This is a genomic window from candidate division KSB1 bacterium (assembly GCA_034506335.1).
In the GTDB taxonomy this organism is placed as follows: Bacteria; Zhuqueibacterota; Zhuqueibacteria; order JANLFK01; family Oleimicrobiaceae; genus Oleimicrobium.
The window spans coordinates 1-57,671 of the sequence record JAPDPR010000014.1; the positions used below are offsets into that span (position 1 = coordinate 1).

The following is a 57,671-nucleotide window of genomic DNA, read 5'->3' on the forward strand; positions in this document are numbered from 1 at the left end:
AACGGGAAGGACTCCGAATGGTCGAAGACCTGACGGGGGGCGTTCATAAGGACGCCACCTGGCGGCGTGAAGATCGCGGTGTACGAATCCTGGCCAGTGACTGCCGTGTGTGCTCGATGTTCCTCGCCGGTGGCCAGAAATACACCCGCGGGTTTCTTATTGTTGATGGAGGTTTGTTGACGGGCACGTGTTGACGCACGACGCAGGGACCTTTTCAACGAACGGCTTTGGGCGTGGAAGCTCAGCCCCCGTCACACAAACAGCGGCGAGACGGTGAGAAGGAGGGCGTTGTTCCACCTGCGCCGCAGTTTGTAACCGTTCCTCTGAAGGTGGGCGCGGGGACAAAGCCTAGCCATGTCCTCGCTGATTGTTTAGACGCGCTTTGCCACCGAAAGCGCTCTATCGCCGCTAAAGATCCAAGGAATAATTTTTCCACGTACCGTCTGGGGCAGGGAAATCTCGAGGGTGGGGAGGGCCAGGGCCTTTTGCGTCCTTCCTGGCCCGGCACAGGTCAAAACTCGATGCCGCGTCGCGCCGCCACGCCGCGTTCGTAGTAGTGCCTGATGCAGTGCATTTCGGTAACTAAATCCGCCACATCGATGATGGCCTGGGGGGCATTCCGCCCGGTCAGTATGAGTTCCACGTGAGGAGGTTTAGTGGCGACGAGCTCCAGGACCTTAGCCACAGGGATCAGGCCGTAATCGAGGGCGACGTTTACCTCATCGAGGACCACAATGTCGAACTCACCGCTGCGCACCGAAGTATGGGCCAGCTGCAGCGCCTCGTTCGCCAGGCGGATGTCTTCCGGGTCGGGGTGAGCCTTGTCCACAAATGTGGGCCTGCCCATTTGGGTGATGGTTACCAGCCCACCAAGATGTCGAACGGCGGTGATCTCCCCGTACTCGATATCGCCCTTCATGAACTGAATCACGTGGCTTCGCAACCCGTGACCTGCTGCCCGCAGTACCAGGCCCAAGGCCGCAGTTGTTTTCCCTTTGCCGTGGCCGGTGTAAACCTGCACGTAGCCGCGCGTGAGTCTTCGGTGTGCCACTGTGCTATTTGAGCTTTTTGATTTCCGCGGTCATTATGGGCACAACTTCGAAAAGGTCGCCCACCACGCCATAGTCGGCGACCTTGAAAATGTTGGCCTCTGGGTCCTTGTTGATCGCCACGATGCACTTGGAGCTTGACATCCCCGCAAGGTGTTGGGTGGCTCCCGAGATGCCGCACGCGATGTAGAGATTGGGCGAGATGGTCTTGCCGGTTTGCCCCACCTGGTGCTGGTGATCCACCCATCCCGCGTCCACGGCCGAACGGGAAGCTCCTACTGCGCCACCCAGCAGTTTGGCCAGTTCCTCCAATATGGCAAAGTTTTCGGGACCTTTCATGCCCCGGCCGCCGGAGACCACGATCTCCGCCTCCGATACATCGGGCATTTCACCTGTGGAGTAAGTGGTCTCCTGCACTGTGACCTTGTGCGCCACGGGACTTGGCTCACAGCTCACCTCTACGACTTCCGCGGTCCTTCCGTCCTGCGGCTGTGGTACGGAGAAAACATTGGGGCGGAGCGTGACGACAGGCGCCGGTGGAGCAGTGAGCCTGACGGTTGCGCGCAGTTTGCCGGCATACACAGGCCTGGTTACGGTCACTCCTGTGGCATCCATTTCCACCGCGATGGAATCGGTAGCCAAGGGGGCGCGCAGTTTTGCCGCAAGCCTTGCGGAAAGATCTCTGCCTAGCGCTGTGGCCGCCATGAGAATGAGTGAGGGAGCACTGTGCTGCGTTACTGCCTGGAGCGCTTCGGCGTAACGGCACGCCTCAAAGTGCGCGAACTCTGGTCCCTGGACCCGGTAGACGCGCCTGACTCCTGCCTGGCCCAAGCGCGTCAGCACCTGCGGGTCAACGTTGCCAATGAGCGCCGCTGCTACGGAATCGCCTGTCCTGGAAGCAACCTGGCAGGCCGCTCCTACTGCCTCTAGCGAAGCACGGCGCAGTGTACCGTCTTTGACCTCTGCCCAGACCAGAATCTCCTGTCCCATGTGCAGTCCTCCGCGTGGATCCATTCACAAATCATATGACTTTCGCTTCTTCTCGCAGGAGCCGCACCAGCTCCACAGCCGTGGATTCAGGTTCTCCCTGCAAGATCTTCCCCTTGCCGCGCGCTGGAGGGGCTTCCAGGTTTTGGACGCGGGAAAGAGGTTTGAGCTCCTCCTCTGCCACGCCCAGCATAGCCGGGGTGAGGACCTTGATTTCCTTCTTCTTCGCCAACATCAGGCCGCGGAGGGCCGGATAGCGGGGTTCGTTAAGGCCTTTCTGCGCGGTGATGACTGCTGGGAACTGGACCTCCACCTTTTGCGTGCCGCCGTCGATTTCCTTGCGGCAGATGGCCTTGCCGTCGGCCACCTCCAACTTGGTGACGACCGCCACATGTGGCAGGCCGAGAAACTCAGCGATGAATGTTCCTACTGCGCCGAGATCGTCGTCGATAGCCTGCTTGCCACAGAGGATGAGGTCAAAAGGAGTTTGGGCGATGGCCTTGCTCAGAAGCTGCGCGCAGCTGAGGGCATCAAGCTCACGATGCTGCGTGTCGTCGATGCGCATGGCGTCGTCGGCGCCCATGGCCACACATGTCCGCAGCGCCTCATCTGCCCGGGGCGGGCCCACGGTCACGACCAGTATGTGGCCACCCTTGGCTTCCTTGATGCGGATGGCCTCCTCTACGGCAAACTCGTCGTAGGGATTGACAATGAACTTGATCCCCGATTCATTGATGCGCCACGGTGCGCTTGCATCGGGCCTCACCGCGGCCTCCGTGTCCGGCACCTGCTTGACCACGACTACGATGTTCATCTGCATCACCTCATACTTGGTTCACCAGCACCGCGAGCTTGTAAAGATACAACAAATCCCCAAATTGTCAATAGAAATCTCTGGAGGCTTACCTTTCCTGCGAATGCGAACAAGCGGAAAACGGTCGGGCGCCGTTCAGACGGTGATTCCCATCCTGCCACAGGTCATCCCACTTGCGCGCCTGCAGAGTTCACGCGCCCGAGGTGCTATGCTGCCGGGAGAGTCTGTCGATGCTTCTCCTTGGATGAGTAGCTCATTCGTCCTCACCGCAAGAGCTCCACTTCCAGTCGGCCCACAATCCGGCAACAAAGGGCTTTACATTTTGGCGCGGATTTGTTATATTTTGCCCAATAATTCGCGACCACAAAGGCGGAAAGAAGATCGAAACTCAGGAAGCGTTCATTCATGCACGTACGCGAGTTGTTTTCGGTATTGCCAGAAGCGCAAAGCCTCGCATCCCTTCCCGACATAGAGGTCCCAGCCCTCGTCTACGACCCTTTGCGTGTGGTGCCCGGAGCGGTGTTTGTGGCTATCAACATTTACACCCAGCTCGACAAGGTAGAGATTCCCGACGGGCATGAGAGGATAGACCAGGCAGTGGCCAAGGGTGCCGCGGTGGTCGTTCTGGAAAAAGATCGTCCCGTGCCCCCGCCAGCGACCAAGGTCCTGGTTCGCGATTCCCGTGCCGCCTTGGCTCTTTTGGCCAACAAGTTCTACGGCTACCCCTCGCGCCAGCTGAAGCTCATCGGCGTGACCGGTACCAATGGCAAGACCACTACGACCCACGTGGTGGAGAGCATCCTCCAGCAAAGGGTGAGGGTCGGACTAATCGGGACGCTCTACTACAAGGTCAATGGGGTCATCCACCATTCGAAAGACACCACGCCAGAGCCACCAGACCTGCACGCCATCTTCCGGCAGATGGTGACAGAGAGGGTGGACTACTGCGTGTTCGAGGTCTCTTCGCACGGCATTGACTTTCACAGGGTTGATGGCTGTCAGTTTGATGTAGCCGTCTTTACCAATTTGACCCAGGACCACCTGGACTACCACGGGACGCTTGAGAACTATCGCAGGACCAAGATGCGGTTGTTCGAGTGGTTGGCTCCGGACAAACATGCGGTGGTCAACCGCGACGACCCTTCGGCTGACTACTTCATCGGCGCCACAAAGGCAAAAGTGCTCACCTACGGCGTTGCCAGCCCGGCGGATTTCGTGGCGGAGGATATCCGTCTGTCAGTGCGCGGCACCGAATACACGTTGCGCACCCGGGCGGGTGTGGTCCCCGTGCGCATGCGCTTGCTGGGGATGTTCAATGTCTACAATGCGCTTGCTGCGGCCGCGGCCGCCTATAGTCAAGGATTCGACTTGGATGCCATCCGCCAGGGCTTGGAAGCTCCAATTCGCGTGGCCGGAAGATTCGAACTCATCGAGCGCGGCCAGAACTTTACCGTCGTGGTCGACTATGCGCACACCCCAGATGGGATGAAGAACGTCCTGGCCTTGGCGCGGTCCCTAAACCCTCGGCGCGTGCTCACCCTCTTTGGCTGTGGCGGTGACCGGGACAAAGAGAAGCGCCCAATCATGGGCAAGATTGCGGGGGAGCTGAGCGACTTGGTCATAGTGACTGCTGATAATCCGAGGAACGAGGACCCCGCGCGGATTGCGGCCGAGATAGTGGCAGGCATCGGGCAGAGGCCTCACCAGGTCATTCTGGACCGCCGCGAGGCCATCGCCTTCGCCCTGCGCCAGGCCGGTGCCGGCGACATTGTGCTCCTGTTGGGCAAAGGGCACGAATCCACGCAGACGTTGAGGGACCGTACGATCCCCTTCAACGACGCACAGGTAGCGGCAGAGCTGTTGGATGAGATGGCTGTCTGAGCATACGCATGGTGGTCGGCAGTCGACAAACTGTTCCCCAACCGTTGGTGACCAAGTGCCTCACGCAGGTGCTTATGGCGCTGTGTGCGCTTTGGGTGAGTTGGGCGGTGGTCATGGGAGAGGAGAACATGGAACGGGAAGGGAGAGCTATTCTCTGGGCCAAGATCCAGCGCATCGACACGATCGAGTTTGCCCTCAGTGGCGAAGCTCAGCCGCTGCAACGCCAGGACGTGGAACTCGCGCCGGCTGCAAAGATCAAGCGCCTCACCAATCAGGGCTCTTTCTATGTTCTTCAGACAGCGCCCCTAGATCTGACAAGAACGTACACGCTGCACGTGCGGGGCGTAGGGAAACGAGAGCTGCAGCCCGATGGGGTCCTGGACCAATTCTTCTCTGACAAGCCGCTTGGGTGCACGGTGGAGACCGACCGTGCGGTGTTTCGCCTCTTCGCACCCCGCGCGCGAGAGGTTACGCTGCTTCTGTTTGAGCGCTACGATGCAGAGCAAGGCAGGGAATACCCCATGCGCCGCGACAGGCAAGGTGTGTGGGAAACCGTGGTGAGGCAAAACTGCGTGGGGTTGTACTATGCCTATCGCGTCGTCGGACCGCAGAGTCCCACGGAAATGTTCGACCCTACCCGCCACGTGGTTGACCCGTACGCCAAGGCGGTGGTGACGCTGAATCACTTCCGTCACCCCGGCAAAGCCCTGATCCTTGGCCAGGAGGATTTTGACTGGGAAGGGGACACGTGGGTAAGAATCGCCCCTCGTGACTTGATCATCTACGAACTGCACGTGCGCGATATGACAGCGCACCCCAGCTCTGGGGTGCCTGAGAATCTGCGGGGCACTTACCTGGGCCTCATCCATTCGGGCGCCACGGGGGGCATCGACTACATCAAGAGCCTTGGGGTGAACGCGGTGGAGTTGCTACCAGTTCACGAATTTGCCAACATGGAACCGCCATACAAGGACGCCTCGGTGCTCCCCGTCAACACGTGGAACCCCTACGCCCGCAACCATTGGGGTTACATGACGTCGTGCTTTTTTGCTCCGGAGTCCTACTATGCCACCGAATCCACAATGGAACCAGGGAAGTACTGCGGCGTAGACGGGCGACAGGTGCGGGAGCTGAAGGAGCTTGTCAAGGCATTTCATAAGGCAGGTATTGCGGTGCTTCTGGACGTAGTCTATAACCACGTGGCCCAATACGAGTGGAACTCTTTTAAGCTCATCGACAAGAAGTACTATTTCCGGCTTGACAACGACCAGAACTTTACCTCCCAAAGCTGGTGCGGCAACGATTTCAAGACCGAGCGCCCCATGGCGCGCCGGCTCATCCTGGAGAGTGTCAAGTACTGGATGACCGAGTATCACATCGATGGGTTCCGTTTTGACTTGGCGGCGCTCATTGATTGGGAGACTTGCGAGCGAATCGTAAAGGAGGCGCGCCGCATCAACCCGCACGCGATCTTTATCGCTGAGGCATGGGGCGGAGGAAAGTACGAACTTGCCGGTTTTTCCGACCGTGGCTGGGCCTCATGGAACGACCAGATACGCAACGGCGTAAAGGGGCAAAACCCCTACGATGGCCTCGGCTTCATCTTTGGCAAGTGGCAGGGCGGGAACAACCTGCGCAGCATGCAAAACTATGTGCTTGGCACTCTGCGCTCTGAAGGGGGACTCTTTCTTGATCCCGCTCACTCGGTCAACTATTTGGAGTCCCATGACGACCACACCTTTGGCGATTTTGTCCGGATTGGCAACGGAGATATCCGCGATGAGGACGTGGTTCTGGACGTGGATGCCCACGTGAGGTTGACCGAGAGGCAGATGCGGTTGAACAAGTTGGGGGCACTGTTCCTCTTCACAGCACAAGGGCCGGTGATGATCGCCGAGGGCCAGGAGTTTGCGCGCAGCAAGGTCATCGCTCAGTGCAACGTGCCGGATGTACGCTGTGGTACCATTGACCACAACAGCTACAACAAGGACGATGAGACGAACTACCTTAACTACCGGCATGCCGAGATTAACCGGGAGCTGGTGGACTACTACCGCGGCCTCATCGCGCTGCGCAAGAGCCACCTTTCTTTTCGGCGGGCGAACAAGGAGCACATTCATTTCTTCCCGGGACCTTTAGTCTTCTCCTTCGGCTTCACGATCGATGGGTGCCGGCTGGGGGACAGCCACGATTTCGCCGTCCTGCTCAATGCTGATCCTCAGCAAGAAGCGACCATGGGGCTTCCTGATGGGCAGTGGGAGGTGGTAGTGGATGACCGGCGCGCGGGTGTAGAACCACTCGCTGGACCTGTGCATGGGCAGGTGCGTGTCCCTCCCACCTCGGGCATGGTCCTCAGGCGAGTGGTGGCGCAATGACGGGCGTGCAGGGGTTTCTTGGCGGGGCACACTGATCCAACCACTAAGGCGGAGTAGGTAGGAGCAAAAGGGAGGCGCGCGCGGAGATGGCCATGAATGCAGCACGTGACCCCATAGGCTCGGAGAGAATCTACGATGTGATCGCTGCCGGGCACATCTGCCTGGACATCATCCCGGCATTTCCCGATACCAAGACACAGGACATCGGCCTGTTGCTTCGGCCCGGCAAGCTGGTGAATGTGGGTCCAGCCGCGATCAGCACCGGTGGGCCGGTCTCGAACACAGGCCTGGCGATGAAGAAGCTGGGCTTGAGAGTAGCCTTTATGGCTAAGGTGGGCGACGACGATTTCGGCTACCTGATCCGAGAGAGGCTCCGACGCGTAGACGGGGAAATGGGGATCTCGGTTGCGCGCGGCGAGGCTTCCTCTTACACGGTGGCCTTAGCCCCCCCAGGCATCGACCGGATCTTCTTGCATAACCCCGGCACCAACGACACTTTCGGTGCCGAGGATGTGGACTTTGAGGTTGTGGAAAAGGCAAAGGTCTTTCACCTCGGGTATCCACCTCTCATGCGGCGGTTGTTCAACGATGGCGGCAGCGAATTGGTGGAGATTTTCCGCCGCGCCCAGGAGGCGGGCGCCATCACCTCGCTCGACATGTCCCTGCCGGATCCGGCCAGCGAATCCGGGCGAGCCCCGTGGCGGGAGATCTTGGAGCGCCTGCTCCCCTATGTCGACCTCTTTCTCCCCAGCGTGAGCGAGGCTTACTACATGTGGGCGCCAGAGAGATTCCTGGCTGACAAGGATCGTGCCGCGGGTGGTGACATTGTGGAGGCACTGGGCGCGCGCACCTACTCGGAGCTGGGTGAGGCGTTCTTGGCTATGGGCGCCCGCGTGGTGATGCTCAAGGCGGCGGCTAATGGAACCTATCTGCGCACCGGGCGTGTGGGTAAACTCGGCGACGCGACAATAGGCGTGCCTCGCGACCCGGAGCAGTGGAGCGAGCGCGAGATCTGGTGTCCCTCGTTCCACGTGCCGCGGATTGCCAGCGCTACCGGTTCGGGGGACTCTGCAATTGCCGGATTTCTGGCCGCCTTCATCCGTGGGTTCGATCCGGTCACTGTGCTCAAGTACGCTAACTGTTTGGGGTATCAGAACCTTCACGCGCTCGACGCGCTGAGCGGCATTCGTACTTGGGAGGAGACGACCGCACTTCTGCAGAGCCGGCAGCTGCGCATGAATCCACTGAACATCGATGAGCCCGGGTGGCACTGGGAACAGGCGCAAGGGGTGTGGTTAGGACCAGCAGATCAGAGCAGAGGGTAAGGCAGGTGAGGTGTTGGTTAAGGAACCCAGAGGATTTGCTCCAAGTGCGGCATGAAGGGCTCGATCCTCGGGGCGGCCCGGATTTGCTGACCCTTACCAGGGGGAGGGGCGTCAGCCTCACGAAGCGCATTGACGGCCATCACTTCAAAGAGCCCTGATGAAAAGGCCGCCCACGAATTAGAAGGAAGGAGCTTACGTCTGGCAGAAGGAGCGTAGGCCCATGCGACCCGTCCTTACAGCGCGCCAGATGGCCGCGTGTGATCGGCAGGCAATCGAGCAGTATGGCATACCCGGCGTGGTGCTGATGGAGAACGCAGGCCGTGGGGTAGTGCGTGTTGCTGAACAGCTCCTGGGAACGACATGCGGCAAGAGGGTGGCCATCTTTTGCGGCAAAGGCAACAACGGCGGCGACGGCTTTGTCGCGGCCAGGCACCTGGTCAACGGCGGCGCAGAGGTGCGCGTGCTCCTCGTGGGCAGACGGGCAGAGGTCAAGGGGGATGCTGCGACCAATCTCCGCGTCCTGACCAACATGGGGCTCGTTGTCGAAGAGGTTAGCAAGGCGGAGCACGTGCCTGACCTTGGTGGCATGGACCTCATTGTGGACGCCCTGCTCGGGACCGGGCTTCAAGGTCCTGTCCAGGGTTTCATGGAGCACGTTATCGACACAGTCAATGCCACGCGTGCTCCCATCGTGGCAGTTGATGTTCCATCTGGCATAAATGCAGATGACGGAAGCGTGCAAGGCGCTGCAATCCGTGCCACGGCCACCGCCACCATGGCTGCTTTGAAGCGCGGGCTGCTGTTTTCTCCGGCCCGGGAGCACGCGGGTCGGGTAAGTGTCATTGATATTGGCATGCCAGCCCAGCTCCTTGCTGGCGGCAACGTCGATACATGGCAAGTTACAGGCTGCGATGTGGCGACAATGCTGCCCAAGCGTGCTCCCAATGCCTACAAAAACCTGTGTGGCGTGGCTCTTGTGGTTGCCGGATCAACCGGCATGACGGGGGCAGCAGTTCTAAGTGCGGAAACCGTGCTCCGAGCGGGAGCAGGCCTGGCCTATCTTGCCATCCCTTCAAGCTTGAACGCCATTGTCGAAGAGAAAGCGACCGAGGTAATAAGCAAGCCAGTCCCTGAAACGCAGCCTGGGTATTTGGGACGCGCGGCTGCGGAGCAGGTGAAGAAGCTTTTTGCGGGGGTCAACGCGGTGGCCATTGGTCCCGGCCTGGGCACGGAGCCAGAAACGGTGGAGGCGGTGTGGGAAATGGTGATCACCTGCCCGCATCCGTTGGTGGTAGACGCCGACGGACTGAATGCGCTGGCGAAAAAAACGGAAATACTAGAGCGGAGAACCGGTCGCGTGGTGCTGACCCCACATCCGGGCGAGCTGGCGCGACTCACAGGCCAGACCAGGGAAAGTATCATCCGCGACCCGGTAAGCACTGCGCGTACATGGGCGCAGCGCTGGGGCGAGGTCTTGGTGCTGAAGGGCGCGCCCACAGTGATAGCGGTTCCCTCGGGGACTGTGTACATCAATTCAACTGGGAACGCGGGGATGGCGACGGCAGGCTCCGGGGACGTCCTCACGGGACTCATCACTGGCCTCTTGGCCCAAGGGCTAGCCCCTGAGCAGGCGGCAGTGGCAGGGGTGTACCTGCATGGCTTGGCTGGTGACCTGGCGAGGGATGAGCTCGGGGAGCGGGGGATGATCGCTGGCGACATCATGCGTCATGTGCCGGCAGCCCTCCGAGACACAGAGGGCTTACTTCAGTGAGAAAGCCCACCCCGCAGCAGTTGGCGGCACTCGGATGGGCACTGCTCATTTTCGTGCTCTCGTCCATCCCCAAGCTGCCGACTATTCCGGCAGGCTTCCGGGCCATTGACAAGGTGGCCCATTTTGTCGAGTATTTCATCTTCGGGATTCTGCTGGCCGGGGCCTTCGCCCATTCGTCTGAGCACCGAATGGCGCGGCGGACCATGTTCAGCGCAGGCTTCCTTGGACTAACCTATGCCATTCTCGACGAAATACACCAAAAGTTTGTCCCCGGGAGGTTCGCGGCCGCAGAAGATGTGGTCGCCGATGCACTGGGACTGGGTGTCTCGCTTGTGGTCTACCATTGGTGGCACCAAAGATACTCCAGGCCGACAGCGATTCCCAAACCATCGTCAGACGAAGCTCTCCGTTCTCCACAATTGGGACCTTCGACCGGTGGTGAGCACGCTGCGAACATGCGCTGAGTCTTGTCGCAGAGCGAAACGGAGCCTTGGTGCCATGCTCAAGGCGTGCCATCAGCCCAACTTCTTCCTGACGCTTTCTTGCGCACTCGCAACTTTGGCCGCGTGGCCTGTCGTCGCCGTTTGCCAGGCCCCGGTGCACGAACCGCGTTTCGTCATAGGGTTGAGGGGTGGAGAGTTCCGCGTGTCGCTGGACCGGTTCGAGGAAGTGTATGGCAGCCGGTGGGGTCTGTGCTACGGGAGCGATGCGTCGCTGCGTGTGTGGGGCAACGTCTACGCCTTCGCTGGAGGGCGGTTTTTCCAAACCGACGGGGGGAGGCAAGTGAGTCCACACTCGGTGGACCAGCCCACCGAGGCCCGGTGGCGCGAACAATGGCTTCTGGTGGGGATTCGGCGATGGAGCTTTGGCGAGCGCAGATGGAGTTCTGCAGTCGGCCTCGGCTACGCATTCTTCTGGGTGCAAGAGAATCCGGAGCGCGCCGCGCTTAGGGTGCCCGCAGGGGGAGGAGGCGAGCAGTCTGGACGCGGGTTTTTCTTGAGCGTGAGCCTGGACTATTCGCTGCGACAGTGGCTCGGGGTGAGCGCCGAGGTGGAGGTGACTTCCGCTGGTGTTGGGGGCCGAACTGGATTTGAAGGCTCCAGCATCGGGGGGTTCTTTTTCTCTTTGGGGATGAACCTGCGGCCTTTATGAGCTGCGGCGAGCCGAGTGAGCACAGGAGTGGAGCGTGAAGCTAACTGACTTTATGCAGAATGCCCTGATCCTGCTCGATCTGGAAGCAAAGGACAGGGATGAGGCCCTTCGCCGACTTGTGAAGGCCGCAGCCGACAACGCCGCAGTGCGCGATCCGGAGGCCTTTTTGGCGGAGGTGATTACCCGCGAGTCACTGGGGAGCACCGCGGTTGGCAATGGGGTGGCATTTCCGCACGCGCGAAGCGCGAGCGTTGGCCAGATCGTCGTGGTACTGGGGCGCCTTAAGAAGGGGGTGGACTTTGGCGCAGAGGATGGCGAAAAAGTGCGCCTTGTGGTGCTGATGGGCACACCCCCGCAGGAAATCGCTCGCTACCTGAAGGTGTTAGCTCGCTTTGCTGCGCTTTTGCGCCAAGAAGAGGTACGCTCGCGGCTGTTCCATGCCACTTCTCCCGCAGAAGTGCTCCGCATCATTGATCAGTTTGACAGCGCAGCGCAAGAGCCATAGGGGGCGGCGCAGCCAACTGTGAGAGGCATAGCGCATGATCACCCCCATCTCCCATCGAAGGCCGCGTGCAGTGGTCCGGGCCGGGGAGCGGGACTGGGCGCGGATCGCCTGCAGCTATAGTGTCCTGCCGATAGCCGGGGGCTCCACAATCCGCCTACACAAGGCTTTGCCAGGAGTCGCTTGTAGCGGCGATGCCTTGGGCGTGCTTCCCCACAAGGAGTCGATACGCGCCTCCTACGGGCAGGAGGAGCCGGTGCCTACTCAGGAGCGCGACTCGGCCGGCATCCCCCCACGACTGTTCAGAACGCCCTTATTCCTCAATTGACCATCTCGGCTGGGTGCATGCGGCGGTGATAGTGCCGCTTCACCTGGTGCACAAAGGCCTCCAGCTTTGTGGTCAGTGCAGCCGTGCTTGCCTCACCGTAGACCAGACTGGCAATGGGAATGTTGCCGTGTTCCTTCCTGATGCGTTTGATGATCGCTGCCGTCGCGTTACCCACCATGCAGTTAAAACAGTAGGCGTTCACGACCCCATCGGCGCCCCGACGCGCATACTCCACTATCTTTGCCACGTTCAACAGCAAGATGCTCGTGGTATCGGGCCCGAGGTACGGCTGAACCATGGCCTGCACCTCTTCGTACGTGGCTTCGGGTGTAAGGCCAAGGCGTTGGTAAAAACGCTGGCGGATCACCTTTGCCTCCCGTTCTTCAGCGAGGACGAAGGCGGTGGACTTTAGTACCTCGAGGGCGTTGCGGCGGCTGAGTCCCCTTTCCAGGGCGTGCCGCGCACCAAACTCGGTAGTGTCCACCAAGAATGGCGCAGGCCATACCTCGCAGCCCATAGCCTCTAACCTAGCGAACAGCTCGCCATTAGCAAAGGGGTTAATACGCGTGTAGATATCGCCTGCCACACCGACTACCGGCCGCCTCGCATGTGCGCGCACCGCCACCCTCTCGAGTCGCGCGATGCAGTGCTCCAGGGCGAAGCCCAGATTCACTTCACCGGCCAGGGCTTCTTCGATCTCGACCAAGCTTTGGCGATAAGCGTGGTCAGTGGAACCGGGCACCTTCTCGTATGGGCGCAGTTCGCATGCCGCCTTTAGCAACAGGTCGATGATGACCAGGCCCCGCCAGAGGTTGAGCATGCCTGCGGGCTTCAGCAGCGCCAGAAGGCCGGCGGTGTCGGGAGTCATGACCTGAATGCCCGTCGCCTGCAGCTCCCTAAGGGTCAGGGCGTGGGCTGAGCCGTACTGGGCCAGGAGGCAGGGCATAGAGGTGCCAGGGAAAAAGTAGGTGCTATGGTCTGGGAGGGACTCGCTTCGCAGGAGCTTGAGGAGATCTCCAACCAACAGCGCAAAGGGGTGGCACTCTTTGCCAGAACTCACCTGGGTGCCCAGGCGCCGCGTCTCCTCGTCCGGAGGCGGCAGAAGCTTCACCTGGTGCCCTGCGGCGCGGAGCACACCTGCAAAGGCGTGGGCATGATCGGCAAAGTAAGGCAAGAAAAAGTGCCCCGCTTTCGCGGTGTGCCTGGCAGCAGAAGGGAGATGAAGACTCTTCCTAGTGGTGGGAACAGTCGCCGCGCTGATTTCCTCCGCAAAGGCCTCCAGACGGGTGATCAGTCCCGCCTCACCGCGATGTTCATCGAATTCCAGGAACAGGTGCGGCTTGCCTCGAAGCACGCGCTCCAGGTGCTTTTGAGTAAAGCCATCCGGCCCGCACCCAAAGTTGGACACCACGATAGGGAAGAGCCGTTTGTCCCCAAGAGTGAGTAGGGCTGCGCGGACCATGTCCCGCGGGAATTTCCAGGGCAGGTCGCGCCATTCCTCGTCGAGTGCAACATGGTGTAAGGGAAGGAAGCCCATGGGTATTGCGAGGATGCCCAACCTTTTTAGATGGGCCGCAAGGTTCAGATTAAGAAACGAATCGTAAGTGTTATAGGGGCGTCCCAGAATCACGACCGCTCGTTCGAACTGGCCGGACAGAATCTGCTCGCCACGCTCCAGGATGCGCTTCCTGAACGTGGCATAGGCCTCCTTAGCTTCCCGGTAAGCCTCTTGAAGTTCCTCCTCGCTGACTCCCAACTGGGAGCACAGGGTGATGAGGCCCTCTGCGATTCCTTCAAACTCCTCGGTGAATCGAACCTGAGGAGTGATTACACGTGTAGGCACCACGCCGCTGACCATGTAGGGTAGGGCTTGGGTGTAGAGACAGGCGTGGCTGCGGTCCCCTTCACTTCGCTCCGTTGGCGGAAGCTCCACGACGGAGGGGAGCACGATCATGTCCACGTGCTTTTCGGCGAGTTCCAGCACATGCCCGAAAGTCATTTTCACGGGCAAGCAAGTCTCCGACGGGAGCACCCCGGTCGCGCGCGAAAGGAGGAGCGGAGAACTGCGCCCAGAAATGACCGGCTCAAAGCCAAGGTGATGGAAGAGAGTGGCCCAGAAGGGGAGGAGCTCATAGAAGAGCGAGGCCCTGGGCAAGCCCACACGACCGCGCACCTGCTCGCGGTCGCTGCGCACATGCGACTCCGCCAGCGCATTGTATTCCGCAAACAGGTCCGGTAATCCGGGATCAGTCGCCCCCTTTGTCTCCCTGCTGGTGTAACGTTCGCACGTGTCGCCGAAATGCACCACCTCGCTGCCAAGATGGATACGGTTGACCTGGCACCGATTCGCGCAGTGGGCGCACTCAAAGCTGGAAATAGTGTACTCGCGACACTGGTCCATACCACGGAAGGCCGTAGGGCGACCAGTCTGGCGATAGAAGCGCTGTGCCAATAGGGCTGCACCAATTGCTCCAGAGATGCGGTTGTAAGGATGGACCCTGACCTCTTTTTGCAGGAGTGAGGAGAGGGCTGCTACCACGGCCTGGTTTGAGGCCACGCCGCCCTGGAACACGATAAAGCTGCCGATCCGTCGATTGCCCACCACTTTTTCCAAATAGTTCCTGGCGATGGAATAGGCCAAACCCGCGGCGATGTCTGCAAGGGGCACCCCCGCTGCTTGGCTGTGCGCCACCTCAGCATCCATAAACACCGTACAGCGGCTGCCCAGGTCGAGCGGTTGGTCGCTGGAGAATGCCAACGAGGCAAACTCGCCGATGATGTTAATCCCCAGCCGCTGGGCCTGCTCCTCCAAGAACGAACCCGTCCCTGCCGCACAGATCTTGTTCATGGTAAAATCTGCCAGACGGCCTTCCTGCAGGCTGATGTACTTGGAGTCTTGGCCGCCTATTTCGAAGATGGTGTCGGCCTGCGGGAAGTAGAAGAGGGTGCTCGTCATCTGGGCGGTGATTTCGTTTTTTACCACGTCGGCGCCGATGAAGCGAGCGGCCAGGTGTCGTCCGCTGCCGGTGGTGCCCACTGCCAGAATCTCTACCTCCGCGGCGCCTTGCCCGCGAAGCTGGGCCAGCCCCTCCTGTAAAGCCTCTATGGGACGGCCGCGGGTGGGAAGGTAGACCCCAGCCACGACCTGATTGTGCTCATCCAGCAGCACGAGATTGGTGCTCACCGAACCCACGTCCACCCCTAAGAAGGCCTTTGTCCTTCTCTCGATCCTTCCATGCGGTTCTGGAAGAGTGGTCAACGCTGGTCGTTTCAGCGGTGGGAGTCTGTCAAGGCCTGGGGTCACACTTCCTGCTCTCTTGAGCCGGCGGAGCAAAGTGTCGATGCGCAGGCGTGGTGCATCGTGAGCCCGTGCTGCCATCGCGGCCCCTATGGCCGGGAAGAAGGCAAAGTGCCGCGGCACGTGGGAGATTGTTGGCTGCAGGCCCAGGACCTCGCGGAACGCCCGCACCAGACCAGGGTTGGCCATGGCCCCGCCGATCATGACTACCGGCAGTGCCAAAGGACGGCCGGCGAGCACGGTGGCGACAAAGTTGCGCGCCAGGGCCAGGCAAAGGCCATAGGCGATTTCCTCCAAGGGAGTCCCTTTTTGCTGCAGGTGGATCATGTCCGACTTGGCGAAGACGCTGCAGCGGCCGGCGATGGTGGCACCACGTGGGGCCCGGGCGGCAAGCTTGCCCAGCTGCTTGACGCTGATTTGCAATCGCGCGGCCTGCTCCTCCAGAAAGGCCCCAGAGCCCGCCGCGCATAACTCATTCATGGCGTACTCTGCAATGGCCACCTCACCACCCTCTCTCTGGGATTCCAACTGCAGCCATTTGGTGAATTGCGCCCCCACTTCGATGATCGAAGCAGCTTTGGGACAGAGGAGGGCCGCACCTCGTGCTGCAGCCAAAAGCTCGTTCTGTGGCGGCACATCCAGTAGTGACGAGACGAGTTCTTTGCCAACACCGGTCACTGCCACGCCAATCGGAGTAGGGGGAAGGCGTCTCTCCACTCTGCTGAGCAGTTCGGACAAGGTGTCCAGAGGTCGCCCCTTAGCCGCGGAGGCAAGGGTCATCGCCACCTTGTCCCCCTCGTCGAGCAGTGCAATCTTCACATGCGAAGAGCCGACATCAATCCCACACCACATGGCAGTCTCCTTCCTGGCTCCACCATTGCTCATGCCTACACAAGACGCGGGGGTGCCGTTCTTAGGCGGACACCCCCGCGGTTTTTATTTCGAGTACGGCGCAGGATACTAGAAAGTTCCTGCCCGTACGTGATCTACTTATTGGAATTTGGCCATTAGCTCGGGAATAGCATCCTTGTGCACCATGAATACCAAGACCTTGAGGCGCACGTAGTCGCCCCTGTAGAAAAAGTAGCCTTTGTGCTCCCCGCGGAAAGCACTCGAGCCCGAGTCCTTGATAAGGAACCAGTCGTGGTCGCCGATACGCTGGTAGCCCACCGCATGGATGGCATGGTCATCGGTAGTGGTTCCGTTGTAGATGCGGAACTCCCGAGAATCCTGGTTGATGAACCCGGGCGGGACATCGAAGGTAGGCACAATCGCCACGTCGTCTTCGCCGCTCTTGCCTGGTTCGGAGGTATCTGCAGCCAATGCCGCCGTGTACCCGCGCTGCAAAGCCGTTTTCAGCGCCTGGTAGAATTCATCCAGGGGTACGTTGTAGTAGTCCTTGCAATGCCACCAATTGTCCGGCACCTTGTACTCAGCCTTGGTGTAGAACGGTTCAGACTTGGTGGACATGACCGACACGTAGGCCTCGAGCGGCAGGCGAAGCTCTCTTTCCAGGTACTCCTTGGGCGACATCCTCTTTTTGCCGACCGTAATCGTCGTCGGCGGCTCGCCCAGATGCCTGTTGAGCGTCTTCTTGATGTGGGCGATCACCTGCTCTTCGTCCCAAAGCTCATGTTGCTTGACAAATCGCAGGTAGTCACTCATCTCCTGTTCCAGCTTGCCATGGTCGTGTTGCTCTCTGCCCTCTTTACGGCCCGTATAGGCTTCAGCCGGCACCGCGCCGTACTGTTTCATCCGCTCGACGACTGCGTTCAGTTCCGAGCCCTGCGCAAAGTGCGAATCCCCTTTTTCGCGCACGAAGCGGCGTGCCTTTTCCACATATTCGTAGTAGACCGTGTGCATTTCCGAGAGCTTTACCTCTCCGCGGCCCAAGCGCTTGAGCTCCGACTCCAGGAAAGAGGTGCCGGCGAAGGCCCAGCAGGTGCCCGTACGGCCCTGACTGAGCGGGGGCAAGTGGAAAAGGGGGGCAAAGAGTTCCACTGATGCGGGTTTGGCTACCTTGGAAAAGTCCAGCGTAAGGGTAGTGCGCTCTCTCCCCTGGACTTCGGTCACTTTGTAGATCACCGTATCGAGGGGAGCCTGGGAAAAAGCCGTTTTCAGAGGCATGGAGAGCGCTATTGCGACCACAACAAGCATCGAGCAACGTTTCATCTTACGCCTCCCATCAAAAGGTTTGTGCTCCTGGGACTATTCAGCCTTTTCTCTTTCTGCCTCTCGAACTACATCTCTGAAGACCCGGATAAAGTTCCCGCCCCAGATTTTCCGGATGTCTTCCTCTCCGTACCCGCGCCTGAGCAACTCAATGGTTATGTTGGGCATCTCCGAGACATCGTCGCACCCGATAACCCCTCCGCCACCGTCAAAATCGGTGCCGATGCCCACGTGGTCGATCCCCACCAGTTTCACTACGTGGTCGATGTGGTCAACCACATCCTGCACGGTGGCTTTTGTCTCCGGATACTCCGCATCGATGGCTTCCCACTCTTGGCGGAGTTGCTCCCGGACTTTTGGGTCCCTGATTTGGCTCCACGGCCCGTATTTTTCCCGCAGCCTCTGTAGTGCAGCCTCGCGCTCGCGGTTTGGCGGCGTCTCCTTGACGTAGGCACTCAGGATGCACATCTGCATGACGCCGCCCTTTTCCGCCAACCTTTTCAACATCTCGTCGCTAAGGTTGCGCGGGTTGTTGCAGAGGACGCGAGCGCAAGAGTGGGAAGCGATCACCGGGGCTCTGCTGGCCTCAAGCACATCGTAGAATGTCTCGTCCGAGACGTGGGAGACGTCGACGATCATGCCCAACCTGTTCATCTCCGCCACAACCTGCTTGCCGAATTCGCTGAGGCCGTGATGCTCGGGGCCCTTCTGATCGGTGGACGAGTCGCAGATATCATTGTTGCTTGTGTGGCAAAGGGTGACGTAGCGGGCGCCCAGGTCGTAGTACTTCTTGAGGAGAGACAGGTCCTTGCCGATCGCGTAGCCATTCTCGATACCGATGAAGATGGCTCTTTTGCCCGTTGCTTCGATGCGGTAGGCGTCCTCTGGCGAGGTAGCCAGCTCGGCGAGCTCGGGGTAGCGGGCGCACATGCCGTGGATGGCCTGGAAAAGCTTGAGCGCCTGCTCCTGTGCACGCGCATAGCCCTCAGGGGTTCTCGGGCCCTGAGCCACAAAGACGGCAAAGAACTGCGCGTCCAGGCCGCCCTCCTTCATGCGCGGCAGATCGACTTTGCCGCTGCCACGCTGCCCAGGCTGGTGCCGCACGCCTGGGTCCCAGCCTTCGCGCAGGAGGTTGAGAGGGGCGTCGCAGTGGCTGTCGAGGGTCAGAACTTGCTCGTGGATGAGCCTTGCCCTGGCCACAAGGTCTTTTTCCGAAAGAGGGACCTGGGCGGTGAGGTTTACTGTCAGCCCTGCAAGGGCCAACATGGTCAACTTCGCGTGCATGCAATATTACCTCATCTGTTCGGATCTGTCAACGCATGCCCGATTATGAGACCGGAGCGAATACCGGAAAAGCGCCTCTGCCTCGCGGGCAGCACACGACCCCATGACAACGAAACCCACTCGCCAAAGCATTGTCAGAGGATACATGCTCCATGCCGTTGGGCAAGTCTCCCTCTCGTGAGCGACTCTGCTCGGGCCATCAACAAGGCATTGCATGTGCTGCCCCTTCTCGTCATCCGGGGGGCCGGGTTTTACCGGCTGGCACACTCGAGCACAAGCTCTGGCTGGGCTTCCCATGTCTATGGGTATGCTCCCATTCCAGTGGTTTGTGTCTTCCGCGCTTCGTTCCGTAGCCTTTAGGTGTGTAAAATAGACATTTCGTGGCAGAAAAGCAAGCCGAAGATGCACGCGACTGCCGCGGCTTGTAGAGTGGGATGGTCATGGCCACTTTCATGCTCAGGCATGCTTGACCAAGGGCCTCGAGGTCGCTTGAAGCGGTACGTGGCGAGGACGCCGGGAAGTCTTTATCATGAGTTGCTCTTTTGGACGAAAAACGGAAGTGTTGGGCGTACACCCGTTTGCCAACCACCCTTAGCTTTTTCGCGTGCTCATCCTTTTCGTAGGAGAGCGCTCAAGGCGTTTCTCTCAGAGGGAAAGGCCTGTATCTCAGTCAGCTGCGGCAGATTCACGACTTTGCGATCTTGTGCACTTGCCCTAGACCTGCTCCGCACCAGCAGCTGGTTTCACGCCCTTGTTCGCTGGGCACATAAGAGCGCACCCGGCGCCAAACTGGTCACCCGACGGCGGGAAATTCCCTTGTTATTGTTCCCTGAAAATGATAAACTTTGCCTGACATGCGGAAAAGGGACATGGAGGAGTGCAACGTGGACTTTGTGGACTTGCGAAGCGACACGGTCACCAAGCCGACCCCAGGCATGCGCGAGGCAATGGCCAACGCGGAAGTGGGTGATGACGTGTTCGGGGAGGACCCGACGGTCAACAGGCTCCAGGAGGAAGTGGCCGAACTTTTGGGCAAGGAGGCTGCCCTATTCGTGCCCAGCGGCACCATGAGCAACCAGATCGCAATCAAGTGCCATACCTTGCCAGGTGACGAGGTCATCCTCGAAAGGGACAGCCACAGTTTTCACTACGAAGGGGGCGGGCCCGCCATGCTCTCCGGCGTGCAGCTCCATCCGCTGCCGGGGGTACGTGGTGTGATCACCGCCGAGCAGGTTGCGGCGGCGGTGCGACCAGCTGACCATCACTATCCGCGCACGAGACTTGTGTGCATTGAGAACACGCACAACAGGGCAGGCGGGACCATATTCCCCCTTCAGACGATTCGCGAGATACGCCAGGTGGCGGACCGGTTCGGCTTGCGCATGCACCTCGATGGCGCCCGGCTCTGGAATGCGGCGGTGGCCACGGGCATCAGCGAAAGGGAGTACGCTGCCCATTTTGACTCGGTCTCAGTGTGCCTTTCCAAAGGGCTGGGCGCGCCGGTGGGGTCGTTGTTGGCCGGAAGTCGGGAGTTCATTGACCTGGCGCATCGGTATCGGAAGATCTTTGGAGGCGGAATGCGCCAGGTGGGCATCCTGGCTGCAGCTGGGCTTTACGCCCTTGCCCACCACCGGCAGCGCCTGGCTGAGGACCATCGCCGCGCCCGTCGCCTCGCAGAAGCGCTGGCCGAGACCCCGGGGCTTGGCGTCGACTTGGCAAGTGTGCAAACCAACATGGTGTTTGTGGACGTGGGCCAGACTGGTATGGAGGCGCCGCAAGTGGTGGCAGCGGTGCGTGCCCAGGGAGTGCTTTGCCTTGCCCTCGGCCCCTCGGTCATCCGCTTGGTCACCCACTTGGATGTGGACGACGCAGGGGTGGAACGAGCCATCGGCGCATTTCGCATAGCGGTCAAAGCGTGAAAGGAAAGACCCCACCAACGCGGGTGCACCTCTTTTCTCCGGAGAGGACGCATGTTGGTGGGCTTTCTGCGTCGACATGAGCGGGCATTTTCTTCTTGCAACTTAGGGGGCAAATTACTATACTTCGAAACGCCGTCCGTAGGAGCCTCGGCACACGGAGACGAGTTATGGTTCAGAAAAGACAGGCAGTGAGAGCGTTCTCCTACCAGACATCAAAGGGGGAGATACGCATCGGCGTGGAGACCGAGGAAGGGGTATTCAACTTTACCCATGCCTGGGAGATTTTCAAAGAGATAAAGGCCAGAGGACGAGGCCCTGATTTCCATTTTCTCCAGATGATGGTGGAGATGGACTTTTTCAACGGCGAGACGTTCCGAGAGGTGCTCTCCACCCTGCGGCAGTTCCGGTCCTTAGATGATCTGCGGTTGGACGGCAAGATTCGCTTCGAGGTGCCCATCGCCCGGCCCCAGAAGATTCTGTGCATAGGGCGCAACTTTAAGGCGCATGCCGAGGAGTGGGGCGCCCAGGTGCCGGAAGAGCCCATCTTCTTTGCCAAAATGCCTTCTGCGCTGCTCCCCCACGAAGGGACGATCGTGCTACCGCGGGGCATTGGCAGAGTCGACCATGAGCTAGAGTTGGCAGTGGTCATCGGCAAAGCGGGGAGAGACATCAAGGCCGAAGCTGCATGGGAGTATGTGGCCGGCTACTGTGTGGCCAACGACGTGACCGCCCGGGACTTGCAGCGTAAGGACATGGAGGCCCGACGCCCCTGGCTGCGTTCTAAGAGCTTCGACACTTTCTGCCCTTTGGGACCATTTCTAGTTCCCCGCGACGAAGTGCCCGACATCGTGGAGAGGCGGATGGAGCTGCGCGTAAACGGTCAGGTGCGGCAGCAAAGTGTGGTGGGGCACATGGTGTTTCCCATTCCAGAACTCATTAGCCACATCTCCCGCCACATGACGCTGGCAGCGGGCGACATTATTTGCACCGGAACACCGGAGGGGACCCTTCCGCTCCGCGCCGGGGATGTGGTCGAGGCAGAGATTGAGGGTATCGGCTTGCTGCGCAACCCAGTGGCAGAGGGCAAGGCCTGATTCTGCATTGGAGTCACCAAGCGCAGGTCGTGTGTTACTTCGCCTTTGTGACCACAATCAGGCCCGAGCGCGAAAGGGCGGGAGGGAGCCTGGCTCACTCTTTCCTCTCTGCACGCAGTACGCCATGGTATTTGCTACCACCTCGGTGGTAGCCACGTGTTGTGCTTAGCCCTACTGGCGGCCAATGGTCCTGCAAAGCGGAAGGGCATCACTGGCAACTCGTTTTGGCGGAGCTTCGAAGAACGGTATGCTCGTTGTCTTTTTCTCCTGGAGCCTGTGGAGGAGATTCTGCTTGTTCCAAGACATGCTCCCGGCCCACGGGGGCCTTGGTCAGGAGTAAGGACCCCAGAGCAGGGAGACGGTCCCCAATCACGAGACAGAGCACCTGAGGTAGCAAAAGGATACCTCCATGCCAACCCCAGCACCTAACTTCGAGAGATTGCGTACCACACTGCTCGGCGGGCAAGCCGACCGCGTGCCCCTTTTGGAGCTTGCCATCGACCTCGGTGTGATGGGCGGCTACCTTGGTCGCAAAGTGGAAAGCCTCAAGGACCAGATTGACTTTTTCGTGGCCGCCGGCTACGACTACATCCGTGTGGCGCCGGTTGTGGACTTTAATCCAGCCAAGATTCAGCCGAAGGAAGGACTGCGCCAGAGTGCGCCTTCCGCAGGGGACCGAGAGCGCACCTGGAGCGCCGAAGGCGCTGGGGTCATCACCACGATGGAGGAGTTCGAGCGCTATCGCTGGCCAAAACCGGAGGAGATCGACTACCGCAATTTCGAAATCGTCCAGCCCTTTCTTCCCGAAGGAATGAAGATCATCGGGCAGTACGGGGATATCTTCACGATGGTCTGGGAGCGCATGGGGTTTGAGACCTTTTCCTATGCCCTTGTGGAGAACCCCGAGCTCGTCGCGCGGCTGTTCGAGACCATCGGCGGGATCGTTTACTCCATGTTCGCCACGATGGCAGATATTCCCAATGTTGGGGCGCTTTTCTACAGCGACGACATCGCCTACTATTCTGGGTTGCTCTGTTCGCCCGAGGTGTTGCGCACCTACCTGTTTCCCTGGATGAGAAAAATTGCGCAGCTATGCCAGGCGCGGCACATGCCGTTCATTTATCACACCGACGGGCGCTTGTGGGAGGTGATGGATGACCTTGTGGAGTTGGGCGTGAATGCCTTGCAACCCATCGAGCCGAAGGCGATGGACATCCGCGAGGTGAAGGCCCGCTATGGCAACAAGCTCTGTCTGGTGGGCAACGTGGATGTGGACTTGTTGGCGCGCGGGACTCCGGAGCAGATCCGGCAGGTGACGCGCGAGCTGATCCGCGACGTGGGGCCCGGGGGGGGCTACTGCGTGGGCTCCGGCAACACGGTGCCGAACTATGTGCCGGTGGAGAACTTTGCCGCCATGGTCCAAGCGGTTCATGAGTATGGTTGCTACCCCCTGAGGTTGTGAGGTAGGCCATGAGGGTGGCGTTTGTGCAAATGAACTGCCTTTTCGGCCTGCCCAATGAGAACCTTGAAAAGGCCGAGGCCCTTATCTCAGCGCATGATGCCGACCTTTTTGTGCTGCCTGAGCTCTTCTCTTCGGGCTACCTTTTCCGCAGCGCGGAGGAGGTCGCAGCCAGCGCGGAGGAAATCCCTTCCGGGCCCACGAGCCGCTTTTTAGCTGCGTTGAGCGCGAAGAAACAATGCTTCATTGTCGCAGGGGTGGCCGAGGCAGCACAAGGAAAAGTATTTAATTCGGCGCTCTTGGTCGGACCCCACGGGGTGCTTGCCGTCTATCGCAAGACCCATCTCTTCTTAGACGAGGCGTTGTGGTTTACTCCTGGCGACACAGGATTTGTGGTAGCAGACATCGGCCAGGCACGCGTGGGACTCATGATTTGCTTTGACTGGATCTTTCCCGAAGCCGCACGCACCCTTGCCTTGAAGGGCGCGGATGTTCTCTGTCACCCCGCCAATTTAGTGCTCCCTTATTGCCAGAACGCAATGACTACCCGCGCCCTGGAAAATGGGGTCTTTGCTGTAACCGCAAATCGCATTGGCTCCGAGGAGCGCGATGGACAGAGCTTGTGCTTCACCGGACGAAGCCAGATTGTGGACCCACGTGGCAGAGTGCTGGTGGCCGCGGGGGAGAGCGAGGAGACGGTAGGGATCGCAGAGATCGCGCCAGAGATGGCACGAGACAAGATGTTCACTGCGCGAAACCACCTCCTCAAGGACCGGCGCCCAGAAATGTACGAATTGCGTGGGTGAGAAGATGATCTTTGCGAGCATCAAGCGTTTGGCCAAGCACTCGGCCGTCTACGGCATAGGTTACATCATTTCCCGCTTCATGGCTTTCCTCCTTCTGCCCTTGTACACGCACTTCCTCAGTCGAGAGGAGATGGGCGTAACCACAATCATGTTCACCTATCTGGCCATTTTCACCATCCTCTACACCTATGGCCTGAACTCCGCCTTCCTCCGTTTCTACATTATGGAGGAAAGCGAGCAGGGGAAAAAGCGGATCTTTTCCACTGCTTTCCTAACCTCCCTCATCAGCAGCTTCTGCTTCTCCGCAGTGCTCTACGTGGCTGCTGCACCCGCGGCTGCGCTTCTCTTTAGCGCCGAATCCCACGCTACCGGCGCCCCTCTCACAACGATTGTGCGCTATGGAGCGGCAATTCTGTTCTGTGACTCGTTGGCCATTCTGCCCTTTCTGGTCCTGAGGGCAGAGGAACGATCGGGACGCTTTGTGTTGTTCAAGTCCTTCAACGTAGTCAGCAACATCGTGCTCAATGTGGTGTTGGTCGCCTTGATGGGGCGGAAGGTGGAAGGCGTGTTCTTGGCCAATGTGATCTCCTCCGCATTGACCCTGGCGGTGCTCATGCCCCTGGTGCTCAGTCGGATGCGGTTGACATACTCGCGCTCCGATTTGCGCGAGCTGCTTGCCTTTGGTCTGCCCTACATGCCCTCAACTCTCTCGGTGGTCATTCTGGACACCATCGATCGGCCGCTGCTGGAACGGTTGGCGGGGGTGGACGTGGCCGGCCTCTTTGGCGCAGGCGCGCGCATAGCCATCGTTATGAACTTGCTCGTCTCTGCGTTCAGCTTTGCATGGCACCCCTTTTTCCTTTCTACCGTCAAGGAGGAGAACGCCAAAGAGATCTTCTCCAAGGTGCTCACCTATCTGCTCGTCGTCTGTTGCTCGGTGTTCCTCGTGGTCTCGCTGCTTGTGGACCATCTGGTGCGACTGCGGTTGGGTGGATTTACTCTGTTTGAAGAAAAGTTCTGGGACTGCACCGCGGTGGTACCGGTGCTGATGTTGGCGTACATTCCGTACGCCGCGCACGTGAACTTCCTTATTGGCATCTACCTGGAAAAGAAGACGGGCTACTTGCCGCTTTCTACCGGCTTGGGCATGGCTGGTAACCTTGCCGCCAACTTTCTACTTATCCCGGCGATGGGAATGATGGGCGCAGCCTGGGCGCGAGTGATCGCCTACACCATCATGGCCTTGGTACTGTACCCCATCGGTCAGCGCTTGTACCCGGTGCCGTACGAGTTCGGCAGAATCGCCAAGTTGGCCGTGGTCGTGGCGGCAGTGTTCTTCGCGGGGACGAAGGTCCATGCCCCATGGCCGTTTCTCTATCACCTGCTCTTGCTGGCGTTGTTCCCGGTATTGCTAAAGTTGGTGGGGTTTTTCGACACTAGAGAGCTGGCCAAGTTGCGTTCTTTGTTGGGAGGCGCACGTCGTGTCATGCCTCGTGCTGGTGAACCAGTGGGTTGAGGGCATCAGCAATAACAAGCCCCCCTTGGGGTTGGGCTACCTGGTGGCCTACCTCAAACGCTATTTGGACTTTGACGACGTAGAGGTGGTCAATACTGGCAAGGGCGTGTTCGAACGGATTTGCGATGCCAACCCTCGAATTGTAGGCTTCACGGCCTATTCCGCCAACTATGCTGCAGTGTTGGGGCTGGCCAGGCAGGTGAAAAAGGAGCTGGGGGTAATAACATTGCTGGGCGGGCCCCATATCACCGCGCTCCCGCAGAGCCTCGACACGTGCGTGGACGTGGGAGTACTCGGGGAAGGGGAGGAGACACTCGTGGACCTGATGCGCCTGTTTCTTGAGCACGGGCGCCTGGAACCGACCCGTTTGGCAGAGGTGCCTGGCATTGTGTTTCATCGGGATGGGGGCGTGTGCATCACCGCGCCGCGGCAACCGATCTTTCCTCTGGATGCTATCCCGTTGCCGGACCGCGATGCGCTGGACATCGAGCGGTTTCTCAGACCCAGCCCAATCCTCATGAACAACCAGTACCTGCGCGGCACCACCATGCTCACCTCGCGGGGGTGCCCGTTCAAGTGCATCTACTGCCATGTCTCCGCCAAGTGGGGGAGGCCGCGATTCCACTCGCCGGAAAGGGTGGCCGAAGAGGTTGAGGTGCTGGTGAAGCGCTACGGGGTGGAGGGGATTTACATCGCTGATGACCTCTTCACCGCCAACGCGACCAGGATCAAGAAGATTATCAGCGGACTTGATGCACGTGGCGTGCTGGGCAGAGTTCGCTTCTTCGTTGACTTGCGCGCTAATCTGGTGACTGACCACGTGATGGGCTTGCTGCGTGACATGGGGGTGGTGAAAGTCTCTTTAGGGCTGGAATCCGGGTCGGATCGGGTGCTTTCCTATTTGAAAGGCGGCGATGTGACCGTGGCCCAAAACAGGCAGGCGGTAGCCATTGCAAACCGTCACGGCATTGGCTGTTACTGCTGCTTTATGCTGGGGGCCCCCCACGAAACGCGCGCGGACATTCGCCTCACGCAGGGGCTCATCAAGGAGATTCTCGATGCCCACCCCCAAAACTTTTGTCAGGTGTCGGTGACCACGCCTTTGCCCGGGACCGCCCTGTGGGAGTATGCGGTGGAGCGGGGCATTATTGGCCAAGAGGTGGACTGGAGCCAGTTCAGTCTCAACCCGGAGCTGAGCCTTCAGCCGGATTTCTACGTCAACGAGGAAATCCCGTTCGCTGAGTTTCAGCGATTGGTGCGGGAGACGATGGAGATCGCCGGCAGCCGACGTTTGCCGGCAATCCTGCGCCATCTTTCGCGCCACTATGTTGTGCAGGCGCTTCGGCGCCCTGACCTTGCACTTCGCATCGCACGCGACTATCTGAAGCATCGGAAGTAACATGCGCATCTACTTTTCTGGCTCAATTGCGGGGGGACGTCGAGACGCGGAAGTTTATGCCCAGATTGTTGCTTACCTGAAAAGTCGTGGGCACGAGGTTCTCACCGAGCACGTCGCCAACCCGGGCGTTCTGGAACTGGAGAGACATATGTCGCCGCGGGAGATTTTTCGGCGGGACATGGAGTGGCTGCACAACTGCGACGCAGTCGTGGCCGAGATCTCCAATCCTTCCTTGGGCGTAGGCTATGAGATCTGCCAAGCGACCCACTTGCGCAAGCCAGTGCTCTGCCTGCACCGGGAGGAGCTTTTCATTTCCCGGATCATCCTTGGCAACCCGTACCCGAGGCTGCGCGTTCGGGGTTACAGGAATCCGGCCGAACTCCTGGCCCACGTGGACAAGTTTCTCGGCGAGCTTCAGGTTCAAACCACTGGTGAGGGCAGGAAGTGCTGAAGGACAGGAATGCCGAAGGGTCATGGGGCGAGTAGTCCTGCACCTGGACATGGATGCCTTCTTCGCCGCCATCGAGCAGCGCGATCATCCTGAGCTGCAGGGGAAGCCGGTGGTGGTGGGCGCTGACCCCAAGGGCGGAAAGGGGCGAGGAGTCGTGTCGACCTGTAGCTACGAGGCGCGGGCGTTCGGGATCCGCTCTGCGATGCCCATCTCCCAGGCCTACCGCCTTTGCCCATGGGCCGTTTTCTTACCGGTGCGTGCCGAGCGTTACCTCGAGGTATCGGCAGAGGTCATGCGCATCCTTGGCCAGTTCAGCCCCCAGATTGAGCAGGTTTCCATAGATGAAGCTTTTGTCGACCTAACCGGGACCGAGCGCCTCCTAGGCCCGCCGCGGGAGGTGGGCGTGCGCATCAAACAAGAGGTGCACCGCCGGACCGGGCTGACCGCCTCCGTGGGTATCGCCCCGAACAAGTTCATCGCCAAGGTCGCCTCAGATCTGCGCAAACCCGATGGACTGGTTGTAGTCGAGGAAAGCGAGGTCACCGATTTTCTGTGGCCCTTGCCGGTGTCGAAGCTGTGGGGCGTTGGGGAGAAGACACTGCCCCAGCTTCAGCTCCTCGGCCTGCACACGATCGGGGATGTGGCAAAACAGACCCCGCAGTTCCTCCAGGCGAGATTCGGCGCGTTGGGGCTTCATTTGTGGCGCCTAGCCCAAGGAATTGATGAGCGGCCGGTGGTCCCGGTCACTGAGGCCAAGTCGCTGAGCAAGGAGACGACCTTCCCTGAGGATACGGACGACCTTGAGGTGCTTCATGGCACATTGGTGGCGTTGGCCGATGCTGTGGCGCGGGGGCTACGTCAGGAGAAGGTGCGCGGCTATACCGTGACCCTGAAGATCAGGCTGGAGGATTTTGCCACCTTCACCCGGAGCCGTACCCTGGGCCAGGCCACCGATTCCTCCCAAACCATCCTCACGGTCGGCGAGGAGCTTCTTCGCCGCTTTGATCGCGGTCACAAAAAGGTGCGGCTCCTGGGTATCGGCGTCTCAGGCCTGGTGCGCGATGTAGAAGGGCAGCTGGCGCTTTTCGACGAGCCCGCGCGAAGTCCCATAGACGAGGTTATGGACCGCGTGCGCGAGCGCTTTGGGGAGAAGGCCATCTCGCGCGCGAGTGCCGTACTTGATAGCAAGAGAAAGGGAGCCCACGGCAAAGAGTTACAAAAATGACGCGTGTTTTTTTCTGTGAGAGTTGTAGATTTTTGATGATGAATAGCGGTCTCCGTTCTGGCCACGGCAGCGGTCACAGGCGCGGGCGACTTCCATGGACAAGAAGACGAAACACTCGCTAATTGTCGCAGGACTTTTGGGCATTTGCAGCGGGAGCGTTCTGGCACAGCACGGACTCGGCGTGGTGTTCGTGCCGGAGGTGAGGGGTGTGGCCGAGGCCGTGCCAGGAGCGGTTGCTGACAGCATAGTAGCGCACGCGCGTGCCCGCCTGCAAACCGCCCCAGGTCTGGCGCTCTTTGAACCTTGGGCCAATCAGCAGGCGCTCAGACCAACCGTGGACCGGCGTTGGGGTCTTTGCGCTCCACCTGCCGCGGACTCACTGGTGAAGGCGTCAGGTGCGGCCGCCATGGTGCACTTGCGCGTGGAGGTCCACGACAGCCTGCTTGAGTACGACTGCGCGGCGATTGAGCCGGCTTCAGGAGTAGCTATTGGGACTGAGAGAGGGGAACTTGTGCTTTCGGATGGGTACCAGGGGAGTTTGGAGCTTGTGGACGAAGCGATTGATCGCCTTAGCGCTCGGCTGTTAAGTGAGATAACGCCGTATGGCTATCCATTCCCGGAAGACCAGGTCGGACTGCTTATTGTCGCCGCGGACTCGTCCGATTTCTGCCTCTCTTTGCACAAGGCCATTGACGAGAGCGTTGCTCATGGCGGCCTGGAGTCTCTGAAACGAAAGGTGCTTTGGAATTGTCTTGGACGTGACGTGGGGGAGGCGCGCCACGCGGCCGAGGTGCTCCATGCAAGCTTGGTACTCACCTGTGTGCCTGGGGCTTTTGCGGGGCCGGCTGCTGCACTCCGGGCATACACGCCCCTGCCGTCCACAGCCGAGGCCGTGCGCACACCGCTGACCCCGTTGGAGGGGTCGTGTGTGGAAGTTCTGCTGGGCGCCGATGAGGTACCAGACGCAGCAGAACTCATCATGGCCCGGGCCTTTCACCTCGCCGGGAAGGACAGCGAAGCGATTGCGCTGGCTACTGCCGCTTTGCGGAGACTTGGCACCTCCTCGGGGCTTACCCCTTGGCTCCGTTTGGTGTGTGCACAGGCGCGGCACGCTCTGGCGCGACGCCTAGTCACTGCGGTGCCCTCTGAGACGATCGACCTCGCATTGGAGGACTATGCTGCGTGCTTGGCTGCGTCTCAGGTGGCAGACGACTCGCTGCGCGCACCTCACCTGTTGTTCAACATCGCGGATCTGCATCGTCTGCGAGGTGACCAAGACCGGGCCGTGGCTGGGTTCGCACGGGCTGCGGTCGGATTCTCGCGAATGAATGCCTGGCGGGAGCAGATCCTCAGCTACGAGGCAATCGAGGAGTACCATCGTTCCCGGCGCGCGTGGTCCCATGCCCGCACAATTCGCGCAGGCATAGTAACCCTGGCGCAGCGCGCCGGCGACGCTCAGACGTTAGGGAATGCCTATGAAGACCTCGGCATGCTTTTCGAGGTGGAAGAGCTCGCGGACAGCGCTCTGGATGCCTACCGTCGGGGTCTGGAGGTCTATCGCCTTGTGGGCAACATCTATGGCACAGCGGAGCTAGAAGGCAAGCTGGGCAAGGTGTTTCGGCGCCTGGGTCAGGCCGACTCTGCTCGTGTCCATTTCATGCGCCAGATCGCTTTGGGCCAGGAGCTGCATAGCGAGCCGCTTCTCGCCAAGGGGCACTTTAACCTTGCGCTCCTCCTGCGGGCGGACAACAAGCCGGATTCGGCATTGGCCCACTTTCAGGCAAGTCTGGAGCAGTTGCGCTTGATCGATGACCTTCCTGGCGTGGCGCGCGCGCTTAACAATCTCGGCGCCATCTATCACGAAACAGGAGACAGCGCTCAGGCTGCTCGCTACTACACCGCAAGCCTGGAGACCGCACGCCAGGCGGAAGAAGAGGTACTGACCATCCGGGCCATGCTCCACCTCGGCGACCTGTGTCGCGACGGGCAGAACTATGGGGAGGCCAACGCGTGGTACGAAAAGGCGCTGGCCTCCGCCCGCAACGCAGGTGACGTTCATGGAGAGGCCCTCTCACTCTTTTCTTTGGGATTGGTGCGAGTGAAAACGGGCAAGATCAGTGATGGCTACCTCCTCCTGGAAAGGGCAGTACGGCTGGGCGAATCGGTGGAGCCGGAAGAGTTTGCCCCCCAGCGAGAATTTCTCCGCCGGCTGCGGCAGATCATCGGCCAGTGAAGGGCGCGCAACGCCTCTGCACACATGTGAACGATTCTTCCCAAATCGCGATGGTCGAACGGCGCAGCAAACTGCATTACAAGTTGGTGGGGTTGATGGACAGGGCGGTGCGCGATTTCGGGCTTATCTGTTCAGGGGATCGGCTTCTTGTGGGGGTCTCAGGCGGCGCTGATTCTTTGAGCTTGCTGTTTTTGCTTGCAGACCGGGCCGCGGTTTATGGCATGAATGTCCAGCTGGTGCCAGCGTATTTGGACATGGGGTTTACGCCTGCAGCAGCACAAAACGTCGAACGCATGGCCGGTTTTTTCTCTCGCGTTGCTCCCACCTTTCATGTCGAAGCAACGCAATTCGGGCCACAGGCGCATCTCCCGGGAGCGAAGAGGAATCCCTGCTTTCTTTGTGCCCGCCTGCGCCGTAAGCGGCTGTTCGAGCTCGCGCAGGCCTACGGGTGCAACAAAATTGCCCTTGGCCACCACAAGGATGACATCATCGAAACCTTTCTGATCAACGTTTTCTACGGTCGCGAGATCAGCACTATGGTGCCGCGCCAGGAAGTCTTTCGAGGTCGATTCCACATCATACGTCCGCTGGCGTACGCGTGGGAGCGCGATTTGAAGGCGCTGGCACGGGAGCAGAAGTTGCCAGTGCTGGAGGAAGGGTGCCCCACCGAGCCCGTCTCCAAGCGGGCCTACGTCAAAGACCTCCTACGACGATTGGAGCACGACCACCGCGGAACCAAGGAGAACATCTTCAAGGCGTTGTGGCGGGTGAAAGAGGCCTATCTTCTTGCCGGGGCGAGCAAAGCCCAGGCTTAGGGGTGGGCAAAGTAGAGAGTGCAAGGACCCCTACACGTGTGGCCATAGAACGCCATCCCACCTACGGCGGAACTACCGGCACCCATCTTTGGTGAGCACGTAAGCGAGGCCGGCGCACACGCTTTGGCGTCCCACCTTTGCTCCGGTCATTGCTTTGGTTGCAGAGCCTCGGAGCTGTGGACGACAAGTTGTGGGCATCCCACCTTGTCAGAGCGGCGATGGAGGGGTGAACGCTCCTCCATCGCCGCTCTCTCGGTGCTTCTTGTGCGGTCCGTCAATCTTTGTCGGTTACTTTACCAGCAGCATCCTCTTGGTGTCCATAAAGTCCCCTGCCTTCATGCGACAGAGGTACACACCGGCGGCCACATGGTTGCCCTGGTCGTCCAACCCATCCCATTGCACCTGGTGCGCCCCTGCTTGCAGGTTCCCGTCGACCAGGGTGCGGATAAGCTGCCCGTTGCTGTTGAAAATGGTGATCGACACCCGTGAGTCCTTTGGCAGCTGAAAATCAATCGTGGTCGACGGGTTAAAGGGGTTGGGGAAGTTGCCCGCTAACAGGAAGCTTTCAATCATTTGTGGCACGACGTTGGTCTGCGGTCTTTCTGGCGGCGAGAACTTGCGCAGTGCATTTGAGGTGCCCGCGAAGCGCAGCAAAATGGCCACCTCCTCAATGAGGAAGCCATCCGTTGATCCGACGAGGTTGATAGTAACCATATTGTTCCCAGGCACTAGGTAGGACAAGCTTAGGGGCAAGTTCGCCGTAGCCGAGCTCAGCCATCCTGGGGAGACGATGTCAGCGGTGAGCGGCACGGGGTTACCTTCGACCTCCACCGCTGCTTCGCCCACATTGTCGATGTCGCGAGCCGTGATAATGAGTTCCGCCTCGGCAGCGGAGGCTGGATCGACCGGGAGGTCGATGACCCAGGTGTACGAGCGCCGCCACGACGGTAACCACAAGAAGAGACGCGGGAGTTCACGTGTTGCGGGGAATACGAACTCCGCCTCCTTCGGCTGGCGGGCGATATCGATGCCTCGGGGGTGCACGTCCCCAAGGTCGATGGTGGTCGCAACGGCAGGTGGCTGCGCGGTATTGTCGATGACCGACACCGTGTTCGAGCCGGTATTAGTCACGTAGGAAAAATTTCCGTCGAATGAATAAACTACATCGGTCGGGAGCGTGCCCACCGCCACCTGGCCGCCGACCACCGGTGCGGCGGGGTTGGTGAGGTCGAGAATAGTGACCATGCCCATAAAGCTGTTAGTCACTTGTGCCGTCTTGCCATCGGGCGCTATGGCGATAGAGGTCGGAGTGGTGAGGGCTCCCAACTCTAGAGTGGCCACGACCGCAGGAGGTGTCGCCTGTAGGTCGAGGACCATTACCGCGCCTGCACTCGTGTTGGTGATGTACGCGTACTGACCTTCAGGGTGCACAGCAACGGCCGCAGGCGTTCCACCCAGCGCTACGCTGCCCTGGATGGTGTGAGTCGCAGCATCGATGATCGTGACCGTGCCACCCGCCGCGTCACCCACTGCCGGGTTGGCCACCAATACCCTTGAGCCATCGGGTGTGAAGGCCAACCCCAAGGGCGCCACCTCCGTCGGGATCTCGTGGAAGACCGTGTGGTCCTTGGTCGCGATGACCGAAATGTACTCAGTCTGCTGATAACCGGAGAGTGAGCAACTCACGTAGACGAAGGCACCGTCTGGGCTGATGGCCATTTCCGTGGGGCCGTGGCGAACCTGGAGCACAGCCTCAATTCGCTGCAGTACCATGTTCACCACATATACCTGGTGCGTTGCCGCGCTGCTCACGTAGGCCCAGAGGCCATCGGGTGTGACCTTTACGTCAAAGGGGACGACCCCGTAGGTGCGGGATGCAGGGTCGAATACTGGAATGGTAGCGATGAGGGTGTTGTTCGTCAGGTCAATGAGCTGGACAACTCCGCCTTCCGCGCCGGCCACCACGGCGATGGGGCCTGCCGGCTGCGGGGCAGTCAGTCCCAATGACGCCACCGCACCAAGCAGCAGCGTCGCCAGTAGCCACTGTCTTTTGCTTCGCATTCTTGCCTCCTGGCAATAAGTGAGTGAAACACCGAACGGGAGCCCCGCCGACCTCGGCCGCCGGGGCCGAGCCGGAACTGCACTCCTCGTTCACCTTTCCGCAGCGCGCACATCGCGAACGCTTGCCTGCGGTACCAACTCTGAACTCACATGGTCAGGGCCCTCCTTTGTTCGTGCGATCACCTCTGTTTTCTCACACCCCGCGTGGACTCCTTACAGCATGGTGCCACAGCCGAGCGAGATTAAGCGAGGCATCATGTATACTGTGGTCGGACCTGGGCCGGCACCGGAAGGGGAGTGAAAGTCCCAGGTAATGTCGTAGACATTCCGTGCATTCGTCACATTGAACACCTCGATGTACAGCGAGACCTGTTTACGGATTGGAAGGCAGAGGGAATAACTGACCTTTATGTCGAGTCGGCTGTATGGGGCGAATCTATTGAATTTGCCACTTGTCCGTCCGCCCTTCAGTTGCGGTCTGCCGCTGGCATAGTTCCACCCAAGCCCTGCCACCAGGCCCCGCGTAACGTTCGCTTCTACACGGGTCACAAAGGTATGCGGACGCTCCCAGGCAACAGGGGTCCAGGTGGTGTTCCCGACCCGTCGATAGCGGGAGCGGGTTGCGGCATAGTGCACGTGGCAGGTCAGAGGGAAGGAGGGGGAAGCCGGTCTGTCCAGAGACAACTCCAGTCCGGCCGCGTAGCCTTCACCACAATTGCAGGCTCGGTAGAGTATCCGGTCACGCGGCACGAGTAGGCGTGAATAGGACTTATAGTACCCCGTAATCTTGCCTACCCCAACATTGGGCCATTCCTTCTCCCCACCAACGATGTAGTGTGTCGCTTTCTCCGCCTTTAACCAAGGGGCTACGTCAGCGATAATGACAGGCTCATTTCGCGAGATAGTAGACAAGAGGGAGGGAAACTGGTAAAAGTCTCCGTAGGCAGCAAACACTCTGCTTTGTTGGGTGCAATGGAAGACCACGTTAACGCGCGCGCTCAGAACTTTTTCGCCGCTGAGCGTCGAATAGTCGGTTCTGGTGCCTAACCCTGCTTCGAGGCGAGGAGTGAGTTGGATGTGGTTTTCGAGGTACGCTGCTATGGTGGCTGAGTCATGTTCGTACTGGATGATGGCCGGCAGCTCGAGGGGCGTGCGCCATCGCGACTGCCAGTGGAGACCTGAGTGTGAGCTGGTCAGCGAACACCCCGCTTCCACGGCGAGACCCTGCCTGAGGCGCACATAGGACCAGGCTCTTGCACTGTGTTCAGCCGTGCGGTACTGGAGGTGGGCTCGTCGTGTTGCATCTTGCTGGTCAACGAACAGAACCCAATTCGCGTCGCTCGTGTGGGACAATGAAGCGCCGACCAACAGACGCTCATTGGCAGTAGCGGTCCAGTCCACCATGAGTGCTCTTGACCGCGAGTCCTGAGAAAGGCCCATCTCTTCACTCTCCACGGTCGCCAGAGTGGTTTTCTCGTTCCCGCCCGCGAGCGTCACATTGATCTTGTGGCCGGGCAAGGGGGTTAGCGACATCTTAGCAAACAAGTCCTCAAAACGGGGGAAGGCATACGGGCCCTTGCTTATGGCGGAGCCGATGAGGTCGATGACGGATCTCCGACCCGCGATCAACACGCTGCCTGCGCCTCGCAAAAGAGGTTGCTCTATGACCGAGGACGCTGCTAGCATATCTACGTGGCAAGCGAGGGAACGACGTTCGCGACTCGGTTCTCGAGTGTGCAGTTGGATGACGGCGGACGTCCTGTCACCGAAGCGCGCCGGGAACCCGCCGGGCATGACCTCAACATAACTGAGGATTTCTGCTGGAAAGGCGCTGATGCCACCTCCCATGAGGAGTCGTAGGCGATAAGGGTAGGAGATGGCGGTATGGTCGAGAAGGACTAGGTTCTGATCGGGGCTGCCACCCCGCGCATAGAGGAGGCCATTGTAGTCGCTGGCCATGCTAAAGGCAGGCAAATTGCGCAGGCCACGCAAGGGATCTGCAAAGGTGCCAGGAAGGTGACTCTGTTGCACCGGATCGATCACTACGCGTATCCCTCCGAGGTGGGCCTCAAGGTCTGTCATGGTACGGTCAGCGGTCACGTATACGGGCGGAAGCTCAACCGGTGCTGGTTCCAGACGGAGCACAAGGTCTGTATGAGTGCCGGGTGCTACTCTTACGCCGGCTATTGTGACCGCGCGATAACCAAGACGGTGTGCGGAGAGTGTGTATACGCCTGGGGGGACGGCCGAAAAGCTGAACTTGCCGTCCGCCCCCGTACGCATCGCTATGGCGATCCCGTCCAGGCGCAGGGCCACATCAGCGACAGGGCGCTCCGTGGTGCGGTCAAGCGCTCGACCGCTCAAAACTCCCGCAGTAGGTGCCGCGACGGTGGCGGGAGACAGGAAAACCACCAGGATCAGAGGCGCGCAAAGAAAAGCAAAGTCTCTCATATTCCAGCCGCCAGTGGAGACAATGAGACAGTGCTCCCTTCCATGGACCGACGCCGTTCGGACACAGGATGCTGTGCAAAGGGAGAATACCAGCGGCGGGCAAAATCCATTTCCCCGCGGAACAATGGGTATGACTAAGCCCCGTGGTGGTCCGCTGTATAGTCCGACCGCGACCGCCCGCTATGCGGCCACTCGGTCCCTGTGCTCGCGGTGCGCCTTACTAATCTTCCTGCGCCGCGCCGACGGTGCGTTCGCGCTTCGGCCGACACGCTGGTGTCGCACTCCCGGCTGGAGCTGGAACGCTCGCAGCGATGGGGCGCAAACCTTGCTCCCTTATTACCGCGCCGTCGTGCTCAGACCGCCAGTGGTTACGTAGCGGCTAGGGCTCTGCAATTGGTGCTGACGCTAAGTGATTGCCGTCCTCGTCCCCCTGCCCGTCGGACCAGCAGCTGGCGTACAAGGCGGGTCATCTCCCCTGGTCTGATGGGCAGAAGCCCTGCTTCCAGCCCATTCTAAGTACCCGAGGACGTTGTAAATTTAACGAAAATTTTGCAAAAAGTCAAGGTTTTATTGCGGAGGGCGATAAGGCTCGGGATAGTTGTCTTGACCGGGTAGCGAGGGGCGGTGCTGTGCTAAGGCAGGTCAGGATGACTTGCGCGCAGCTTTCTTAGTTGCCTTTGTCCTGTGCGTGCGCCGCCAATCCTCGCATTGACCTTCGTGCTCCCAGGCTGGGATACTGGTGTTTTTTCGAAGAAGCAGAAATCAATGGTTCTTGGCTCGCTCTGGGGGGTCTTGAGCAGTTCGGTTGAATTGGCCCGGGCTGTGCTACGGGCGGGAATGTGGGCTGCGCACCTGTTCGCAAAGGAGAGCGCGTTTACTGAAGAGGCGTCAACGGCAAGGTTGAGGCAAGTTCAGCTTTACGAGGAGGGCAGAATGTGGGGTAAGGCATCACCACAGCGGCAGCGGAAGCTGGAGGGCTCGTCCATTGGGTTAGCTCCTCAACCGAAACGAGTGCACCGGGGGTTATTGAACGTGACGGAGGGATCTCTTGCGGTCGGAAACGTAGGCGTTTTTCAAGTTGGCTCGTGAGCTTCAAACGGTACAGAGGATATGAGGAGCACCGCGAATGGATGGGTGCACCATTTCCTGACAAGAAACCCGCGGTGGCCTCTCACCGCAGGAAGGAGACTCTCCACGGTCTCTAAGGGTTTGCGATCCGCAGAGGTGAATCCCGTACATCTTGCCCTCAGTTGTTTTGGCAAGGGGAGAATTGATGCACCCGGTATGGAGCTCGGAAAGGTCAGCGTGGTGTGGTTACCAGGGGTCTCCCTGTATCTGGTTATCGCAAGGTAATAGATCAGCTGCAAAGCCCTTGGTGGAACTCCGCGAAAAGGTGCATGGGGTATCAACACGTGCCGTCGCCGGGAAAATCTCGAGCTGCTCGGAAATGACCATATCCCTGATCGCAGGAAAGGTGGGGCGTGAGTGGAAGGCTGCCAGGAGCGCGGCGGGAATCGCAGCCGGAAACACACTGAGGAAGAGTGCTCGGGAGGCCTCCGAGTTCGCGCCAACACTCGGTGTTATGGGTCTGGGGTGAGTGCCGGACGATAAGGCCGTCTACCCTTTTCTACCGGGGAGTGTGGACGGTTCGGTTTCCGGTACCATGGTTGTTGCCGCGGCCAGTCCCGCCTTCGCTCGTACACGGATTTTCTCGGTTCCAGAGCTAGACGCTTGGGAAGCTGGGGTCGCCCGTCCGCAGGGGCGGTAACGCGAAGGACCGCGAAAGGGTGCAGAGGGGATGCAAAAAGGCAAGCATGCTGTACTCTTGCACTTTTCCCTTGACGGAGAGATCAAAGTTTCGTATATTTGTACAGTCGATTGAATGAATATACCTAGACAGGGCCTTTTCACCTCAGGGAGGTCGCAATGGCGCTAAGTTTCGACTCAAGGGAGCCGCTCTACTTTCGCATCAAGAAGGAACTCTTGCTCGGAATACAACGGGGGGCATTCAAAGATGGCCGGCTCCCCACGGAGGAGGAGCTGCAGAAGATGTGGGGGGCAAGCCGAGGGACAGTTCGCCGCGCTCTCCTGGAGTTGGAAATGGAAGGATACGTTGTGCGGCGGCCCCGCAAAGGGACATTCGCCGTGGATCGCGCGCAACGCGTGAGAAAGGACCTTGGAGAGGTGGTGTCGTTCTCTCAGCAGGTACGCGCCGCTGGCTTCACCCCTGGGTCACGCCTGTTGACAAAAGAACTGATCAAGGCGTATGAGGCTGAGGGAAGGGTTTGTGAGGCGTTTGGTATTTCCCCCGAGGACGAAGTGGTGTGGATCAAGCGGCTGAGGCTTGCCGACGCGCACCCGTTGGCGGTACAGTCGGTTTTCCTGCTTCCGAGCAGGTGTGCGGGTATTTTTGCAGAGGATTTGTCGGAGCTCATGCGCCTGTACCGACAGAGGTACGGGGTGCGCCTTACCATTGCCGACGAGATCCTCAGAGTGTGCACGCCGAGCGCCAGCGATGCTTGGCTCCTCCAAATTAGTCCCACCACGCCTGTGGTCGTTCGGGAACAGGTCTCATTCGACGAGGAGGGAAAGCCGTTTGAGGTACTTCGGTCGGTGGAGATCGCCGAACGATTCGAGTATCGGTATCGCGTTGTTCACGACGGCACCAGGTTGAGTGAGAACAGGTGGAAAGTTCCACCAGCCTCTCATTCCTACGAAGGGCAATTTTCTTCTTGACATTTTCGGAACAGTTTCTAAATTAATGGCCGAAGAAGGGTTTCCCGTGGAGAGGCTATGAGTTTTTTTGTGTCGAAACAGCCGAAGGCAGAATGCTTCTCGCTCTGACGGGGATGAAGTATTGGGGACGAGGAAGCAGGGGCGGTGATGCTTGAGCGCACACCTCCATGCGAAGGGGTAAGAGACGTCATACGTAAAAGCACACGAGGCATGCGGCGCGGGTCTGTTAGGGCGCTGTGAGGCGAACCTGCGTGCGTCTCTGATGCTTGTCAAGGGGGAAACGAGGGGGCTCTCCTATGCATTTGGCTTGCCCTCCCAGACAACTATCCCTCATTGTTGCAGAAAGGCTGTGCAGGTTGCATTTCGGAGATCTGGTGCCCCTCTCCAAGATGGAAGAGGCTCTGCTCGTGGGAGCAGACCAGCCTGCAAAGGCCTGAGGTGCCTGGGCGAATCGCTGTCTCGTGATTGAAGGCAGGTGAGGGGCATGCGACGGTCGACCATAGTTGAACGTTGTCAGGAGGAGACTTACGGGAGCGGAGAAAGCTCTGGCAAGCGTGCCGCCGTGCCGCATGAGGTTTCGTTCAACGCCACCTCATCAAGGTGGGTTAGTCAGACCTGCAGCAGACCCGGAACAGCATATTGGCCGAGCTCTTAGTTGCGAATGCATAGATGAGGACAATGTTCTGCTGGGCGCAAAGAGTCACGGCATAGACAGAAAGTGCGACCATAGACAACGCCCCGTTTATCCCCGACACGAGAGATCTTGTCGTGGAGCAAACGGCTGCACCGCATGGAAAGCATGGTCGGCTACCAGATTCTTGCAACAAGAAAGGAAAGAGAGGAGCTTCGCGTTACCCGCCGCGCAATTCGCAAACGGATGCCTTTTGCGGCGTCTTTAGCCGGACGCATGGGCGCGGCGAGAGGCGGAGCGGTTGCAAAGTGAGTCCGTTGGAGCACGGCACTTGCTCCTCGGCTTGCTCAGTGTGGACAATGGGCTGATGCGGCAGGTATTTGCCCGCACAGGGAAGGACGTCGCGGACAAAGTCACGGAGGTGGCGCGGAACTCTCTCAAGCCCGACAAGCCAGTTCGGCGTCCGTTGCAAGAAGGTACGAACTGGCAAGCCGTCATCAAAGGCGCCGAAGAAAGGGCTACTCAACGGGGAGGTAGCGCGCTGATAACCGAAGCCGATCTCGCGAGAGTGTTGTTGGAAACGCCGAGTCAGGTTGACAAGGTGCTGGGGCGTTGTGGGCTCACTCGTCGCCAATGCCTCGACACCTTGCGGGAGATCGTCCAAGGTGGGCCTCTCCCGTCGGTGTGGCACAGTTCGGGATTTCTGGATCTGTGATTCTCCTGTGGTGAACCGTAATAGGCACGTGAGCTTTATCGAAAGTTCAAAGGTAAAGGCTTGGTTGGGAAAGTGAAACACGGTTCTCCCGATGGTTATTTCATGGCGCTAGTTAAGTCAGGTAATATGGTTCAACTCTTGGGAGTAATAACTCAGGCAGGAGGAAGTCCAATGGGTGCTGACGAAAGCTTGAAGCAAGAGGCACTAAGCTGGGTGGAAAAGCTTAAACGAGCTGCCACCCCACGGGAGCGGATGCAGGCGGCAGCCGGATTGCGGAGTGTCGGGGTCAGGACACGGGGTGCTGTGGCCACGCGCGGTTCCTTGAGTCAGGCGGGTATTCCGCTGGTGAGCCGTCAGGATATGGAGACGGTGCTCCAGGAGCTCAAGGGGCAGCCGATGGAAGTCCGGCGGGAAGTGGCCTTCGCGCTCGGTGAAGCGGGTGGGGAAGACCTAGTCCGAGCTCTGGCCGACCTGGCAAATGACCCTGAAGCCTTGGTTCGTCTGGTTGCCGCAGAAGCACTTGGCAAAATCGGTGGGCCTGAAGCTGCGCGAACTCTTATAACCTTGGCTAAACAGGACCCGAATGAGGATGTCCGGGCTCTTGCTGTGGAGGCCCTTGGCGTGCTGGCGATTCGGGAACGCAAGGCTGTGGCTACCCAGAGTCAGGGTGCTGTCCGCACTCGGGGAGCCGTAAGAACAAGAGGCGGCGCGGCTGCCGCGCTCAAGAAATTAGACCCTGCAGCGGAGCGCGTTGTTGAAGCTCTGCAGGAAATCGGGCACAAAGATCACTCTTCCTATGTTCGGGACACTGTGCTCGATGTACTTTCCACGATAAGGGGCCACTAGTCATCACAAAGCTCCCAGCGCAGCTCATGGTTCGCCTGCTCTTGATGTGATGCAGGACAAGGCGGGCGTGCCCACATTACGCAAACCGGAATGCGGCATTGCGCGGAGGACCAGACATGGCCAAGCCAGCCTCGCAAGAAGTAACTGGGACGCTTCGGGATTTCCTTCAGGAACTGCTTCACAAGCTTGCCAGGTTCGCTGAAGGGTGGCTGTCCTTGCAGCAGCAGGTGGTGGACGAGCTGCTCGAAAGTAAGTCGGGTGCCGTGAAAAAGTTTGTGGAGACCTTCGGCGGGGCCAAGCTCTTTCTTGTGGTACGCGGCTTTTGGCACCCACGGTTTCGCAGGCATCTGGACCAGGAGCCTCCCCAGGAGTCCGTCCTATGTGCCTTCGCGCAAGTGACGGACAACGTCATTACTCAGGAGGGATTGAATGCCTTCGTCCAATGGGCCACACGGCAAGAGAGCTTCAGCTCCCAGATCGCCGAGAACCGAAGCACTGACCCCAGAGTAGGTCAGGAGGTCAACGATCTGAACGAGGTGATCGCAGCAATTTCATACTTCCATTGCAACCCTCCGGGACAGAAGCCGGTTGTCCGAGGCCAGACCCTGCGCGCTCATCTGCGTGAGGCGGTCAGCTGGCTGACCCAACAAGGCTTCGTTAGAAGAGTCCTCGGCGGTGCCCCGGGAATCATCTCAGACATTCTTGCCCAACTCGGTCTGCCCCAAGTGCATTTATACGCCATGTATCACTCCGATGTCATGGCTTCTTTGTACCAGGGTCAACCTCTCCGATTGGACTTGAACACCAATCCGCCCCAGGTGACGTGCGTCAACCAGCCGGGCACATACCAGGTGGGGGGGGAGTTATCCCCACAACCGACCCGCAGCAGCGATATCTTTACCTACAAGCAGGGACACACCACGCAGGTTGGCAACCGATCTTGCACCGCCAGGCACGACGATCGCGTCATTTTTCGAGTTTACCGCTACGTCGGAGCCCACCAGGGGGTGTGGGACCAAGTCAGGATGAGATTCCTTGAGAGTGGACACCCTACCCCCTGGTTCCCAGGACCTGCTGTTGATCCGGATGAGTGGCCATTTTTCTCCGGCTTCGTCCGCTGGCGAGTGGACAATCGTACTTTGTGGATCGAGTATCTGGACAAAGCCGCCATCGATCAGATCAGCAATTACGACTATATCATCCTGAATGCTCCGGCACTCCATACGTATTCTCAGAAGTTCACAGACCCAGTGGACTACATGGGGACCGAGTCATTGCGACAACAACTTGAATGGATCGCCAAGGGGCCAGCCAAGATCCATCTAGAGATCAGCGGTGGGGCTGATCCCGGTCAAGATCGTATTCGACCGTTTGCTCAAGCCCTCAGGGGTGTGATCCGAAGTGCTGGAATTAATGATGGCGAGCTCCTCCAGATCACCAGCTTGCCAGACTATGTTCCACCGGTTACCGTGACAGGTGGTGCCAGTGCAATCTATCAACGCTACGAGCGGGCTATGCGGCTTGCCCAGGAGCTGCATTTGGAGCGCCTGTACATCCACGGGAACGATGTGGACTTGATCCTGCGTAAGGGAGGGTCGCCCGGCGACATGCGCGCGGAGATCCAGGCCGATCTCTTTGCTAAGGGTATAGTCGTGCTTGCTGTCCTCCAGCGGACCATTGGCGATTGGCGCGGCTATCTGGAGGCCGATTACGCTATGGCCACTGCCAGGGATATTATCGCGCAAGCCACGAAAGAAGCTGCAGATGAGGATATCACCCGAGCGGAAAAGGCCCTAAAGGCCGCGGAGAAGGCATTGCGAAAGCAAGACTTCACCAACGCACGAAATGAAGCCCAAGAAGCTCAAAGGATAATCGAGCAAGCGTTCGGCATTACCTCGGGCCCTGGCCGCGCTACTCTTTCACTGTCTCCTATCCTCCTGGCCAATGGGTTCCGGACGCTGATTGAGTTCGCCTACGATTTCACCCGTTTTACGTTGCGCTACGGCGATCCCGATTCTCCCAGCGGCCTGACCAAAGTGGGCGAGAAGATCTTTCAGTTCGTCGTTGAGACAGGTTACCATGTGGCGCGTGACCCTGGTGCTTATTCTGTGGCCGTGGTACCAGTCATGTGGCCTGAGTTGCCTATCGAGCTGAACCCTACCGGGGCAGGCGACATTTGTTCTGGTGTGTGTGCTGTCTATTCGGGATTCTAGTAAAGTGACTTTGCGTACGACCGGGCGATTCTGAGTCTTGTCAGATACTGGAGAAGGAACTGCAAATGGAAGTACGCATTCACAAATCAGCTGGCCTGCGAAACGACCTGCTGCTCGTGATTCCGAGGTCGGAGATTGAAGAAACCCTCTTTCATATTGCAAGCCGGGACCGCTTTATGGCACTGCCTGGACTCCTGCGGCACAAAGGCCAGCAAGATCCTGAGGAACTGCGAAGACTTGGAGAGTGCAAGGTTCCTGTAGAAGAGCACCTAAGGCTCCTGGCAGAGCGCGGTTCTGGGCTCTTGGACGCCGAGGGGAGACCCAAGCGCCGGGTTGTTGTCATTGGCAGCCGCAACGTGGGGAATAACCATGGATTCATCGCCTGGCAAAAGGAGGAGACTCCACGATTATTCCACGTCAAAGGCGATCCCCTCAACTATTCCTCTTACTCCTGTCTGGTCAGGCATCGGGACGGAGGACTGGCGGTTCGGGCTCTACGCTTCAAAGGAGAAAAGGTACTTGAGGGTGATTCAGAGATCACCGAAGAGATTAGCTGGTGCGTTTATGCTAATTGGGTCCTGAGAGACGGACGAGTGGTAGCCATTGAGGAGATCATCGAGCAGTTTTACGACATTCGTCACGTGCTGGCTTTTGATGGTGGGCAACCATTAGGTCAGCAAATCCAAGCGGAGGTTTACGAAGGCTACCCTGCACGATTTCGCGAGAATGCCCTCCGCGCGCTGCGAGAAAAAGGGGTGCCGCGCAATCGGTTTCTCCATAACTGCCTCGGGCTCTCGGACGACAGCATCTTCATTCTCCAACGAGAGGGAACGCCGGAGGAAGTCGCCCACTGGCTGAAAGAAGCCGGAGCCAAGGACGGCGTCATCCTGGACAATGGAGCCAGCGTATTTTGCTGGACTTGGTGGTTATATCCCAAGGGTGGTTTTCTGTTCACCGCTCCCGACTTTCGACCAAAGGCAAGTGCGGTACTCGCATTCATTCTGAAGGGCCCGGCTCTCACAAATCTGCCTGGCGGAAGCGTGTCGTATAGCGTCGTTTAGCCCGTTCATCGGTTCCGAGGCCCGATATGCCTGTACAACCTTCCCCTCGCTGGAACATGGCGTTGCTCGCGCTGGATAAGGTGGTGGAAATGCTTAACAGGGCAACCTTCGTCATTCGCCTGGAGGAGGCCCACAAGTACCGAGGGCGGACCTACCACTATTGGGGCACTGGCTTCTTTTTCTACTCGCAAGGCGAAGAAGTGTTGGCCCTCACTGCCGACCACAATGTTCGTCCTTGCCCCACGAAAAACCACTTTGTGGGCTACTACAAAGGTGGGAGGATCAAGCTGGAGTGGGTGCGTGAGTGGTCTTCGGAGCGGGCGGATATTGCAGCTATGCGGCTCACCGATTGCAAAGCCGATTTTGACATAGAGACGTTACCCGTGGCTTACCTCGATCCTGAGCTCCCAGTGCGAGCACGCAGGCAGTTCTGGGCAGGACGCCAGGTCGCCATCTACGGTTACCCGGTGAGGGGGGAAGTGGATAACCTCGATGCAGGAAAAAAACTTGAAGGGTGGTTGGTGGATGGGGAGATCGACACGGCGCAACCGCTGATTGACAGCATTGAAGGGGAAACGACGGTGCAGCGATTCAATATCCATGGTTCGCGCATCGAGGGCTTGGGGGGAATAAGCGGTGCCCCCGTATTGGAACGAGAGAGTGGGATGGTGATCGGAGTGGAGGGCTCTTATGTTCCTTGTCAGGATCGTGCCGACCAGGCCTACGTGCGCGGCAGCGAAATTGCCCAGCTCCTTGAGGAGCACCACGAGCTGAAGCGATACTTTCGGCCCTTCTTTCCACCCGTTGAGAAGCCGAAAAAAGGAGTGGCCGTCTTCGCGCGCCGAAACGACGAGCCGCTTCCCAGTCTGGTACCCATTGCCGTGCGCTTCTGCGCCAGCGATAAGCCCGACGGCCTGGTAACGGTCAAGGATGGCGGCCTGGAGGAGGTGGCCCGTGCCGCGGTGCAGTGGGTGGGTGAATACTCTCGCCGCCTTAAGGGGAAGCTCCGCGAGGTATTTGAACAAAACCACTGGGGGAGCCACAAGCCCTATGGCTGCGCTCTGTTCCAGGTGCCAGAAGGACCTTACCAGTCGCTGCTGCCTATACACGCCGGCATGGTGCTATCGTACCTGGCTAAGGCCGTGCGGGATACGCTCGTCTCTGACCTGCAGGTTCCTTTCGAATTCCCCGAATCGCTGTTCGTATGCGGCGCCGGCTTTGGCCCCGGTGTGTCTGGGCTAGTAGGGGTGGAGGGGATGCCCGAGGCCCTGCAGCGTTCAACGTTCCCAGAAGGCACCACGGTCCTCTATGCCCGCAGCCAGCAGGAAGAGTTGGCCCAACAGGTGACGTACCCCAAGGGAGTCCGACTTATCCCCGCAGACCACCCTGTGGACGTCATCGACTCACTGTGGGCAGAGTTCCTCAAGGAAGCGAGGTCATCGGCTACAGAGGGGCATCTGTCGCGCATGTTCAAAGAGCAGCTGGAGAGGTTGCTCACAGAGGAGAGGGAGCTACGATACGCCAAGGCCGCGGCCCTCAGTAAGGAGGCGCGCATAGCCGAGCGGGAGAGGGAGATTCTCTTGAGGGAAGAAGAGCGGGGCTTCCTTCAATCCAAGATAGCTGACGTTGAGCGCGCTTTGCGCGAGCGGCAGGAGATCCCGCCCCTTTCGCGCGTGCTGGAGGAGTATACCCAATGGCTGGAAAAGAAACTCGGCGAAGTGGAGCACAACACGGAGGAGGAAGAGACTCCACCAATCGAGATCACTGTTGTGGACCCCAGGGCCGTCCACGATGCCCAGGTCTGCCGGCGGCTGTACCGGAGGCTTGCTTGTCTGTGCCACCCCGACAAAAATCCACCGGAAGCCATGTGGTTCACCCAGCTTGTAGAGCACCGCGAGGACCGTCTGTGGCTGGAGGCGCTGGAAGGAGCGCTGGAACCATTCGGGAGCGCGTCCCCAGAGCGTCAGATGGCGGATTCCGTCTGTGCACTCGTCGATCGCCTCTTCGCCTTGCAGGACACGCGAGCGCACCTGGAGAAAAGGATCGAGGAAGTGCGGCAGGATGCTGCCTCCTATGGCCAGGCCTGGCAGGCACACATGGATGAGGAGATCAATCTCCGGGAGACTATGCTCCGCATGCGCAAGTACGACATCGACCAGGCCTGGCGGAGACTCAATTTGCTCCTGGGAAAGGAGCCCTTCGCAGAGAGGTTCAACTGAGAGGCTAAGAGGCCATGACAGAGGACATGAATCATACTCGAGCTGTTGCCAGGGTCCAGCCTGGGGCGCCAGCAAGCTCCCAGATGGCAACAGAGGTGGAGAAGTTCTTCAAGAGCCTGCACTTTCTGGTCCGCTCCGGCCACAGCCGTAGCGTCACCTCGGTGGCGTTCAGCCCTTCTGGGGAGGTGGTGGCAAGCGGTTCGCGGGACGGCACCGTTATGCTGTGGGCTGCGCGCGAAGGAATACTGCTCGCCACCCTGCTCGCCTTCTCAGAACGCGAATGGATCACCTACATCCCCGAAGGCTACTACATAGGCTCGGAGGACGTGGAGAGGAGAGTGACGATGAAAGTTGAGCAGGGTGGGCAGCTCTATCCGGCAGCGCTCTTATCGCGAGACAACCCAAACCCGCAGAAAGTGGCCGAGGCGCTGGCAAGGGCACGCGGCGGGCAACCAAAGCCGCAAAGGGTGACCACATCGCTCAAGGCCGTGGGGGGCGCGCCGCTGCGGCAATTAGGCCCTGGGAAGACCGATTAACTTCTTCAAGGAGGACCGGTGGGATGCTTTTCGTCCACTTTACGCCCAAGAAGAATCTCAAGCGCATTAAACGCCTGGGTCTGCGCCCGGGCAAAGGAGAGAAGGGGGTGTTTTTGCACCCACTCCTCCAGGGGGACAAAACGTTGACCAACCAATGGAACGCGCCTTGTAGTTGGAAGAAAGGTACCGCAAGGCATGACCAGCAGATGGCCAAGATTGTGGTGCGCATCCCTGATGACCAAATGATTCAGATGGGTGACATGGGGGACTCGCGGGGTGCAGAACCGATGACAGTGGCAGCGTACGGCCAGTATCTTGCCGGGCGCAACCCCAATAAAGAATTTGGCGGACCGTCTTATTATCCGGATGGTACTCTTATCAAGAATGGGTGGACGTGGGAAGGTCACGAGGTGCTGTATAGGGGGCGGATTCCGCCGAGCTGGATCGTCAAGATTCTGGACCGGACTGACACGGATGAGCGTACAAGGCGGTATCGGCGGCAGCGCAGGCCGGGGAGCTTGCTTCCGGAAGAGACAGAAGAGTGAGTCTTGTCCCGTTTGTAGCGGTGCGCCCTTTTCCAGCGCACGGGCTGTGCGACTTTGACGGAGGCGGGGAGTGGTGCTTATCGATTTGACCTACGTGATCGATGAGGGTGGGAGCAAGTACCCCACCGATCCTGCGCCGCGGGTGGTGATCATGCCGGCGGAGGTGACGACAGATGGGAGAGTAAGGTCCGGTTACACGGAGCTGGTTCTTCGCTCGCATCACGGCACGCACGTCGACGCCCCGGCGCACAAGATCCCGGGCGGAAGGACGATCGACACATATGGCGTGGCGGCGTTCACTAACACCGGGGTCCTTGTTGATTTGACACAGTCCTTTGTGGACGGGGAGAGCGGCTACGTGCGGACGATTACCACGGCAATTGTGGAGGAGGTGTTTAACCAGGCACTTGTGAAGAGGCTTGTCGAAGAACAGATTTCAGCTCTTCTGTTCCGCACCGGGTACGACAAGGTGATTGAGCGCGGCGTCACACAAGACATCAATTTCCCTTATCTCGAGAGCCAGGCCGCAGAACTCTTGCTCCACGCCCTGGATAGCGCTCAGGTGTCTCTGCGCGTCGTTGGCATCGACTCTTTTTCCTTCGACCCAAAGGGGAGTTGGGACAGTCCTGCGCACCGCCTTTTTTTGTCGAGGGACATTCTGCTTATCGAAACTTTGGTCAATCTGCACCTCGTGGCAGACAGATTTGGGAGACGATCTTTCGAGCTAATCTGTCTTCCCATTCCTTACAAAAACGCAGACGCCGCCCAAGCCCGGGTGGTGGTGCGAGCAAGAAACTAAGAGGCTCGGAGGCTCTAGCCATGCGCAGCAGCTACTCTGTCTCCGCGGACCTATGGAATGGTGTGCAAATCTTCAGCCTGTGTCAGGAAGGACTTGGCCACGCACGAGTGGCCCCCCAATGGGGAGACAACTGTTTCAGTTTTGTTGTGGGCGGACAGCCTATCCTTGAGCCGGTCAGCTTGGAGCAGTTCTCGGAGCGACCGACAAGCTACGGCATCCCGATCCTGTTCCCTTTTCCAAATAGGGTGCGAGACGGATCGTTCATGTTCCGGGGAGAGCGGTACAGGGTGCAGCCAAACAGACACGGCTTTGTGCGGGATAAGAAGTGGGAGGTACTCGGCAGTGGGGCGAGCGGGCGAGATGGCGCTTGGGTCACCTCCCGCCTGCGGGCGGATGACTACCCTGAAGAGATTCTAGACCAGTTCCCTTTCCCTTTTGAGTTGGAGGTGACGCACCGACTCAAGGACGGTTGTCTGGAGCTGACAACGGAGATCAGAAACACAGGGTCCACCGAAATACCGTGCGGCTTCGGACTTCACCCGTATTTTAGCTGCTCCGAGGCGGCGACGATCCAGATCCCGGCGCGGAAGAGATGGGAGTTGAGCGAAAATCTCCCGACCGGGAGGCTTTTTCCGGTGGAGGGCTCCTTCGATCTCCGGGCCCCTACGTCCGTGCATGGCATACTCCTGGATGACATCTTCACGGATTTGGTAGCGGAGGGGGAAGGCCTGGTGCGCTGCAAGCTGCGTGATCCGGTGAAAGCAGTGGAGATTACGGTTGAGTTTGACGTGAGAGATTTCCCCCATGCGGTTGTGTACAAACCACCGGCTCCGCGTAGGGCGCTTTGTATCGAGCCCTATACGTGTCCCACCGACGGTTTTAACTTGCAGGAGCGCGGCATAGAGGCAAACATGATGGTGCTGAAGCCCGGGGAGAGCAAGAGGTTGCGAGTACGAGTGTGCGCCCGGGTCTTGGAGTGGCTCGCCACTAGATAGAGGAGGGAGGGCCATGAGAGCGCGACCTTCACGAGAAAGGTTAGTGGTTGGCAAGGGACAGCTGAACTTAGTAGTAGAAGGGGTAGGCGATGTGGTGGATAGGTGTTATGGGCCGGCCTTGCAGTCCCTGGTGGATGAGTGGCGCGGCAGGCGGAAGATTGAGGTGACTTTTGTGGACATGAGTGACTATTGGAGGAATGATCCGGGCTTGGCGGGAAAGATGCAACGCATCATTGCCGAGGTCAAGAGTTGGGGGGCAGCGTATCTCGACAAGTCCGACCCGGACGACCTTGCCAAGTACAGAATGCTTCGACCACACGTGGTCATCGTCGCCACACCCGACTGCAGCCATGCGGCGGTAGCTGAAGAGTGGTTGGGTCGGAATCATCGGCCTACGCACATTCTCATTGAAAAGCCGCTGGAAGCCTCGCTCGATGCCGCGCGTCGCCTTCTGGGCAAGGTTCCCCCCTATGATTCACTAGTGCTTGCGTTCGATCATTACAGGGCCCGCGTACTTCCTACGCGGGAGCAGATGGCAGTGATTCTTCCTTTCCTTGGGGGAGGGGTAAGTCAATTTACGTTCTATTTCTTTGAAGACCATAGTGGCGCCGATCCCACGTATAACCCACGAGTGCAGAGGGACGGTCCCATCGAGAACGAGCAGCGAACCAAAGCCCTCAATCAGGGAGTGATTCTTGATGTCGTGCCCCACGTCATCGCAATTCTGGCTCATTTTTGCCGCGTCGAGACCCTGCGAGTAACGACGGTGAAAGCCGGCAGGTATCTCGGAGTGGATGGCGATCCAGAAAAACCAAGCGAAATCGAGAGAGAAACCTTTGCTGCGGTGGAGTTTGTGTGTGCTGACTATGCAGGCAACGTGGTGGAGGGTAAAACGTACGTGGGTAAGGGCGTCCGGGGGGTGAAGCAACTCGGACAAGAACACGACTATGACACCAAGGTTTTGGATATTTATGGTCTGAATAACCGCAGGGTCCTTTTTGACATTAAGAAGAAGGCGAAGGCCTATCTTATTGACGAGAATGCGCGGGTCCAGTTTGAATTCTCATTGAACGCGGACCCATACGGAGTTTTCTTGTCCTCCGTGGTAGAGGGCAGTTTCCTTGAGGATCCGCCTATGGCGCTTCATGTGGAAGTCGGGAAGCGGATCTTGGAGATCATGGAGGACATGCGCGGGCCCATCCCCGCGAAACCGGAGATTCCCACCTATCCGTGCGGGATAGAAGGCGTTCGGCAGTCTCTGTACTTGGAGGATTTACTGCAGGAGTTGCCTGCTGTGTACGGTGTATGTCCGGACAATGGAGGTTGCTGAGATGGTACACAGGTTCAACACTACGAACGAGACGAACCCAATGGTCAGAGCATTTGCGGAGGGACTGAAGGCATGGGAGCGGCCGTGCGGGTGCCTCGACAGGGTGCGTGTCCGAGGGGCGGTGAAGACACGGGGAGCAGTTCTTGGGCGACGACTTAGAGCGTTGCCAGAGGGCGACGAGGGTCTCCGCCCATTCAGAGAGGGCGTCGACCGCTGGGAACGGCCGTTGAGGACTCGCAAGCGGTGAAGGCCGGGGGGCGCTAATCTGTCAACTGCCGCGTTGGTTTGTGGCGGACGGAAGTAGCGGCGAAGCTCCGCACGGTGCGGTGCCTTCTTGCTGCCTGATACCTCAAAAGCAGGGTGGCCATTGGAGGCGGGGTGTGGGTCTGGACTATGTCAGTGCACTCTTGGGTGCTGGGCCTAGGGGGTTGGCCTCAGGCAAAGATCGGGGGAGGAGCAGCTTGCAGCCGGAGGAGTGCAACTTCCTTTAAGGGGGAAACGAGGGAATTGTGCCTCGAATGTGAAATCTGACATTATAGAGAGCAACGAGCTGCCAATTGCTCTTGGAGGTGGGATTACGGGGTACTACTGGATACCCCGTGTATTTCGGGTACTTGTTGCGTAAAGGGCAAGCGAGAGGTGGCGTTTGGCGGTGGTCAGAAGTTTGCCTGAGTTGCTGGTCCAGCATTGGTCGAACTCCTTTTGGACCCGTGGACATTGGACGTGGTGGGGCACGTTAGCTCGGAGGACCTCTGGGGAGCCAATGTGGCGCTCGCGCTGAGGTGGCTCCGGTCGGCGGCCCGAGTAGTTTAGGGAGCTTTTCACAGGCAGGCGCAGACACTGGATCCCAAGGACGAATTGTTGGCGGCACCTTCCTTCAAGCTGGCAGAGTCTGTTGCATGGTGCAGTGCCCTCCTCGGCCAGTGGAGCGGGCGGCAGATCTTGCATTGTGCCATACGACCAAGTGAAGCCACACAGCACGTCGGGCCGTGTGGAGAGACAGTAAGGGCCTGTATCAGAGTAAGTGCGTCTAACTCAGCAGGCCGAGCGGGCCCCTGAGCCTGTCGAGCGATAGTGCCAGAGAGAGACATTTTCTATGTTGTCCCGCAGCGCGAAGGGGCAGAAGCCTCGAGGAAAGGGATCTTGCTTCTTTGCGTGGGTGTGCTTTGGCAGGAGAGGCGTAACTGGACGGGGGACGGGTAGAAAGCGGGACGGCGCACAGGGGTTAAGGCACCAGCAGGGGCCAGAGGTTTTTGGAAGAATCAGGCCAGTGGGGCCCGGCCGAGAGCAGTGGGCGGTGAACGAGACAGCGGCAGACGGTTCCGGTCGACATTGATGTCAAGATAGTCAACCACATTGTACTCCGGAGGCTTGGTTTTGTCGATCGGAGATCGTGGATCTCGAAGGCACTCCTAAGCTCGTGAGTAATGGTTGCTCAAGGCCGGATTAAGTGACCGGGACCAGAGAGGCCGCAGCGTAACTGGCCTGGAAGGACTGGGCCCCAATACGGTGAAGTCGACGTCCCTCGAATCAGGCTTACCGAACACGCGGGGTAATGTTTTGTGGGAGGTCATTATGGCGCAGACACCGAATGCCGAGAAGCATACTGACTTCCTTGATGAGGCGCAACATCAAGGGCTTGATGCGTTTCTTGATGCCGTCCTAGAGGAAGGGCTCAGGGCGGTAGGAGCCTTTCAAGGTTCCCTAATGTTGCTGAATGAGAAGGAAAAGACGCTGGAGATCGTCAAGCGGCGCGGCCCGGAGTACGACCCCAAGAGGAAACATCGTAGGTTCAGAATCGAAGAAGGAGTAGCTGGCATGGTGGCTGCCACAGGGGAGCCGTACCTTTGTGGCGACGTAACTGAAGATCAACGCTTTAAACCGCCAGTCGGTAAGCTGAATTTTAGATCACTGGTAGTCGTGCCCATCAAGTCTGGCGCCCGGACAGTCGGCGTCATCTGTGCGGATAGCCCAGAGCCCCACAGGTTTACCGAAGAGCACACCAGCCTGCTAGCCGAACGAGCTGCGAGCGTGGGAAACGTTATTGAACGGTTGGCAGTGGACACGTTCATAGTCTCGGCAAAGAGAATGAAGCAACTGGAGAGTCTGCACGAGGTCGCCCAAGAACTGAGTAAGATTACGTTCCAGTCGCCGCAGGAATTGTCAAAACTTCTCAACGAAATTGCCAGGGACGCTGAGAGGGTGCTTGAGGCAGACTTGGTGACTCTCTACCAATACTTTCAGGAAGAGGAAAGTTTCGATTACCCGCCTATCCTTAGCGGGCGCTTCCAGCACCCAGAATGGATGTGCGCCCGCCTCTTTAGGGAAGACGCCCCATACCGGATCGTTGCAGCGGGTGAGCCACGGTATTGCGAGAATGCGAGCCAAGACAGAGTGATGCGAGCTCGAGAGACCGTGCCAGCAGGGGACGGGCTCCCTGAAAGACCATCCTTCGTAGATCGCGAAGGGGTTGTGTCGTCCGCCGGAATCCCTTTGATAGCAGGTACTGAGACGGTGGGGGTGTTGTTCATCAACTACCGAGCGTACCATCAGTTCACACCCGAAGAGAAGCGAGTGATAGAGATGTTCGCGGCCTACGCGGCGCTAGCTATTCAGGGCACGCGGTGGATTCAACAGTTGGTACGCATGCGCCAGCTTGAGGCATTAAGAACGACTTCTCGCATGTTCGCCCACAGGCTCAGAAACATTCTGCCCATCATCACGGATAGAATCGATAGGATAGCCACCAAGGGAGGCCTGAATGAGGAGGGCAAGGAGTGGTGTGAAATGGCATGGCAGGAGGCGCAAAGAGCACAGAGAGTGGTGAGCGACTTTGAATCGTTTTCTCGTGCGGAGTTGCGCCAACCATCCAGTAAACTCTCGATTGGGGAGCTTGTTAAGAAGCTCGGAGAGGTGGCGAAGAGAAACCTTACCCAAATAGGCGCAAGTATCGAGGTTGTTGATGCTGAGCCCAATCTCCCTTCGGTCATAGTCGACCTCGATAGGCTGAGCGACGACTTTGCCAACTTCGTACAAGACTCTCAACGTCACAGACCTTCGGGCTTACAAGTGCGTATTTCCGCCGCACTGGCGAGCGAGGCCGACGCGCTGCAAGCAGGCCTCCCGAAAGGGGGCCGATATGTAAAACTGATCTACGAAGACAACGGCCCCGGCATCGATCTTCCCAACAAGAGGAGAATCTTTGAGCCGTTTTATACCACCACAGGCGGCACAGGCCTCGGATTGGCTATCGTTGAGCAAGACGCGAGAGCTCACGGGGGCACTATATTGGAATGCGGCCAGCCAGGCAGAGGCGTCCGCTTCGAATTGTATTTACCCATTGCAGGACAAAATTGAAAGGAGGGTATGCGATGGCCGAGAAAATAAGGAAGACCGTGCTCATAGCCGACGACGAACCTGGGTATCGCACGGTTCTGGAGGAAAGCTTCAGTGAGGCAGGCAGAGAAGAGGACTGCCCGTACGAGTTTGATGTGGATGTAACACAGAGCGCAACGGAGTGCATCCAGCGGGTCCGGGCGAAGAACTATGATGTTTTGGTACTCGACGTCCGCATGGAGGAGGAGCTGAGCGGGCTCCAAGCGCTCTATGACATCTTCCGGGAATTACATCATGAGCGACCGGTGCGCATTATCTTCACCGGCTTTCCGGATTACAGGCAGTGCGTTGAGGCGATGCGGCACGGCGCGTGGGACTATATCATAAAGCAGGACGTGCCTTCCGGACCGGGAGGACGAGAAATAAAGGCCCCAAGGGTGGTCGTCAACTCAGCAGTGGCGCGGCTTCGTTTCCTTGACCTTCGGGAAGAACAAAAGCGTATCATCTCGAAGCAGTGGCTTCCGGAACATTATGCTGAGCTTGAGGAGAAGTACGGTGGACAACTGGTTGCCCTCTGGCATCACCCGGAGGTGAAAGTGATCGCGCGCGGTAGAGACGCCTTCGAGCTTGAGGAGGCGCTCAGGGATTGGAGGGCTGTCCATCAAGCTTGGGAACAGCCCCTGATCTTGAACCTAATCTCTCGTGAACACTAGGAGCAGAAGGAGGTGAGCTAATCTATGCACGGTCCGGTTCCGGCTCGATTGACCAGTTACCCCCAGGGGTGTAAGCCTGGCCTCTCAACAGTGGCGGCTCCGTGTGCATCTGGTCATGGCTTTTGCGTCAAATATCGACGGGTAGGACAGGTAAAGTACCAGTCAGTGAGAGGGACACGTCAGGCCATTGAGAATTGGGAAGCGGTGGTCGAACTATTGGTTCAGGACATTTCTTCGGATGTCGCATATTGCCGATGGGTGACATTTCTCCTTGATACGGGTTCTGACATGACCATTGTCCCCAGAACCTTTGTACATGACAATGCCTTCCCGTTCGAGAAGCGGGTGGGGCTAGTTCCCCTTCTAGGGCTCACTGGAAGAGTGGTGACAGCTGGTGTGTTTGAAGCTTGCCTCAGCCTGGTTTCCCCCCGTAGAGGAACGCCGGGCCTCACATTTAGAATGCCCATACTGGTGCCCGAGGAGTGGTACGGGAAGCATGCTGTCCTAGGACTGGACGTCCTCCGGCAGATACACATTGTTTCAGACCGCGAGTTTGTTTCTCTTTGGCCTCAGGCGTGCGGCGAGTGTCCAAGCGGTTCTAAGTAAACCCAGATTCTGGTCCCCTAGGGTAGACCGGCAAGGTTCTGCGGTCAAGGTCCCCTGAGGGCAAGAGAAGGACGTCTGCAGCGAGAGGAGGCCCCATTTGGGAGCTGCCGCTGAATGCTTGGCGACTGGGGTTATGGCGCGGGGAAAATTTCACTTGCCGTAAGAGACTTCCGACAAGTGCATACTTAGAGGGGTGCCTTCGAGGATAAGCGGAGCACAAAGATCGGGCTGCAGCCCTCGGTTGCGGTCAGAATCAAGCAGAATTGCGGAATGGTTGATCGCGCAAGTAGCGCCTTGACTCAGATGAAATTATGTGGCCTTTTGCGGACTCCATGAGGACACGCATGTCTGACGCAGTAGCGATCAGGGGGAAACCAGCGAGTTAAACATGACCGATACCCGAGAATCGAAACGTTCGAGTAACGGCTCAAGCTGAGCAGCTGGGCTATGTCCACATCTTCGACAGGTACAGCGGTGCTTAGGGCGACTTTGCCGCGCGATCCGCTGACAAGGAGGCATGAGGATGATGACCGCTCAACCGAAGGCGAGTTGGAATGTCCGGCTTGCGCTGAGGCACGGAGACGAGCAGGCGCGAGCAGACCTGGCTACCTTTGTTCAGGAGCACTTGACAGAGGTGGAAAAGATCGTGCAGGAGGCAAAGAAGTTATTGAAAAAAATCCCTCCTTGGTTTGACCCGTCCTTTGATGGGTACTTAAGTGGGGATAGAACGCGCGTACGGGCTCAAGTTGAGGCCATATTCCAGGGCCTGCAACGGGCTAAGCCGAAAAAGGGGTTGCATAATTCCTATCGCCTTGAGCCGTGCTTGTGGTATCGCCAGGTGCAACTCATCCGACTAGCAAGGGAGGTTTTGGACGAAGGAGATGGCAATTGCTTAGAGTGGAGTCTTGTCTTGGCAGCCTGCTTATTACGGATCAGTATCTACCCTTTGATCATCGTCACCTGCTCAAGCGCTGGGGGTTTCCATGCAGTGCTCGGCTACTGGGTCGATGACCTCCCCGCGCTCAAGAACGAGAGGGTCGCCCTGAGCGGGAGGATGGCTGCCAGACTGGTGGCCGAGGGCCGAATATACGTCGTGGAAGCTACGCGCATACCGCCAGATGAGCGCGGGAGGCTCAAGGCACTTACGGATGCAGAAGCGGAGGCGCTCTCTCACTTCCCCCATAACACTCAGGGACAGCGGGTCATGTTCGCGGTGGATATCAGGGTAGCCAGAGAGAGCGGAATAATCCAATACGGGCTGCCTGATTCCGTGTATCACAACGCCTTGCCACCCAGAGAGCCCAATTTCGTAGGGCGGAGGAAGGAAAAGGAAGAGCTTCTCGACAAAATCTTCGGCCGAGCTTTCATCGTGAGTGTCAATGGGCTGCCAGGGGTTGGTAAAACGGCGCTGGCACTGGAGGTGGCCCACGGCCTTCTCAGCCAAAAGCTTTTCGAAGGCATCATTTGGGTCGATGCGAAATCGCAGCGTGTCACTCTTGAACACCTCCTGGATGTGATTGCTCGAGACGCCTTCCACCAATTCGAGCTAGCCAATAAGCCCCAGGGGGTAAAGTACCAAGGGGTCAGAAAGTTGCTCGAGGGAAATCGTTGTTTGCTCATCCTTGACAGCTACGAAGAGGTTGCTGATCAAAAAGTTGAAGGCTTTCTCCGTGTGCTCCCTGAACCCTCAAAAGTCTTGATCACCAGCAGAGAAAGGGAACACTCTCTGCCGTCAGATGATCTATTGTTGCAGGGTTTGCCGGCCAAAGAGGCCCTCAAGTTACTGAGAAGCCTTGGCAGGCTGAAGAGCGCCAGTGTAATCCACAGCGGAGCCGCTAGGGACTTGCGGCAATTGTACGAGCTGACTGGTGGCAATCCGTTTGCACTCCAGATTGCTGTAGGCCTCGTGGCGGACGGTGCCTCCCTGGAGGATGTCGCCAATATCCTGGTCGGCGCAAGTAGGACTAGGACCGCCGACGACTTTTGGAAGCGAATATTCCGCAGGACTTGGCAAAAGCTTACT

At 58.8% G+C, this 57,671-nt stretch carries 40 protein-coding genes and 1 pseudogene (1 of these 41 running past the window's edge); 33 read left to right on the forward strand and 8 right to left on the reverse strand.

Features of this window, described 5'->3' with window-relative positions; all coding sequences use genetic code 11:
- On the forward strand, nucleotides 1-194 hold a 194-nt coding region (locus tag ONB25_06325), incomplete at its 5' end, for a hypothetical protein (protein MDZ7392490.1).
- A gap of 317 nt (nucleotides 195-511) precedes the next feature.
- On the opposite strand, the gene cobO is transcribed toward ONB25_06325, so the two are convergent.
- Genes cobO through ONB25_06340 form a run of 3 tightly spaced genes read right to left on the reverse strand, consistent with a single transcriptional unit; the run spans nucleotide 512 to nucleotide 2,850 of the window.
- Complete coding sequence (cobO, locus tag ONB25_06330; GenBank protein ID MDZ7392491.1) at nucleotides 512-1,051, reverse strand: cob(I)yrinic acid a,c-diamide adenosyltransferase; 540 nt, start codon at nucleotides 1,049-1,051, stop codon at nucleotides 512-514.
- A 4-nt stretch (nucleotides 1,052-1,055) separates the two neighbouring features.
- Nucleotides 1,056-2,039, reverse strand: a complete 984-nt coding sequence (locus ONB25_06335; GenBank protein ID MDZ7392492.1) for an electron transfer flavoprotein subunit alpha/FixB family protein — start codon at nucleotides 2,037-2,039, stop codon at nucleotides 1,056-1,058.
- Between the two features lie 31 nt (nucleotides 2,040-2,070).
- Nucleotides 2,071-2,850 carry an electron transfer flavoprotein subunit beta/FixA family protein gene (locus ONB25_06340; GenBank protein MDZ7392493.1) on the reverse strand — a complete coding sequence of 260 codons (780 nt, stop codon included), beginning with the start codon at nucleotides 2,848-2,850 and terminating at the stop codon, nucleotides 2,071-2,073.
- Between the two features lie 405 nt (nucleotides 2,851-3,255).
- On the opposite strand from ONB25_06340, the gene ONB25_06345 reads away from it, so the two are divergent.
- The 8 genes from ONB25_06345 to ONB25_06380 all read left to right on the forward strand — a co-directional run bounded on the left by ONB25_06345 (nucleotide 3,256) and on the right by ONB25_06380 (nucleotide 12,184).
- Nucleotides 3,256-4,731 (forward strand): UDP-N-acetylmuramoyl-L-alanyl-D-glutamate--2,6-diaminopimelate ligase, encoded by a 1,476-nt coding sequence (locus ONB25_06345; protein MDZ7392494.1) that lies wholly within the window; start codon nucleotides 3,256-3,258, stop codon nucleotides 4,729-4,731.
- Between the two features lie 8 nt (nucleotides 4,732-4,739).
- Entirely contained in the window at nucleotides 4,740-7,106 is a 2,367-nt protein-coding gene (locus ONB25_06350) for an alpha-amylase family glycosyl hydrolase (protein MDZ7392495.1), read from the forward strand.
- Nucleotides 7,107-7,198: 92 nt separating this feature from the next.
- Nucleotides 7,199-8,431, forward strand: a complete 1,233-nt coding sequence (locus tag ONB25_06355; protein MDZ7392496.1) for a carbohydrate kinase family protein — start codon at nucleotides 7,199-7,201, stop codon at nucleotides 8,429-8,431.
- A gap of 220 nt (nucleotides 8,432-8,651) precedes the next feature.
- Entirely contained in the window at nucleotides 8,652-10,202 is a 1,551-nt protein-coding gene (locus tag ONB25_06360; protein ID MDZ7392497.1) for an NAD(P)H-hydrate dehydratase, read from the forward strand.
- Nucleotides 10,199-10,666, forward strand: a complete 468-nt coding sequence (locus ONB25_06365; protein MDZ7392498.1) for a VanZ family protein — start codon at nucleotides 10,199-10,201, stop codon at nucleotides 10,664-10,666. Before ONB25_06360 ends, ONB25_06365 begins: the two co-directional genes overlap by 4 nt.
- Nucleotides 10,667-10,700: 34 nt before the next feature.
- A complete protein-coding gene (locus ONB25_06370; GenBank protein ID MDZ7392499.1) occupies nucleotides 10,701-11,354 on the forward strand; it encodes a hypothetical protein in 654 nt (217 codons plus the stop codon).
- Nucleotides 11,355-11,388: 34 nt separating this feature from the next.
- Complete coding sequence (locus ONB25_06375) at nucleotides 11,389-11,859, forward strand: PTS sugar transporter subunit IIA (protein ID MDZ7392500.1); 471 nt, start codon at nucleotides 11,389-11,391, stop codon at nucleotides 11,857-11,859.
- 34 nt (nucleotides 11,860-11,893) lie between these two features.
- The gene (locus tag ONB25_06380) at nucleotides 11,894-12,184 is read left to right on the forward strand and encodes a hypothetical protein (GenBank protein ID MDZ7392501.1); all 291 of its coding nucleotides are present in this window, start codon (nucleotides 11,894-11,896) and stop codon (nucleotides 12,182-12,184) included.
- On the opposite strand, the gene ONB25_06385 is transcribed toward ONB25_06380, so the two are convergent.
- From ONB25_06385 to ONB25_06395, 3 genes are all read right to left on the reverse strand, one after another.
- On the reverse strand, nucleotides 12,177-16,334 hold the full coding sequence (locus ONB25_06385; protein ID MDZ7392502.1) for an acyl-CoA dehydratase activase: 4,158 nt from the start codon (nucleotides 16,332-16,334) through the stop codon (nucleotides 12,177-12,179). The two genes, ONB25_06380 and ONB25_06385, sit on opposite strands and share 8 nt — an antisense overlap.
- Before the next feature lie 138 nt (nucleotides 16,335-16,472).
- Nucleotides 16,473-17,654: a peptidase C1 gene (locus ONB25_06390; GenBank protein MDZ7392503.1), complete on the reverse strand. Its 1,182-nt coding sequence runs from the start codon at nucleotides 17,652-17,654 to the stop codon at nucleotides 16,473-16,475.
- A gap of 36 nt (nucleotides 17,655-17,690) precedes the next feature.
- A complete protein-coding gene (locus ONB25_06395; protein MDZ7392504.1) occupies nucleotides 17,691-18,938 on the reverse strand; it encodes a dipeptidase in 1,248 nt (415 codons plus the stop codon).
- A gap of 869 nt (nucleotides 18,939-19,807) precedes the next feature.
- Between ONB25_06395 and ltaE the strand changes: the two genes are divergently transcribed.
- The 10 genes from ltaE (at nucleotide 19,808) to ONB25_06445 (ending at nucleotide 31,855) form a co-directional block, all read left to right on the forward strand.
- Complete coding sequence (gene ltaE, locus ONB25_06400; GenBank protein MDZ7392505.1) at nucleotides 19,808-20,857, forward strand: low-specificity L-threonine aldolase; 1,050 nt, start codon at nucleotides 19,808-19,810, stop codon at nucleotides 20,855-20,857.
- A 167-nt stretch (nucleotides 20,858-21,024) separates the two neighbouring features.
- Complete coding sequence (locus tag ONB25_06405; protein MDZ7392506.1) at nucleotides 21,025-21,951, forward strand: fumarylacetoacetate hydrolase family protein; 927 nt, start codon at nucleotides 21,025-21,027, stop codon at nucleotides 21,949-21,951.
- Nucleotides 21,952-22,360: 409 nt separating this feature from the next.
- On the forward strand, nucleotides 22,361-23,413 hold the full coding sequence (locus ONB25_06410; GenBank protein ID MDZ7392507.1) for a uroporphyrinogen decarboxylase family protein: 1,053 nt from the start codon (nucleotides 22,361-22,363) through the stop codon (nucleotides 23,411-23,413).
- A gap of 8 nt (nucleotides 23,414-23,421) precedes the next feature.
- Nucleotides 23,422-24,216 (forward strand): acyltransferase, encoded by a 795-nt coding sequence (locus ONB25_06415; protein ID MDZ7392508.1) that lies wholly within the window; start codon nucleotides 23,422-23,424, stop codon nucleotides 24,214-24,216.
- 4 nt (nucleotides 24,217-24,220) lie between these two features.
- Entirely contained in the window at nucleotides 24,221-25,732 is a 1,512-nt protein-coding gene (locus tag ONB25_06420) for an oligosaccharide flippase family protein (protein MDZ7392509.1), read from the forward strand.
- Nucleotides 25,698-27,131 (forward strand): B12-binding domain-containing radical SAM protein, encoded by a 1,434-nt coding sequence (locus ONB25_06425; GenBank protein MDZ7392510.1) that lies wholly within the window; start codon nucleotides 25,698-25,700, stop codon nucleotides 27,129-27,131. The genes ONB25_06420 and ONB25_06425 overlap by 35 nt, the downstream gene beginning before the upstream one ends.
- A 1-nt stretch (nucleotide 27,132) precedes the next feature.
- On the forward strand, nucleotides 27,133-27,582 hold the full coding sequence (locus ONB25_06430; GenBank protein ID MDZ7392511.1) for a nucleoside 2-deoxyribosyltransferase: 450 nt from the start codon (nucleotides 27,133-27,135) through the stop codon (nucleotides 27,580-27,582).
- A 22-nt stretch (nucleotides 27,583-27,604) separates the two neighbouring features.
- Nucleotides 27,605-28,807 carry a DNA polymerase IV gene (locus ONB25_06435; GenBank protein MDZ7392512.1) on the forward strand — a complete coding sequence of 401 codons (1,203 nt, stop codon included), beginning with the start codon at nucleotides 27,605-27,607 and terminating at the stop codon, nucleotides 28,805-28,807.
- Between the two features lie 94 nt (nucleotides 28,808-28,901).
- Complete coding sequence (locus ONB25_06440; GenBank protein MDZ7392513.1) at nucleotides 28,902-31,040, forward strand: tetratricopeptide repeat protein; 2,139 nt, start codon at nucleotides 28,902-28,904, stop codon at nucleotides 31,038-31,040.
- 95 nt (nucleotides 31,041-31,135) lie between these two features.
- The gene (locus ONB25_06445) at nucleotides 31,136-31,855 is read left to right on the forward strand and encodes a tRNA 2-thiocytidine(32) synthetase TtcA (protein MDZ7392514.1); all 720 of its coding nucleotides are present in this window, start codon (nucleotides 31,136-31,138) and stop codon (nucleotides 31,853-31,855) included.
- Nucleotides 31,856-32,143: 288 nt separating this feature from the next.
- On the opposite strand, the gene ONB25_06450 is transcribed toward ONB25_06445, so the two are convergent.
- Entirely contained in the window at nucleotides 32,144-33,916 is a 1,773-nt protein-coding gene (locus ONB25_06450) for a T9SS type A sorting domain-containing protein (GenBank protein ID MDZ7392515.1), read from the reverse strand.
- A gap of 213 nt (nucleotides 33,917-34,129) precedes the next feature.
- A complete protein-coding gene (locus ONB25_06455; protein ID MDZ7392516.1) occupies nucleotides 34,130-36,367 on the reverse strand; it encodes a TonB-dependent receptor in 2,238 nt (745 codons plus the stop codon).
- A gap of 1,926 nt (nucleotides 36,368-38,293) precedes the next feature.
- On the opposite strand from ONB25_06455, the gene ONB25_06460 reads away from it, so the two are divergent.
- The 14 genes and pseudogenes from ONB25_06460 to ONB25_06525 form a co-directional block, all read left to right on the forward strand.
- On the forward strand, nucleotides 38,294-39,103 hold the full coding sequence (locus tag ONB25_06460; protein MDZ7392517.1) for a GntR family transcriptional regulator: 810 nt from the start codon (nucleotides 38,294-38,296) through the stop codon (nucleotides 39,101-39,103).
- 923 nt (nucleotides 39,104-40,026) lie between these two features.
- A pseudogene (locus ONB25_06465) lies at nucleotides 40,027-40,449 on the forward strand (Clp protease N-terminal domain-containing protein).
- Nucleotides 40,450-40,620: 171 nt separating this feature from the next.
- Nucleotides 40,621-41,295 (forward strand): HEAT repeat domain-containing protein, encoded by a 675-nt coding sequence (locus ONB25_06470; GenBank protein MDZ7392518.1) that lies wholly within the window; start codon nucleotides 40,621-40,623, stop codon nucleotides 41,293-41,295.
- A 116-nt stretch (nucleotides 41,296-41,411) separates the two neighbouring features.
- Nucleotides 41,412-43,508 (forward strand): hypothetical protein, encoded by a 2,097-nt coding sequence (locus ONB25_06475; protein MDZ7392519.1) that lies wholly within the window; start codon nucleotides 41,412-41,414, stop codon nucleotides 43,506-43,508.
- A 65-nt stretch (nucleotides 43,509-43,573) separates the two neighbouring features.
- Nucleotides 43,574-44,569, forward strand: a complete 996-nt coding sequence (locus tag ONB25_06480) for a hypothetical protein (GenBank protein ID MDZ7392520.1) — start codon at nucleotides 43,574-43,576, stop codon at nucleotides 44,567-44,569.
- A gap of 26 nt (nucleotides 44,570-44,595) precedes the next feature.
- Entirely contained in the window at nucleotides 44,596-46,788 is a 2,193-nt protein-coding gene (locus ONB25_06485; GenBank protein MDZ7392521.1) for a hypothetical protein, read from the forward strand.
- Nucleotides 46,789-46,871: 83 nt separating this feature from the next.
- Nucleotides 46,872-47,324, forward strand: coding sequence for a hypothetical protein (locus ONB25_06490; protein ID MDZ7392522.1), 453 nt, complete (start codon nucleotides 46,872-46,874; stop codon nucleotides 47,322-47,324).
- 23 nt (nucleotides 47,325-47,347) lie between these two features.
- Complete coding sequence (locus ONB25_06495) at nucleotides 47,348-47,869, forward strand: hypothetical protein (GenBank protein MDZ7392523.1); 522 nt, start codon at nucleotides 47,348-47,350, stop codon at nucleotides 47,867-47,869.
- A 70-nt stretch (nucleotides 47,870-47,939) separates the two neighbouring features.
- Nucleotides 47,940-48,668 (forward strand): cyclase family protein, encoded by a 729-nt coding sequence (locus ONB25_06500; GenBank protein ID MDZ7392524.1) that lies wholly within the window; start codon nucleotides 47,940-47,942, stop codon nucleotides 48,666-48,668.
- 20 nt (nucleotides 48,669-48,688) lie between these two features.
- The gene (locus ONB25_06505; protein MDZ7392525.1) at nucleotides 48,689-49,663 is read left to right on the forward strand and encodes an aldose 1-epimerase; all 975 of its coding nucleotides are present in this window, start codon (nucleotides 48,689-48,691) and stop codon (nucleotides 49,661-49,663) included.
- A gap of 13 nt (nucleotides 49,664-49,676) precedes the next feature.
- Nucleotides 49,677-50,993, forward strand: coding sequence for a Gfo/Idh/MocA family oxidoreductase (locus ONB25_06510; GenBank protein ID MDZ7392526.1), 1,317 nt, complete (start codon nucleotides 49,677-49,679; stop codon nucleotides 50,991-50,993).
- A gap of 1,575 nt (nucleotides 50,994-52,568) precedes the next feature.
- Nucleotides 52,569-54,350: a GAF domain-containing protein gene (locus ONB25_06515; protein MDZ7392527.1), complete on the forward strand. Its 1,782-nt coding sequence runs from the start codon at nucleotides 52,569-52,571 to the stop codon at nucleotides 54,348-54,350.
- Nucleotides 54,351-54,364: 14 nt separating this feature from the next.
- The gene (locus ONB25_06520) at nucleotides 54,365-55,042 is read left to right on the forward strand and encodes a response regulator (GenBank protein MDZ7392528.1); all 678 of its coding nucleotides are present in this window, start codon (nucleotides 54,365-54,367) and stop codon (nucleotides 55,040-55,042) included.
- Nucleotides 55,043-56,171: 1,129 nt separating this feature from the next.
- Nucleotides 56,172-57,671, forward strand: partial view of an NB-ARC domain-containing protein gene (locus ONB25_06525; protein ID MDZ7392529.1) — the 5' portion only. Its footprint extends 1,290 nt past the window's final position; the window shows 1,500 of its 2,790 coding nt (coding positions 1-1,500); its start codon is at nucleotides 56,172-56,174; the stop codon falls past the right edge of the window.

Excerpts from the sequence above, each read along its gene's own strand:
- ONB25_06340 (MDZ7392493.1), bottom strand. The coding sequence starts at position 2,850 with ATGAACATCGTAGTCGTGGTCAAGCAGGTGCCGGACACGGAGGCCGCG.
- ONB25_06490 (MDZ7392522.1), top strand. The coding sequence starts at position 46,872 with ATGGCAACAGAGGTGGAGAAGTTCTTCAAGAGCCTGCACTTTCTGGTC.
- ONB25_06440 (MDZ7392513.1), top strand. The coding sequence starts at position 28,902 with ATGGACAAGAAGACGAAACACTCGCTAATTGTCGCAGGACTTTTGGGC.
- ONB25_06420 (MDZ7392509.1), top strand. The coding sequence starts at position 24,221 with ATGATCTTTGCGAGCATCAAGCGTTTGGCCAAGCACTCGGCCGTCTAC.
- ONB25_06510 (MDZ7392526.1), top strand. The coding sequence starts at position 49,677 with ATGAGAGCGCGACCTTCACGAGAAAGGTTAGTGGTTGGCAAGGGACAG.
- ONB25_06435 (MDZ7392512.1), top strand. The coding sequence starts at position 27,605 with ATGGGGCGAGTAGTCCTGCACCTGGACATGGATGCCTTCTTCGCCGCC.
- ONB25_06335 (MDZ7392492.1), bottom strand. The coding sequence starts at position 2,039 with ATGGGACAGGAGATTCTGGTCTGGGCAGAGGTCAAAGACGGTACACTG.
- ONB25_06485 (MDZ7392521.1), top strand. The coding sequence starts at position 44,596 with ATGCCTGTACAACCTTCCCCTCGCTGGAACATGGCGTTGCTCGCGCTG.
- ONB25_06345 (MDZ7392494.1), top strand. The coding sequence starts at position 3,256 with ATGCACGTACGCGAGTTGTTTTCGGTATTGCCAGAAGCGCAAAGCCTC.
- ONB25_06360 (MDZ7392497.1), top strand. The coding sequence starts at position 8,652 with ATGCGACCCGTCCTTACAGCGCGCCAGATGGCCGCGTGTGATCGGCAG.
- ONB25_06390 (MDZ7392503.1), bottom strand. The coding sequence starts at position 17,654 with ATGAAACGTTGCTCGATGCTTGTTGTGGTCGCAATAGCGCTCTCCATG.
- ONB25_06415 (MDZ7392508.1), top strand. The coding sequence starts at position 23,422 with ATGAGGGTGGCGTTTGTGCAAATGAACTGCCTTTTCGGCCTGCCCAAT.
- ONB25_06355 (MDZ7392496.1), top strand. The coding sequence starts at position 7,199 with ATGAATGCAGCACGTGACCCCATAGGCTCGGAGAGAATCTACGATGTG.
- ltaE (MDZ7392505.1), top strand. The coding sequence starts at position 19,808 with ATGGAGGAGTGCAACGTGGACTTTGTGGACTTGCGAAGCGACACGGTC.
- ONB25_06495 (MDZ7392523.1), top strand. The coding sequence starts at position 47,348 with ATGCTTTTCGTCCACTTTACGCCCAAGAAGAATCTCAAGCGCATTAAA.
- ONB25_06370 (MDZ7392499.1), top strand. The coding sequence starts at position 10,701 with ATGCTCAAGGCGTGCCATCAGCCCAACTTCTTCCTGACGCTTTCTTGC.
- ONB25_06520 (MDZ7392528.1), top strand. The coding sequence starts at position 54,365 with ATGGCCGAGAAAATAAGGAAGACCGTGCTCATAGCCGACGACGAACCT.
- ONB25_06395 (MDZ7392504.1), bottom strand. The coding sequence starts at position 18,938 with ATGCACGCGAAGTTGACCATGTTGGCCCTTGCAGGGCTGACAGTAAAC.
- ONB25_06505 (MDZ7392525.1), top strand. The coding sequence starts at position 48,689 with ATGCGCAGCAGCTACTCTGTCTCCGCGGACCTATGGAATGGTGTGCAA.
- ONB25_06410 (MDZ7392507.1), top strand. The coding sequence starts at position 22,361 with ATGCCAACCCCAGCACCTAACTTCGAGAGATTGCGTACCACACTGCTC.
- ONB25_06380 (MDZ7392501.1), top strand. The coding sequence starts at position 11,894 with ATGATCACCCCCATCTCCCATCGAAGGCCGCGTGCAGTGGTCCGGGCC.
- ONB25_06445 (MDZ7392514.1), top strand. The coding sequence starts at position 31,136 with ATGGACAGGGCGGTGCGCGATTTCGGGCTTATCTGTTCAGGGGATCGG.
- ONB25_06430 (MDZ7392511.1), top strand. The coding sequence starts at position 27,133 with ATGCGCATCTACTTTTCTGGCTCAATTGCGGGGGGACGTCGAGACGCG.
- ONB25_06470 (MDZ7392518.1), top strand. The coding sequence starts at position 40,621 with ATGGGTGCTGACGAAAGCTTGAAGCAAGAGGCACTAAGCTGGGTGGAA.
- ONB25_06460 (MDZ7392517.1), top strand. The coding sequence starts at position 38,294 with ATGGCGCTAAGTTTCGACTCAAGGGAGCCGCTCTACTTTCGCATCAAG.
- ONB25_06405 (MDZ7392506.1), top strand. The coding sequence starts at position 21,025 with ATGGTTCAGAAAAGACAGGCAGTGAGAGCGTTCTCCTACCAGACATCA.
- ONB25_06480 (MDZ7392520.1), top strand. The coding sequence starts at position 43,574 with ATGGAAGTACGCATTCACAAATCAGCTGGCCTGCGAAACGACCTGCTG.
- ONB25_06450 (MDZ7392515.1), bottom strand. The coding sequence starts at position 33,916 with ATGCGAAGCAAAAGACAGTGGCTACTGGCGACGCTGCTGCTTGGTGCG.
- ONB25_06475 (MDZ7392519.1), top strand. The coding sequence starts at position 41,412 with ATGGCCAAGCCAGCCTCGCAAGAAGTAACTGGGACGCTTCGGGATTTC.
- ONB25_06515 (MDZ7392527.1), top strand. The coding sequence starts at position 52,569 with ATGGCGCAGACACCGAATGCCGAGAAGCATACTGACTTCCTTGATGAG.
- ONB25_06350 (MDZ7392495.1), top strand. The coding sequence starts at position 4,740 with ATGGTGGTCGGCAGTCGACAAACTGTTCCCCAACCGTTGGTGACCAAG.
- ONB25_06385 (MDZ7392502.1), bottom strand. The coding sequence starts at position 16,334 with ATGTGGTGTGGGATTGATGTCGGCTCTTCGCATGTGAAGATTGCACTG.
- ONB25_06455 (MDZ7392516.1), bottom strand. The coding sequence starts at position 36,367 with ATGAGAGACTTTGCTTTTCTTTGCGCGCCTCTGATCCTGGTGGTTTTC.